The organism is Gordonia aquimaris (genome assembly GCF_026262595.1).
Lineage (GTDB): Bacteria > Actinomycetota > Actinomycetes > Mycobacteriales > Mycobacteriaceae > Gordonia > Gordonia tangerina.
On the sequence record NZ_JAPKFM010000012.1, the window covers coordinates 1 to 56966 of the forward strand.

Annotated in this window: 49 protein-coding genes and 1 riboswitch (1 of these 50 running past the window's edge); of the genes, 18 read left to right on the plus strand and 31 right to left on the minus strand. The window is 67.1% G+C overall.

Features of this window, described 5'->3' with window-relative positions:
• Positions 1-44 precede the first annotated feature (44 nt).
• The 3 genes from OSB52_RS12585 to OSB52_RS12595 all read right to left on the minus strand — a co-directional run bounded on the left by OSB52_RS12585 (position 45) and on the right by OSB52_RS12595 (position 2836).
• Entirely contained in the window at positions 45-1352 is a 1308-nt protein-coding gene (locus tag OSB52_RS12585) for a SatS C-terminal domain-containing protein (RefSeq protein ID WP_235723886.1), read from the minus strand.
• A 198-nt stretch (positions 1353-1550) separates the two neighbouring features.
• Positions 1551-2483: a C40 family peptidase gene (locus OSB52_RS12590; protein ID WP_266062007.1), complete on the minus strand. Its 933-nt coding sequence runs from the start codon at positions 2481-2483 to the stop codon at positions 1551-1553.
• Positions 2483-2836 (minus strand): type VII secretion target, encoded by a 354-nt coding sequence (locus OSB52_RS12595; protein ID WP_266062008.1) that lies wholly within the window; start codon positions 2834-2836, stop codon positions 2483-2485. The genes OSB52_RS12590 and OSB52_RS12595 overlap by 1 nt, the downstream gene beginning before the upstream one ends.
• 69 nt (positions 2837-2905) lie before the next feature.
• Between OSB52_RS12595 and upp the strand changes: the two genes are divergently transcribed.
• Positions 2906-3529 carry a uracil phosphoribosyltransferase gene (gene upp / locus OSB52_RS12600; protein WP_235723883.1) on the plus strand — a complete coding sequence of 208 codons (624 nt, stop codon included), beginning with the start codon at positions 2906-2908 and terminating at the stop codon, positions 3527-3529.
• Between the two features lie 108 nt (positions 3530-3637).
• Here upp and OSB52_RS12605 read toward each other — a convergent pair whose 3' ends face one another.
• Genes OSB52_RS12605 through OSB52_RS12615 form a run of 3 tightly spaced genes read right to left on the minus strand, consistent with a single transcriptional unit; the run spans position 3638 to position 6948 of the window.
• Entirely contained in the window at positions 3638-4429 is a 792-nt protein-coding gene (locus OSB52_RS12605) for an ABC transporter ATP-binding protein (protein WP_235723904.1), read from the minus strand.
• Positions 4430-4458: 29 nt separating this feature from the next.
• Positions 4459-6138, minus strand: coding sequence for a phospho-sugar mutase (locus OSB52_RS12610; RefSeq protein WP_266062009.1), 1680 nt, complete (start codon positions 6136-6138; stop codon positions 4459-4461).
• A gap of 6 nt (positions 6139-6144) precedes the next feature.
• The gene (locus tag OSB52_RS12615; RefSeq protein ID WP_235723881.1) at positions 6145-6948 is read right to left on the minus strand and encodes a purine-nucleoside phosphorylase; all 804 of its coding nucleotides are present in this window, start codon (positions 6946-6948) and stop codon (positions 6145-6147) included.
• A gap of 36 nt (positions 6949-6984) precedes the next feature.
• Here OSB52_RS12615 and OSB52_RS12620 point away from each other — a divergent pair, with 36 nt between their 5' ends.
• The gene (locus tag OSB52_RS12620; protein ID WP_235723880.1) at positions 6985-7683 is read left to right on the plus strand and encodes an enoyl-CoA hydratase/isomerase family protein; all 699 of its coding nucleotides are present in this window, start codon (positions 6985-6987) and stop codon (positions 7681-7683) included.
• 10 nt (positions 7684-7693) lie between these two features.
• Entirely contained in the window at positions 7694-8887 is a 1194-nt protein-coding gene (locus OSB52_RS12625) for an amidohydrolase (protein WP_266062010.1), read from the plus strand.
• 11 nt (positions 8888-8898) lie between these two features.
• Here the strand turns inward: OSB52_RS12625 and OSB52_RS12630 are convergent, their stop codons facing one another.
• Positions 8899-9375, minus strand: coding sequence for a gamma-glutamylcyclotransferase family protein (locus OSB52_RS12630; RefSeq protein WP_235723878.1), 477 nt, complete (start codon positions 9373-9375; stop codon positions 8899-8901).
• Between the two features lie 216 nt (positions 9376-9591).
• Here OSB52_RS12630 and OSB52_RS12635 point away from each other — a divergent pair, with 216 nt between their 5' ends.
• Positions 9592-10995, plus strand: a complete 1404-nt coding sequence (locus OSB52_RS12635) for an NAD(P)H-quinone dehydrogenase (RefSeq protein WP_235723877.1) — start codon at positions 9592-9594, stop codon at positions 10993-10995.
• 63 nt (positions 10996-11058) lie between these two features.
• On the opposite strand, the gene glpK is transcribed toward OSB52_RS12635, so the two are convergent.
• The gene (glpK, locus tag OSB52_RS12640) at positions 11059-12567 is read right to left on the minus strand and encodes a glycerol kinase GlpK (protein WP_266062012.1); all 1509 of its coding nucleotides are present in this window, start codon (positions 12565-12567) and stop codon (positions 11059-11061) included.
• A 54-nt stretch (positions 12568-12621) separates the two neighbouring features.
• Here glpK and OSB52_RS12645 point away from each other — a divergent pair, with 54 nt between their 5' ends.
• Together OSB52_RS12645 and OSB52_RS12650 are read left to right on the plus strand one after the other, a co-directional pair.
• On the plus strand, positions 12622-14364 hold the full coding sequence (locus OSB52_RS12645) for a glycerol-3-phosphate dehydrogenase/oxidase (protein WP_235723876.1): 1743 nt from the start codon (positions 12622-12624) through the stop codon (positions 14362-14364).
• A 104-nt stretch (positions 14365-14468) separates the two neighbouring features.
• Positions 14469-14891: a pyridoxamine 5'-phosphate oxidase family protein gene (locus OSB52_RS12650; protein ID WP_235723902.1), complete on the plus strand. Its 423-nt coding sequence runs from the start codon at positions 14469-14471 to the stop codon at positions 14889-14891.
• A gap of 98 nt (positions 14892-14989) precedes the next feature.
• Here the strand turns inward: OSB52_RS12650 and OSB52_RS12655 are convergent, their stop codons facing one another.
• On the minus strand, positions 14990-15787 hold the full coding sequence (locus OSB52_RS12655; protein ID WP_266062014.1) for a DNA-formamidopyrimidine glycosylase family protein: 798 nt from the start codon (positions 15785-15787) through the stop codon (positions 14990-14992).
• Positions 15780-20417 (minus strand): ATP-dependent helicase, encoded by a 4638-nt coding sequence (locus OSB52_RS12660; protein ID WP_266062016.1) that lies wholly within the window; start codon positions 20415-20417, stop codon positions 15780-15782. The genes OSB52_RS12655 and OSB52_RS12660 overlap by 8 nt, the downstream gene beginning before the upstream one ends.
• 37 nt (positions 20418-20454) lie before the next feature.
• Positions 20455-20594, plus strand: a riboswitch (cobalamin riboswitch).
• Positions 20595-20626: 32 nt separating this feature from the next.
• Between OSB52_RS12660 and OSB52_RS12665 the strand changes: the two genes are divergently transcribed.
• From OSB52_RS12665 to OSB52_RS12680, 4 genes are all read left to right on the plus strand, one after another.
• Complete coding sequence (locus OSB52_RS12665) at positions 20627-20863, plus strand: CbtB domain-containing protein (protein WP_235723873.1); 237 nt, start codon at positions 20627-20629, stop codon at positions 20861-20863.
• Positions 20864-20889: 26 nt separating this feature from the next.
• Positions 20890-21711: a CbtA family protein gene (locus tag OSB52_RS12670; RefSeq protein WP_266062019.1), complete on the plus strand. Its 822-nt coding sequence runs from the start codon at positions 20890-20892 to the stop codon at positions 21709-21711.
• 2 nt (positions 21712-21713) lie between these two features.
• Positions 21714-22202 (plus strand): histidine phosphatase family protein, encoded by a 489-nt coding sequence (locus OSB52_RS12675; protein ID WP_266062020.1) that lies wholly within the window; start codon positions 21714-21716, stop codon positions 22200-22202.
• Between the two features lie 156 nt (positions 22203-22358).
• Entirely contained in the window at positions 22359-23585 is a 1227-nt protein-coding gene (locus OSB52_RS12680; protein ID WP_235723870.1) for an acyl-CoA dehydrogenase family protein, read from the plus strand.
• On the opposite strand, the gene OSB52_RS12685 is transcribed toward OSB52_RS12680, so the two are convergent.
• From OSB52_RS12685 to OSB52_RS12705, 5 genes are all read right to left on the minus strand, one after another.
• Complete coding sequence (locus OSB52_RS12685) at positions 23586-24863, minus strand: Nramp family divalent metal transporter (protein ID WP_266062022.1); 1278 nt, start codon at positions 24861-24863, stop codon at positions 23586-23588. It abuts the gene before it with no gap.
• Complete coding sequence (locus OSB52_RS12690; protein WP_266062023.1) at positions 24841-27612, minus strand: molybdopterin-dependent oxidoreductase; 2772 nt, start codon at positions 27610-27612, stop codon at positions 24841-24843. Before OSB52_RS12690 ends, OSB52_RS12685 begins: the two co-directional genes overlap by 23 nt.
• Positions 27609-28427 carry an FAD binding domain-containing protein gene (locus OSB52_RS12695; protein ID WP_235723868.1) on the minus strand — a complete coding sequence of 273 codons (819 nt, stop codon included), beginning with the start codon at positions 28425-28427 and terminating at the stop codon, positions 27609-27611. Before OSB52_RS12695 ends, OSB52_RS12690 begins: the two co-directional genes overlap by 4 nt.
• A complete protein-coding gene (locus tag OSB52_RS12700; RefSeq protein ID WP_235723900.1) occupies positions 28427-29785 on the minus strand; it encodes an 8-oxoguanine deaminase in 1359 nt (452 codons plus the stop codon). Before OSB52_RS12700 ends, OSB52_RS12695 begins: the two co-directional genes overlap by 1 nt.
• A 91-nt stretch (positions 29786-29876) precedes the next feature.
• The gene (locus OSB52_RS12705; RefSeq protein WP_235723867.1) at positions 29877-31328 is read right to left on the minus strand and encodes an MFS transporter; all 1452 of its coding nucleotides are present in this window, start codon (positions 31326-31328) and stop codon (positions 29877-29879) included.
• A 416-nt stretch (positions 31329-31744) separates the two neighbouring features.
• Here OSB52_RS12705 and OSB52_RS12710 point away from each other — a divergent pair, with 416 nt between their 5' ends.
• On the plus strand, positions 31745-35134 hold the full coding sequence (locus OSB52_RS12710) for a pyruvate carboxylase (protein WP_235723866.1): 3390 nt from the start codon (positions 31745-31747) through the stop codon (positions 35132-35134).
• A gap of 86 nt (positions 35135-35220) precedes the next feature.
• Here the strand turns inward: OSB52_RS12710 and OSB52_RS12715 are convergent, their stop codons facing one another.
• The 3 genes from OSB52_RS12715 to OSB52_RS12725 form a co-directional block, all read right to left on the minus strand.
• Positions 35221-35700 (minus strand): nucleoside/nucleotide kinase family protein, encoded by a 480-nt coding sequence (locus OSB52_RS12715; protein ID WP_308191705.1) that lies wholly within the window; start codon positions 35698-35700, stop codon positions 35221-35223.
• 98 nt (positions 35701-35798) lie between these two features.
• Entirely contained in the window at positions 35799-37412 is a 1614-nt protein-coding gene (locus OSB52_RS12720; RefSeq protein ID WP_235723865.1) for a 4-hydroxyphenylacetate 3-hydroxylase family protein, read from the minus strand.
• 50 nt (positions 37413-37462) lie between these two features.
• Positions 37463-38029, minus strand: a complete 567-nt coding sequence (locus OSB52_RS12725; protein WP_235723864.1) for a flavin reductase family protein — start codon at positions 38027-38029, stop codon at positions 37463-37465.
• A 120-nt stretch (positions 38030-38149) separates the two neighbouring features.
• Between OSB52_RS12725 and OSB52_RS12730 the strand changes: the two genes are divergently transcribed.
• Entirely contained in the window at positions 38150-39094 is a 945-nt protein-coding gene (locus OSB52_RS12730; protein WP_235723863.1) for an AraC family transcriptional regulator, read from the plus strand.
• 94 nt (positions 39095-39188) lie between these two features.
• On the opposite strand, the gene uraH is transcribed toward OSB52_RS12730, so the two are convergent.
• The 3 genes from uraH to uraD (OSB52_RS12745) are packed head-to-tail and all read right to left on the minus strand — an operon-like array spanning position 39189 to position 42044.
• Complete coding sequence (gene uraH, locus OSB52_RS12735; RefSeq protein ID WP_235723862.1) at positions 39189-39515, minus strand: hydroxyisourate hydrolase; 327 nt, start codon at positions 39513-39515, stop codon at positions 39189-39191.
• The gene (gene uraD, locus OSB52_RS12740) at positions 39512-40045 is read right to left on the minus strand and encodes a 2-oxo-4-hydroxy-4-carboxy-5-ureidoimidazoline decarboxylase (RefSeq protein ID WP_235723861.1); all 534 of its coding nucleotides are present in this window, start codon (positions 40043-40045) and stop codon (positions 39512-39514) included. The genes uraH and uraD (OSB52_RS12740) overlap by 4 nt, the downstream gene beginning before the upstream one ends.
• A gap of 10 nt (positions 40046-40055) precedes the next feature.
• On the minus strand, positions 40056-42044 hold the full coding sequence (gene uraD, locus OSB52_RS12745) for a 2-oxo-4-hydroxy-4-carboxy-5-ureidoimidazoline decarboxylase (RefSeq protein WP_266062024.1): 1989 nt from the start codon (positions 42042-42044) through the stop codon (positions 40056-40058).
• A 155-nt stretch (positions 42045-42199) separates the two neighbouring features.
• Between uraD (OSB52_RS12745) and OSB52_RS12750 the strand changes: the two genes are divergently transcribed.
• Entirely contained in the window at positions 42200-42796 is a 597-nt protein-coding gene (locus OSB52_RS12750) for a nucleotidyltransferase family protein (protein WP_235723899.1), read from the plus strand.
• A gap of 8 nt (positions 42797-42804) precedes the next feature.
• Here the strand turns inward: OSB52_RS12750 and OSB52_RS12755 are convergent, their stop codons facing one another.
• The 8 genes from OSB52_RS12755 to OSB52_RS12790 all read right to left on the minus strand — a co-directional run bounded on the left by OSB52_RS12755 (position 42805) and on the right by OSB52_RS12790 (position 50881).
• Positions 42805-43176 (minus strand): hypothetical protein, encoded by a 372-nt coding sequence (locus tag OSB52_RS12755; RefSeq protein WP_235723859.1) that lies wholly within the window; start codon positions 43174-43176, stop codon positions 42805-42807.
• Positions 43177-43189: 13 nt separating this feature from the next.
• Positions 43190-44998: an acetyl/propionyl/methylcrotonyl-CoA carboxylase subunit alpha gene (locus OSB52_RS12760; protein ID WP_235723858.1), complete on the minus strand. Its 1809-nt coding sequence runs from the start codon at positions 44996-44998 to the stop codon at positions 43190-43192.
• A 192-nt stretch (positions 44999-45190) separates the two neighbouring features.
• Complete coding sequence (locus tag OSB52_RS12765) at positions 45191-46717, minus strand: condensation domain-containing protein (protein ID WP_235723857.1); 1527 nt, start codon at positions 46715-46717, stop codon at positions 45191-45193.
• The gene (locus tag OSB52_RS12770) at positions 46714-47166 is read right to left on the minus strand and encodes a SufE family protein (RefSeq protein ID WP_235723856.1); all 453 of its coding nucleotides are present in this window, start codon (positions 47164-47166) and stop codon (positions 46714-46716) included. The genes OSB52_RS12765 and OSB52_RS12770 overlap by 4 nt, the downstream gene beginning before the upstream one ends.
• Complete coding sequence (locus tag OSB52_RS12775) at positions 47163-48059, minus strand: sulfurtransferase (protein ID WP_235723855.1); 897 nt, start codon at positions 48057-48059, stop codon at positions 47163-47165. The genes OSB52_RS12770 and OSB52_RS12775 overlap by 4 nt, the downstream gene beginning before the upstream one ends.
• A 295-nt stretch (positions 48060-48354) precedes the next feature.
• Complete coding sequence (locus tag OSB52_RS12780) at positions 48355-49014, minus strand: Maf family protein (protein ID WP_372475010.1); 660 nt, start codon at positions 49012-49014, stop codon at positions 48355-48357.
• Entirely contained in the window at positions 49011-49256 is a 246-nt protein-coding gene (locus tag OSB52_RS12785) for an acyl-CoA carboxylase subunit epsilon (protein ID WP_235723853.1), read from the minus strand. Before OSB52_RS12785 ends, OSB52_RS12780 begins: the two co-directional genes overlap by 4 nt.
• A complete protein-coding gene (locus OSB52_RS12790) occupies positions 49253-50881 on the minus strand; it encodes an acyl-CoA carboxylase subunit beta (protein ID WP_235723852.1) in 1629 nt (542 codons plus the stop codon). The genes OSB52_RS12785 and OSB52_RS12790 overlap by 4 nt, the downstream gene beginning before the upstream one ends.
• A gap of 138 nt (positions 50882-51019) precedes the next feature.
• Here OSB52_RS12790 and OSB52_RS12795 point away from each other — a divergent pair, with 138 nt between their 5' ends.
• Entirely contained in the window at positions 51020-51817 is a 798-nt protein-coding gene (locus OSB52_RS12795; protein ID WP_266062028.1) for a biotin--[acetyl-CoA-carboxylase] ligase, read from the plus strand.
• A 28-nt stretch (positions 51818-51845) separates the two neighbouring features.
• Here OSB52_RS12795 and OSB52_RS12800 read toward each other — a convergent pair whose 3' ends face one another.
• Positions 51846-52451 carry a DUF6069 family protein gene (locus OSB52_RS12800; protein WP_235723850.1) on the minus strand — a complete coding sequence of 202 codons (606 nt, stop codon included), beginning with the start codon at positions 52449-52451 and terminating at the stop codon, positions 51846-51848.
• Positions 52452-52561: 110 nt separating this feature from the next.
• Between OSB52_RS12800 and OSB52_RS12805 the strand changes: the two genes are divergently transcribed.
• The 3 genes from OSB52_RS12805 to OSB52_RS12815 are packed head-to-tail and all read left to right on the plus strand — an operon-like array spanning position 52562 to position 55173.
• Positions 52562-53143 (plus strand): PH domain-containing protein, encoded by a 582-nt coding sequence (locus OSB52_RS12805; protein WP_266062030.1) that lies wholly within the window; start codon positions 52562-52564, stop codon positions 53141-53143.
• Positions 53140-53814 (plus strand): response regulator transcription factor, encoded by a 675-nt coding sequence (locus OSB52_RS12810; protein WP_266062031.1) that lies wholly within the window; start codon positions 53140-53142, stop codon positions 53812-53814. The genes OSB52_RS12805 and OSB52_RS12810 overlap by 4 nt, the downstream gene beginning before the upstream one ends.
• A gap of 15 nt (positions 53815-53829) precedes the next feature.
• Entirely contained in the window at positions 53830-55173 is a 1344-nt protein-coding gene (locus OSB52_RS12815; RefSeq protein ID WP_266062033.1) for a sensor histidine kinase, read from the plus strand.
• Here the strand turns inward: OSB52_RS12815 and OSB52_RS12820 are convergent.
• Entirely contained in the window at positions 55145-55705 is a 561-nt protein-coding gene (locus OSB52_RS12820) for a GtrA family protein (RefSeq protein WP_235723846.1), read from the minus strand. The genes OSB52_RS12815 and OSB52_RS12820 overlap by 29 nt on opposite strands.
• A gap of 78 nt (positions 55706-55783) precedes the next feature.
• Between OSB52_RS12820 and OSB52_RS12825 the strand changes: the two genes are divergently transcribed.
• Positions 55784-56966, plus strand: partial view of a 5-(carboxyamino)imidazole ribonucleotide synthase gene (locus OSB52_RS12825; protein ID WP_372512412.1) — the 5' portion only. Its footprint extends 35 nt past the window's final position; only the first 1183 of its 1218 coding nucleotides appear in the window; its start codon is at positions 55784-55786; its stop codon lies off the right edge, out of view.

Sequence of the window (56966 nt, forward strand, 5' to 3'; positions counted from 1 at the left end):
ACCCGGAGCGCTAGCGCTAGCGGAGGGTCGTCACGAAGGGTCGCTCAGCCCTTCTTGACCAGACGGCCCTCGAAGTCGTGCACCAGGGCGCGCCATGCCTCCGACTCGTTCTCGAACGGGGGGCTCGGCGCCATCCGCTTGGGATCCGGGTTGATGGCGTAGTCCACGAACCATCCCAGCGGGGTGGTCGATCCGAGGGCTTCGCTCACCGAGTCGTCGTCGGCGTAGTCGGCCGCGTCGGAGAGCAACTCCACTGCGAGGTCGAGTTGGTTGCGGTCCATCCGGCGCGGTCCGTCGGCGATGTCGTCGGCGAGACCGGGCAGCACGTAGACGTTGTCGTCGATGACGTCGAACTCCAGCGACCCGTCAGTGGCTCCAGTGCGCACATCCTCGAACGTCGACAGGTCAGCGAGGTCGTGATCATCGGAGTCCGCGAGGAATCGGCTCAGCGAACGCGGCGAGGTGAAGACGAAAATCTTGCCGTTCGCCCCGAGGAAGACCGGGTCATCGCCGAGATAGCAACGCAGCGAGAGATATTCGTCGGCGTCGGTGACGATCCGGATCGGGTCGATGCCGACGCCTGCCCAGAAGTCGTCGTCGATCTCATCGTCGCTGTCGACCTCGTCGTCGGCATTCTCGGCACTGTCGTCGTCGGACTCGTCGCTGTCGTCGGACTCGACGGTGTCGTCGCCGTTGGTGCTCTCGACGAGATCCAGGTCATCATCGTCGGGTTCGTCTTCGTCCTCGGCGGACGCGGCAGCTTCGAGTTCGGCTTCGGCGGTCTCGACCGCGGACCGGTCGACCTTCGGGGTCGTGATGACATCGTCGATGGCGTCGATGACGTCGTCCCAATGCTTGGCGATGAGCCGACCGATGCGAACCCACAGATCCACGCCTTCGCGACCCTCGAAGTTGCGGGTTCCAGTGGTCACCGCACCCAGGATCGGGTTGCCGTTGAAGAACTTGGTGATGATGGTGAGTTCGCAGACCTCGCCGAGGATGCGAACGATCTCGAGCGCATCCTCCAGCTCCGCGATGACCTCGGGATTGGGATCCTCGGCAGCCAGTTCCGGCACACCGACGAGGTCGTAGCTGTGCCGGTCGTCGGGAACGAGTTCGTCGGCCTGCAGGCCCGCGACGGTCTCCCACGCCGGGTGGTCGACGAGGTCGTTGTCGTCGTCGGTGCGGATGAAGGCGGCCAGTTCGGCGACACCGGGGAATCCGTAGAGGTCCTCGTCGAGTCCGAGGAAGGCCTCCCACTCGTCGTCGCCCTCGCGCCACCGGGGTGCCCAGAGGGTGAAACTGTTTCCGTCGGTGAGTCCGAGCTCGATGGGGACAATGTCTCCGGCCATGAGGACACAGCGTACTGATCGGACCTGTGAACTCCGGTAGCGGCCCCGCGACGGTCCGGTGAACGGCCGGAGCGCGAGCGGTCGCCGGGCCGGGGTCGTCGATGTGGTCAGTGCGCGAGGTCCGGCCACCCGGGCTTCCGCCCGGCCGACCACGGTCGAGTGGGCGCCGTTTCGTATCGAGTGGGCGTATGAGCCAGATCAGCGTGGACGGAAGAAGCCCTGGAAACCCTGGCCGGCGTTCGTCGTGCGTAGCGGCGACGTCTGGACGGGGTCTCCGGCCTCGACGAGTTGGTTGTTGCCCACGTACATCGCCACATGGCCGTCCCAGACGGCCAGGTCACCGGGTTGCAGTTCGGACTGGCCGACCGCGACACCGGCCATGTCCTGATCTTGGGCGAGGCGGGGGAGTTCGACGCCGGCCTGACGATAGGCCCACTGGGTGAAACCGCTGCAGTCGAAACCGTCCGGTGTGGTGCCACCCCAGACATAGGGGACGCCGCGTTGACTCAAAGCGGCGCGCACCGCCTTCGCTGCTCGTTCGTTCGGGGCGTGTGCGATCGATCCGTCCGGCAATCGGATGGCCACCCCGGTGCCGTCGTTGGCGGACGGCGACGGCACCGAAGCCGGGGCCTCGGTCCGACCGATCGCCATCATCCGGTCAGTGTCGGATCGGAGGTCGGACTGTGTGCGCGCGACGATCTGCATGCCGCGCTGGACGTGGTCGAGTGCCACCGGCAGGATCATCGCGATGCCCTGTGGACTGAACAGCGCGGGTCCGAGCGCCGCGGCCAGCGACTGGAAGGAGTCGATCAACGCATTCAGCCGATCGGCGGCAACCTTCACCTTCGCGCCGGCCTGCTCGATGAGCTCGGCGATCTCGGCGCTGTCATCAGTGGTCTCGATCATCGTTCGATGTGTCCGATGAGCCGCGTCGACGGCACCGTCGGCGCCCGTGCCCAACCAATCGGTGGCGACCCGGTTGGTGGCCGCGACCGATTCCCGGCGCGTGTGGTCGAGTGACCCCACCGAACTGCGCAGCCGATCAGCCGGGTTGTCGGGCGGCAGGATGCCGGTGCCGAGGGCGGTGATCATGATGCGTAGCGGCTCGATGATGATCTCGATGGTCAGCATCAGAGATACAGCCCCTCCGTGTGATTCCCGATGTTTCGCGGCTTGTCGGTGGGTGGCCGCGACAACCAATGGCCGGCTCGAGCGTCGGCGTCGAGGTAGACGGTCGCGGCGCTGTCGGTGATGTCGCCCTGATCGCCGTGACGCGTTGCCAACGTGTCGAGGCGACGCGCGCGGGTGTCGAGTGTGTAGGCGGCCGCGACCAGGAAATCGGCGCCGATGACGCCGAACGTGTCGGTGAGGTCGCCCACCTCGCCTCGCTGGGCGTTCGCGTGCGCTCGCACCACGTCGGCCGCGGTGTGCTGGTCTCGGGCGTAGTCGGCCAACGAGGGGGTATGGACGGAGACATCGGTCATGTTTGTTGGACGCACGGATACCGCTTTCGGTTCCACCCGAGTCCCGGACACACCATTAAGGTGATCGTCATGCAGGTACAGATCGTCGACCATCCATTGGCGGCCGCTCGACTGACCACGATGCGCGACAAGACCACCGACAACGCGGCGTTCCGCGGAGCGTTGTCGGACCTGACCCAGATGCTGGTGTACGAGGCGCTGGCGGGGGCACCGAGCGTGACGGTACCCATCGAGACGCCGCTGACCGCCCACGAAGGATCGCGGCTGGCGACTCCTCCGCTGCTGGTACCGGTGTTGCGCGCCGGTCTCGGCATGGTGGAGCAGGCACACGCGATGGTGCCCGAGGCGCACGTCGGTTTCGTCGGGGTGGCGCGCGACGAGACCACCGCGCAACCGGTGCCGTATCTGGAATCACTGCCCGGCGACCTGTCGGGATTGCCGGTGTTCGTGCTCGATCCGATGCTGGCGACCGGCGGTTCGATGCTGCACACGATCGAGCTCTTGGTGGCGCGCCATGCCACCGATATCACCGCGGTGTGCGTGGTGGCGGCGCCAGAGGGGGTTGCCGCGCTGGAGAAATCCGGTCACCCGGTGCGTCTGGTGGTCGCTGCCGTCGACGACGGCCTCAACGACGTCGCCTACATCGTGCCCGGCCTCGGCGATGCCGGGGACCGCCAATTCGGGCCACGCTGACACCGGTCGACTGAGCGGTCCCGCGCGAACTGATCGGCGGGAGTGAGGTGAACGTTAGGAATTCCGCGACGTTCACCTCACACGGCAGTGCCCGAGCGCCGTGTCGGCTCAGGCGGCGACCGCAGCCCATCGCCCGGCCGCACGCCGCACCACCACATCATGCTCGAAACAAGTGCTGATCGTCGTCGAGGTCAGGGCCTCATCGACCGCTCCGGCGGCGATCACCTGGCCATCGCGCAGCAACATCGCGTGACTTGTGCTGGCCGGTAGATCTTCGAGGTGATGGGTGACCAGCACACTGGCCAGGCCGGGTACCTCGGAGCGGAGCTGGTCGATACCGGTCAGCAGCTTCTCGCGCGCCGCAAGATCCAGGCCGGTCGCAGGTTCGTCGAGCAGCAGCAACGCCGGGCGCGGCATCAGTGCCCGCGCGATGAGGGTCCGGCCCCGTTCGCCCTGACTCATCACCGGCCACAGCGATTCGCGGCGGGTGGTCATGCCCAGCAGCTCGAGAAGCTCGTCGGCGTGACGGTGCTCGTCGACGGTGTAGTCGTGCCGACGGTCGAGCTCGGGGGTGTTGGTCAGGCCGGTGAGCACCACCTCGTGGGCCGTGAGCGGTACGTCGATGCGCCAGCGCGGATCCACATGGCCGATGTGGGTGCGCAGTTGACGCATGTCCACCCGTCCCAACCGCCGACCCAGTACGTCGACGGTGCCGGCGGTGGGGTGGCCGCGGGCGCCGAGGATCGTCATCAGCGTCGACTTACCGGCCCCGTTCGGGCCGAGCAATGCCCAGTGCTCGCCATGCGCCACGCGCAGACTCACGTCGTGCAGCAGGGGGCGGCCCCCGCGGATCACATCGATGTTCGCGGCGTCGAGTAGTGGTTCGGGGGAGGACACCAGCCCACCGTAGCCAGGCGATCGATCCCGACTCAGCGCGGGAGGTCGGCGATGACGTCAACGGCGAGCGCATGCAACCGCGCGGATGTCGCGGCCACGTCGGACTCGCGCGGCTCGGCAACCAGTTCGAGGTAGTACTTGAGTTTGGGTTCGGTCCCGGAAGGCCGCACCATCACGCGTACTGAGGTCTCGGGATCGTTTGCGGCACCGGACAGTTCGACGGCATTGGTGTTTAGGTGATCCTGTCGGGTGGCGTAGTCGACGCTCGTGACGCTGATCCCGGCGAGGGTCGTCGGGGGATGTGTGCGCAGCCCCGCCATGATGTCGGCGATCCGGTCGAGGTCGGTGACCCGGATCGAGTGCTGGGTGGTCACATGAACTCCGTGTTCGACGAACAGTTCATGCAGCGCTGTCGCGAGATCGGAACCGGCGCTGACCCGTTCGTGGGTGAGTAGTGCCGCGACCACCGATGCGCTGATCCCGTCCTTGTCGCGCACGGCGACTGGATCGACACAGTGGCCGATGGCCTCCTCGTACGCGTAGAGCAGCGGTTCACCTGCGCGGACGAGCCATTTGAAGCCGGTGAGGGTCCTCGCGTACCGGGCGCCGGTAGCCTCGGCCACGGCCTGCAACAGTGACCCGGACACGATCGTGCCCGCCACGACGGGTGCGTCGAGATCGGTGGCCGCGAGCAGATGCCTGCCCAGCAGGGCGCCGGTTTCGTCGCCGGTGAGCATCCGCCAGCTGCCGCCGATACGAGCGCCGAGCGCGCATCGGTCGGCGTCGGGGTCCAACGCGATGGCGAGGTCGGCGTCGACGTCGGCGGCGAGTGCCAGGAGCCGATCGGAGGCCCCGGGTTCCTCGGGGTTGGGAAAACGCACGGTGGGGAAGTCGGGATCGGGTGCGAACTGCTCGGGCACCACCTCGACGTCGGTGAACCCGGCCCGGCGCAGAGCGGTGAGCGCCAGCGCGCCGCCCACACCGTGCATGGCCGTCAGCGCGATCCGAACCGGCGACCGTGGTACCCGTCCGAAGCGGTTCGTCAGCCGGGTCAGATACCGCTCGGTGTTGGCGGCCGCCCACGGATCATCGGCGGACACAGTCGTCCGGGGCACGGTGTTGGCCGGCGCGGCCGTCGCGATCAGCCGCTCGATCTGCGTGTCGTCTGGCGGGATCAGCTGGGCGCCACCGGACACGAAGACCTTGTACCCGTTGTCGGCCGGCGGATTGTGTGAGGCGGTCACCGCGACCGCCGCGGACGCACCGAGATCCCGGCAGCAGAACGCGATGAGCGGAGTGGGGGTGGTCCCCGGTAGCCGCACCACATCGAATCCCTGCGCCGCGAGCACCTCGGCGCAGGCATCTGCGAAGTCGGCCGACCCATGGCGGGCATCGCGGCCCACCACGACCCTCGACCCGGCGTGCCCTCCGTCGATGAGCCAGCGTCCGAGCGCGACGGTCGTCCGCACGATTACTGCGACGTTCATCCCGGATGGCCCGGCCCGGACCGGTCCACGCAAGCCGGCGGTGCCGAAATGCAATGTGTGGGAGAACCGCTCGGTCAACTCGTCGGGTGTCAGCGCACGCAGCTCGGCGCGGGTGCGCGGATCGGGGTCGGCGGCGATCCAGGCCTGCGGATCTGATGTCTCCGGATCGGACGCCGCCTGTGGATCGGACACCCCCTGCGAATCCTGTGGATCAGGTACAGACATGGCGTGTCAGAGTTCGGCGATGATCGACGCCAGTAGCTCGCCCATCCGGGTCGCCGAGGCACGCCCCACCTCGAGTACCTCGGTGTGGCTGAGCGGTTCACCGGTGATGCCGGCAGCGAGGTTGGTCACCAGGGACATGCCCAGCACCTGCAGGCCCGCGGCACGCGCGGCGATCGTCTCGTGCACAGTGGACATCCCGACGAGATCGGCGCCCAGGGTGCGCAGCATCCGGATCTCGGCGGGCGTCTCGTAATGCGGACCGGGTAGCCCTGCATAGACACCGTCGGACAGTGACGGGTCGGTGCGTCGGGCGATCTCCCGCAATCGCGGCGCGTAGGCATCCACCAGGTCCACGAACTGCGCGCCCCGCATCGGAGACCGAGCGGTGAGATTGAGGTGATCGGCGATGAGGATCGGCTGACCGACCTTCATGTCGTCGCGTAGTCCGCCGGCAGCGTTGGTCAAGACGATGGTGTGCGCGCCTGCCGCTGCGGCGGTGCGCACGGGGTGGACCACGCGGGCCAGGTCGTGCCCCTCGTAGGCATGAATTCGGCCGAGCAGGATCAGCACGCGACGATCACCCACACGCACAGAGTGAACCGTTCCGCCGTGCCCCGCGGCCCGCGGTGCGCTGAAACCGGGAATGGACGCCATCGGCACGCTCGCGATGGGGCGGCCGAAGGCGTCGGCGGCCGGGGCCCAGCCGGAACCGAGGACCACCGCGACGTCGTGGGCGGCGCAATCGGTCTCGGCGGCGATGGTCGCGGCCGCGGCGATTGCGGCCGCGTCGGCGTCGGCTGTGGGGTCCATGGCCCCAACCCTAGTGCCCGACGATAAAGTCCCTACATGCCGTTTCTCAGTTCTGTAGGCGATGTCACCGAGCTCTATCTGGGCACCGAAGGGGTCGAGCTCGACGAGTCGAACCCGGAGAACCGGTTCCGTCTCGACTGGCTGACGACGGTCGAGAACGCGCTCGCCGAGGTCGCCGCGGAACCGACCCGGCCGCTGATCATCACGGCCACCGGCAAGTACTTCACCAACGGACTCGACACCGACCACATCCTGGCCGAGCCCAAGGCGTTGCCCGACTACCTCGACCGCGTGCACGCGCTGTTCAGCACACTTCTCACGTTGCCGGTGCCGACCGTCGCCGCGATCAACGGTCACGCCTTCGGTGCCGGGGCGATGTTCGCCCTGTGCGCCGACCACCGTCTGATGCGCACCGAACGCGGGTTCTGGTCACTGCCCGAGGTCGCGCTGGGGATGCCGTTCCCGTTGGGGATGAGTTCGTTGCTGCGTACCCGCCTCGCCGATCCGGTGGCAACCGAGGCGATGCTGACCGCGCGGCGCTACTCGGGCGAACAGGCACGTGCCGGTGGCATCGTCGAGGAAGCCGTCGACATCGACTCCCTGCTCGCCCGGGCGCGGGAGGTGGCTGCCGAGCGTGCACCGTTGGCGGGCCCCAATCTCGGTGAGGTCAAACGCAACCTGCGTCAGCCACTGATCGCTGACCTGCAGATCGCGTATCCGCGGAGGGCACTGTGAGGTTCTCGCGATGGCCGTGAGTGAACGCGGAATCCGGCCGGCGGCGCCACGCGACGTCATCGACGCCTGGTGGGCCGCGCACCGCGACGACGTGGTGCGGTGGCGCCGGGAGATCCACGCCCACCCGGAGTTGTCCCGCCAGGAGGTCAACACCACCGAACTGGTGATGGCCGAATTGACCGCGGCGGGTCTGACCCCGCGTCGACTACCGCTGGGCACCGGTGTGGTCTGCGACATCGGCGGGGACGAGATACCGCGGGTCGCGCTGCGCGCGGACATGGACGCGCTGCCGATCACCGAGCACACCGGTCTGGCCTTCAGTTCCACCGTGGAGGGTGTGTGCCACGCCTGCGGACATGACGCCCACACGGCGATCCTGATCGGCGTCGCCAAGTTGTTGGCGACGGTCGACGACCTGCCGGTCGGTGTCCGACTGATCTTCCAGGCGGCCGAGGAGGTCATGCCCGGAGGTGCGCTCGACGCGGTGGCGGCCGGAGTGATGACCGGCGTGGGACGGATCTTCGCGCTGCACTGCGATCCGAAACTACCGGTCGGTTCGGTGGGGCTGCGGGCGGGCGCCCTCACCTCGGCGGCCGATCACATCGATCTGCAGCTGCATTCGGCCGGTGGGCACACCTCGCGGCCCCATCTGACGGGCGACCTCGTCTATGCGATGGGGACGGTGATCACCGGGCTACCCGGAATCCTGTCGCGGCGCCTGGATCCGCGGTCGGGCACCGTGATGGTGTGGGGTGCGGCGAATGCGGGCACTGCACCCAACGCCATCCCGCAGGAGGGGCGGCTGCTGGGTACGGTCCGGACCGGTGACCACGAGAGCTGGGCGCTGCTCGAACCACTGGTGCGCAGCGTGATCGGCGAGCTGCTGGCGCCGCTGGGGGTCCGCTACGACCTGTCCTATTTCCGAGGTGTGCCGCCTGTGGTGAACGACGAACAAGCGATCGCCGCGATGCGGGCCGCGGTGGCGCCGATCGGCCCCAACGCGGTCGCCGACACCCCTCAGTCACCCGGCGGGGAGGACTTCTCCTGGTACCTCGAACACGTACCGGGCGCGATGGGGCGGCTCGGCGTGTGGGATGGGATCAGCCCGCGTGTCGATCTGCACCAGCCCAATTTCGACCTCGACGAGCGTGCGCTGGAGATCGGGGTCCGCACGTTGGCGGGAATCGCGCTCGGCGACGTGTGATTCCGGGGGCCTCAGGGTTCCAGCGGACCCGGGCCCACGTTGCGTGACTCGCGTAGTCGGAGGTCCTGTACATAGTCGGCCGGAGCGCCGGCGATCTCGGCGGCCTCGGCCATCACCCCGAGGTATCGGGCCGACGGCAGGCCACCCTCGTAGGCGTCGAGGACGTAGAGCCAGGCCAGCACCGGGCCGTCGGCGGTGTCCACCCGCACCCGGATCTTGACGTGGATGCCCAGCTCCGAGCCTTCCCAGCGGTCGAGGTTCTCCTCGTCCTCCGGGGTGACGTCGTAGAGCACGATGAAAACCCTGGCATCGGGATCGTCGCGATCCTCGGTGACCGTCGCCAGCGAACCCTCCCAGCCGATGTCTCCGCCTCCGAAGGTCAGGCGCCAACCGTGTAGCCATCCGGTCCCCGCCATCGGGGAGTGCGGTGCTCGCTCGGCCATCTGCTCGGGGTGCATATTGGAGCCGTAGGCTGCGTAGATGGGCATTTAGGTCTCTGACCTGCACTTTCTCCGCGTGGCGGATGCGTGGGCGATCCGCGCGATCATTGAAAACGTCTCAACTCCCGATTGATCGTATTACGCAGGCGGACCCGATACGTCCGCGAGATGTGACGTGTGCCCGGATGGCGCGGGCGCGGTGGGCGGACCGCGGGCACCGGGGACTAGGTTGGTAGGCGGTACGGCGGCGAACAGGAGTGACTTGTGACCAAGATCGTGATCATCGGCGGCGGACCCGCGGGCTACGAGGCCGCGTTGGCGGCGGCCGCGTACGGTGCCGACATCACGGTGATCGATTCCGACGGTGTCGGCGGCGCGTGTGTGCTCTGGGATTGCGTTCCGTCGAAGACGTTCATCGCCTCGACGGGCATCCGAACCGAGGTGCGCCGTGCGGTCGATCTGGGGATCAACCTGAGCACCGACGATGCGTTGGTGACGCTGCCGCAGATCCATCAACGGGTGCGTGATCTCGCCTTCGCCCAATCCGCCGACATCCGGTCCCGGCTGATCAGCGAGGGGGTGAAGCTGGTGTCGGCGCGGGCAGCGCTGGAGGAACGTCAGATCGGGGTCTCCACCCATGGTGTCGTGGCGACGCTGCCCGACGGTTCGACCGAACGCTACGAGGGCGACGTGGTGCTGGTGGCGACCGGTGCCTCGCCGCGAATTCTGCCCGACGCCCAGCCGGACGGTGAGCGCATCCTGACCTGGCGTCAGCTCTACGATCTCGAACAGCTACCCGAACATCTCGTCGTGATCGGGTCGGGTGTGACCGGTGCCGAGTTCGTGCACGCCTACACCGAATTGGGCGTAAGGGTGACCCTGGTGTCCAGTCGTGACCGCGTGCTGCCCGGGGAGGACGAGGATGCGGCCCTCGTGCTGGAGGACGCGCTGGCCGAACGCGGGGTCGAACTGATCAAGCATGCCCGCGCCGACAAGGTGGAACGCAACGGCGATTCGGTGACCGCGCACCTCGCGGACGGCCGGACGGTGACCGGGTCACATGTGTTGATGACGGTCGGTTCCATCCCCAACACCACCGAGTTGGGACTCGACCGGGCCGGGGTAGAGGTCGATCGGGGCGGCTACATCACCGTCGACCGGGTCTCGCGCACGTCGGTCCCGGGTATCTACGCGGCCGGTGACTGCACGGGTCTGCTGCCGCTGGCGTCGGTGGCCGCGATGCAGGGGCGGATCGCCATGTACCACTCACTGGGCGAGGGCGTGAGTCCCATCAAACTCAAAACGGTTGCATCGGCGATCTTCACGCGTCCCGAGATCGCCACCGTCGGGGTCTCGCAGCAGGCCATCGACAACGGTGACTATCCGGCCCGGACCGTGATGCTGCCGTTGGCGACCAATCCGCGCGCCAAGATGAGCGGGCTGCGGCGCGGTTTCGTGAAGATCTTCTGTCGGCCGGCGACCGGTGTGGTGATCGGAGGCGTGGTGGTAGCGCCCACCGCCTCCGAACTGATCCTGCCGCTGGCGCTGGCAGTGCAGAACAAGCTCACGGTGTCCGACCTCGCGCAGACCTTCTCGGTGTATCCGTCGCTGACCGGTTCGGTCACCGAGGCCGCACGCCAACTCGTGCGTCACGACGATCTCGACTGACCTCCGCGATCTTGTAGTACGAACGGGCGAAAAACGATACGTTCGTACTACGAAACCGGGGGTTCAGGCCAGGTCGAGACTGTGCTCGACGGCGCGGTTCCAGCCGGCGTAGAGCTCGTCGCGGGTGGCCGCCGGCATCCGCGGCTCCCAGCGGGTGTGCTCGGCCCAGTTCTCGCGGATCTCGTCCTCGGACTCCCAGTAACCCACTGCGAGACCGGCGGCATATGCGGCGCCGAGCGCGGTCGTCTCGTTGACCACCGGCCGAACCACGGGGACATCGAGGATGTCTGCCTGGAACTGCATCAGCAGGTCATTGACGACCATGCCGCCGTCAACTTTCAGTGTCGACAACTCCACACCCGAATCGGCCTGCATCGCCTCGATCACCTCGCGGGTCTGGAAGGCGCTGGCCTCCAAGGCGGCTCGAGCGAGATGGCCCTTGTTCACGAACCTCGTCAGGCCGACGATGACCCCGCGCGCATCCGGCCGCCAGCGGGGTGCGAACAGCCCGGAGAACGCGGGCACAAAGTAGGCGCCGCCGTTGTCGTCGACGCCGGCTGCGAGCGTCTCGATGTCGGCGGCGTCAGCGAACAGGCCCAGGTTGTCGCGCAGCCACTGCACCAGTGATCCCGTTACCGCGATGGAGCCCTCGAGTGCGTAGCGGGCCTGTTGATCGCCGATTCGGTAGCACACGGTGGTCAGCAATCCGTGATCACTGAAGACGGGTTCGGTGCCGGTGTTGAGCAGCAGGAAGTTGCCGGTGCCGTAGGTGTTCTTGGCCTCGCCCGGACTCAGGCAGGCCTGGCCGAAGGTGGCGGCCTGTTGATCGCCGAGGATCCCGGCCAGTGGCACGCCGGGCAGCGAGCCGTGTTCGCGCAGCGGGCCGTAGACCTCCGACGAACTGCGGATCTCGGGCAACAGTGCGGTCGGCACGCCCATCTCGGCACAGATCTGCTCATCCCATTGCAGGGAGCGCAGATCCATCAGCATCGTGCGTGACGCATTGGTGACATCAGTGATGTGCAGTCCGCCGTCGCGGCCGCCGGTCATATTCCAAGCGGTCCACGAATCCATTGTGCCGAAGCACAGTTCACCCGCCTCGGCACGATGGCGAGCGCCCTCGACGTGGTCGAGTAGCCAGCGGATCTTGGGACCGGCGAAATAGGTGGACAACGGCAGTCCGGTCCGATCCCGGTAGCGGTCGGTCCCGACGTCACCGGCGAGATCGTCGCACAGGTCGTTGGTGCGGGTGTCCTGCCAGACGATCGCATTGTGGATCGGCACGCCGGTCTCGCGGTCCCAGATGAGCGTGGTCTCACGTTGGTTGGTGACCCCGCAGGTGGCGATGTCGCCGTGCTTGAGGTCGGCCGAGGCGAGTGCGGCGGCCATCACCCGCCGGGTGTTGCGCCAGATCTCGGCGGCGTCGTGCTCCACCCAGCCGGCCTGCGGAAATATCTGCTGGTGCTCGATCTGCTCGCTGCTGACGACGCGTCCGCTGCGATCGAAGATCATCGCACGGGTGGACGTGGTGCCCTGGTCGACGGCGGCGACATATGTGTTTGCGCTAGCCACGCGGCCAGTGTCGCACGCGGTGGCATTCGAGGAGATCAATTAGGCTGGGCAAGCATGAACACCGAGTTCAACCCGGACCGGCCGGCCGATATGGGTCCGCTTTACCGTGCGGAAGCGTGGCGGCGCCTGGGCAGTGAACAGTTCGACATCGTGGTCATCGGAGGCGGAGTCGTCGGTGTGGGGGCCGCGCTCGACGCGGCGACGCGCGGCTTGCGCGTCGCGCTGGTGGAGGCCCGTGACATCGCGTCGGGGACGTCGAGTCGGTCGTCGAAGATGTTCCACGGGGGTCTGCGATACCTCGAACAGCTCGAGTTCGGGCTGGTCCGTGAGGCGTTGCGCGAACGCGAATTGTCGCTGCGTCTGCTGGCCCCGCATCTGGTGAAGCCGCTGCCGTTCCTCTACCCCCTCACCCAGCGCGTCTGGGAGCGACCGTATGTGGCGGCTGGATTGTTCCTGTACGACCGCATGGGTGGAGCAAAATCTGTTCCGGGACAGCATCATGTCACCCGGTCCGGCGCACTTCGCGTGGCTCCCGCGCTGAAACGGAGTTCGTTGATCGGTGGCATCCGATACCACGACACGGTTGTCGACGACGCAAGGCACAGTCTGACCGTTGCCCGCACGGCGGCCAACTACGGTGCGGTCATCCGCACGTCCACCCAGGTGGTCGGTTTCCTGCGCGAGTCCGACCGGGTTCTCGGTGTGCGCGTTCGGGATTCGGAGACCGGCGACGTCACCGAGATCCGCGGTCACTGTGTGATCAACGCGGCCGGGGTGTGGACCGACGAGGTCCAGGCGCTGTCCAAACAGCGCGGCCACTTCCGGGTACGTGCGTCCAAGGGTGTGCACATCGTGGTGCCTCGAGACCGGATCGTCAGCGAGACCGCGATCATCTTGCGCACCGCGAACTCGGTGTTGTTCGTGATCCCGTGGGAGACGCACTGGATCATCGGCACGACCGACACCGACTGGAATCTCGACCTCGCGCATCCGGCTGCCACCCGCGCCGACATCGATTACATCCTCGAGCGGGTGAACGAGGTGCTGGTGACCAAGCTCACCCACAATGACATCGAAGGCGTCTACGCGGGGTTGCGCCCGCTGTTGGCAGGGGAGGACGACGAGACCTCGAAGCTGTCCCGTGAGCACGCGGTGGCGACGGTGGCGCCCGGGTTGGTGTCGATCGCGGGCGGCAAGTACACCACCTATCGGGTGATGGCCGCCGACGCCGTGGACGCCTGTACCGATTTCATCCCCACCCGGGTGGCACCGTCGATCACCGAGCGGGTGCCGCTGCTCGGAGCCGACGGATACTTCGCGCTCATCAACCAGTGCGAGCATCTCGGCCAGCGATTCGGGTTGCATCCCTACCGAATTCGTCGTCTGCTCAACCGGTACGGATCGTTGATCGATGACGTCCTCTACTACGCCGACGACGATCCGTCACTGCTGCGCCCGCTCGCCGCGGCACCGCAGTACCTGCGCGTGGAAGTGGTCTATGCGGCGATAGACGAGGCTGCACTGCATCTCGAGGACGTGCTCGCGCGCCGGACGCGCATCGCGATCGAGTACCCGCACCGCGGCGTCGACTGCGCGCGGGAGGTGGCGGAGTTACTCGCGCCCATACTCGGCTGGACCGAGGAACACACGGCGTTCGAGGTGGCCACCTATATCGCCCGCGTGGAGGCGGAGGTCGCGTCGCAGCGCCAGCCCGATGACGATTCCGCCGATGCGCTGCGTGCGGCGGCCCCGGAGGCTCGCCCCGAGATCCTGGAGCCCGTTCCGGTTCCTGAGTGACCCGCGCGGATGGTCGTGGTGCCCATCACAGGAAGATGGGGACCTTCGACTCTGCCGAACACGTTCCGGTGGACGGAGAATGGTGTATGGCAGAAGGACAGGACATGGTCGACAACGCGGTTGAGGAACTCACCACCGACGAGGCGTGGGAACTGCTCGGGTCCACCGAGTTGGGACGCATCGGCCTCAGCGTCGGCGGTCACCCGGACATCTTCCCGGTCAATTACATTGCCGGAGAAGGTCGGATCACCTTCCGGACCGGCGAGGGTACCAAGCTCTCCGAGATCGCGGTCAACGAGAACGTCGCCTTCGAGGCGGACGACCACGATGACCAGCGCGGCTGGAGCGTCGTCGCGAAAGGCACCGCACGCGTGCTGGTTTCGACTCATGACATCGCTGCCGCCGACGAATTGTCACTGCGTCCGTGGATTCCCACGATGAAGTACAACTACGTCGAGATCGCGGTCACCGAGATCTCCGGGCGGCGGTATCTGTTCGGTCCTGAGCCGGAACGGTACCCGGTCTAGCTGTTTGCGAACAGCGCCATCGGGGGCGGGTATCGCCTCGCCTCATGCTGCCGTCGCGAAACACTTCCTGTCGGACGGTGAACGGTGTCTGGCAAGCGTCATGACTGACACTGTCGGCAGAAGTAGATCACGCGATCCTCGCCGATCGAGCCGAGCTGGTCTCGCTCGATCGGCGAACCACATCTGCGACACAGTTGGCCGCGCCGACCGTAAACCCACATGCGTGCATTGGGCGCGGTCTGGCCGGTCGTGGTCCGGGCCGTCCGCAGCCGGTTGGCCCACAACACCCGGCGGGCCAGGTCGACCATGGCCGTGACGTCGACTTCGCGCACCGGTCGGGTGGGCAGCACCCTGCGAAGGAAGCACAGCTCGCTTCGATAGACGTTGCCGATGCCCGCGACGAGCCGCTGGTCGAGGAGCGCGGTTCCGATCGGCTCATCGGCGCGGGCCTCGATGCGGCGGATGGCCTCGGTGGGCTCCCACTCGGCGCTCAGCAAGTCCGGTCCCAGGTAGGCAAGGTCCTGATCGGGGGTCTCGGTGAGCTCCAGGATGCCGAGGTCGAAACCGACGGCTTCGTGCGTCGCGGTACGTAACACGACCCGTGCCTGGTACCCGGGACGACGCCATTTCGTGCCGATGGGGTGGACATGCCAGGCGCCCTCCATCTTCAGGTGCGAATGCAGACTGACCCTGGCGAGTCCCGAGTCGTCGTCATCGGATCCGCCGACATCGATGAGGAGATGTTTGCCCACCGATCGGACCGAGGTGACCGTTCGGCCGGTCAGGTCGGCGGTGGCCAGCGACGGTATCCGGAACTGTGTCCGCGTCAGCCGTTGACCGTCGAGCGCCGCCCGCAGTCGTGCGGCGGCGGCGAAGACGGTGTCGCCCTCAGGCATGCCTGCCGTAGCGCATGCGAACACCGCGCGGTGTGGTGGCGAATCCGGCCTCGATCAGGATTCGGCCGAAATCCGAGGTCAGCACGGGCTCGGAGTCGACCTGATCGATCATGAGCCGAGCCACGCGGCCCGAGCGGACGATCTCGGCGAGAGCGCCGGCGGCGGTCTGCAGAGCGGGAAGCGATTCGGTGAACGTCAGCAGGGTCTTGCCGCCTCGTTCGACGTACACGACGAGTTCGCCGCCCACCATGACCACCATGGCGCCTGGTTTGCGACCCGGGCGGTGTCGGCCGTCCTCGGCGCGGGTCGTCGGCCAACCCAAAGCGGCGCCAAACGGATTGGCCGGATCTGTGGCCGCCAGCACGATCGCCGGTGGGGTGCGCCGATCGTCGAGGGCGTGGCGACGCAATTCGTCGATGGTTGCGGTCGAAGCGAACTGCGCACCACCCAGGCCGTCGACGAAGTAGCCGCGCCGGACCTGACCGTTGTCCTCGAACACGGTGAGGGCCTTGTAGATCCGGTAGAACCCGCCGACAATGTCTTCGTTGGTGACACTTCCGCGCGTGATGACCCCATAGCGCGCGAGCAGCTGATCGCACAGCGCCTGCGTGGCCACCGTCGGGTCGGTGGTGATACGGTCGGGAACCACCCAGCGGCCACCGGCGGTGGGCGGGACACTCTGGCCGGCACCGTGTTCGGTGAGATAGCGGGTGGACAGCCGCTGCGCCCGAAGTCGCGGCGCGCGTCCACGGGCCCGGTGGGCCGGTGCCGATCGCGGCGACGACGAGGTGCGCCGCGGTGCCAACATCGCGCGCACCGGAGCGAACGAGTCATTGCTCACCTGACCTGCCCACACCAGATCCCAGAGGGCGGCCTCGATATCGGCGGCGGACACGGTGCCGTCGGAGGACACCGACTCGGCAAGCTTGCCGAACCGTAGCGCGCCGCCGGGGGCCAGTGCCGCGGTGAGTCGGTCGTGCACTCCGGTGGTGTCGATCTCGTCGGCGGGAGCCAACGTGAGCGGTGCGACCTCCACCGGATGCAGGGCGATCCAGCCGTCCGACCCACCGATACGGCCGTGCCCGGACCAGATCACCTCGCCGGAGCTGAGCAATTCGTCGAGCATCGCCGGACTGTAGTCGGTGACGCGGGCGGGTAGGACCACCGATTCCCACGCCGAGGCGGGCAGCGGGTAGCCGGCCAACTGGTCGATCACCGTCGCCACCCCGTCGACGCCGCGGAGTTGTTCCTCAGGGGTGACATGCTGCCAGGACGCGGTGAAGCGGGTGAGGGTCTCGTGGTCGACCGGCGCGACCTCGGCGCGGCTCGCCGCCAGAGAACCGCGACGGATCTGACCGAGCACATCGGCATGGCACCACTGGGTCGCGTGCGGTGCGCCGGTCCGGGTTTCCGTGCCCTGCTCTGTCTCCTGGGCCTCAGGGAGAAAATCCCCCTCGATGACCCGACGGTCGGCGGCCAGCCGGATGAGAGTGTCGCGGACGACCCCGACCGCCATGCCCAGTGCATCGGCGGCCTCGGTGACGGTGAACGGGCCGTGCGTCCGTGCATATCGGCTCACCAGATCCCCCACCGGATCACCCACCGGTTGCAGGAAGGCCGCCGGAATGCCCAGCGGGGCCGGAACGCCGAGACCGTCACGCAATCGGGCGGTGTCGTCGATCGACGCCCACAGCGCTCGGCCACGATGGGTGATCGAGATGATCTGGCCGGATCGGTGCAACTCGGTCAGCTGATCGATCGCGGGTGTTTCGCCGCGATAGCGTGCATCGACGTCAGCGGTGTCGAGAGGACCGAGCCAGCGCAACAGGTCGACGATGTCCTCGGCATCTCGGGCCTGACGCTCGGCAACGGTGCGCTGCAGGCGTGCGGTCACCTCGGCGATCACGCCGGGATCGAGCAGCTCGCGCAAGTCGACGCGGCCGAGCAGTTGCGCGAGCAGGCTGGTGTCCAACGAGAGCGCGGCGGCCCGGCGTTCGGCCAGCGGTGCGTCGTCGGCGTAGAGGAACGCCCCGATGTAGCCGAACAGCATCGATGCGGCGAACGGGGAGGGGCTTGCGGTCTCGGTCTCGACGACTCGGACCCGCCGCTGGCGGATTCGGGTGAGCAGGTCGGTGAGCGCAGGAAGGTCGTAGACGTCCTGCAGACACTCTCGCACCGTCTCCAGGATGATCGGGAAGTCGGGGAATTGTGAAGCGACGGAGAGCAATTGTGCGCTGCGCTGACGCTGCTGCCAGAGTGGGGCGCGACGGCCGGGGTCGCGTTTGGGTAGCAACAGGGCACGCGCTGCACATTCGCGGAATCGGGAGGCGAACATCGACGAGTCGGCGAGAGCGTCGGTGACCCACTGCTCGATCTCATCGGGATCGAGGACGAAGACCGACGCGCCCGGCGGGTCGTCGTCGGTGTCGGGCAGCCGCACGATGATGCCGTCGTCGGAGGCCGTGGTGGCGCCTTCGAGGCCGAGTGTCTGCAACAATCGTGCCGAGATCGCACTGGCCCACGGTGCGTGCACGCGCAATCCGTAGGGCGAGTGCAGAATCAGGCGCCAATCGCCGAGTTCGTCGCGGAAACGTTCCACCACCAATGTGCGGTCGGTGGGCAGGTGGCCGGTGGCCTCCTGCTGTTCGGCGACGAGGGCGGCGAGGTTCTGTCGGGCATTGTCGGTGAGCCCGAGCCGGTGCGCGTGTTCGGCCAATGTGTCGGGATCGGCCACCGCCCCGGTGAACTTGCCGATCGCCGCACCGAGTTCGGCGGGGCGACCGATCGTGTCGCCGATCCAGAACGGCAACCGGCCGGGCTGGCCGTAGGCCGGTGACACCAGCACCCGGTCGTGCGTGATGTCCTCGATGCGCCAACTCGTGGCACCGAGCGCGAAGACATCCCCGACGCGCGACTCGTAGACCATCTCCTCATCGAGTTCGCCGACGCGGGTCGACTTCTCGCCGACCATGAACACGCCGAACAGTCCGCGATCGGGGATCGACCCGCCGGAGGTGACCGCCAATCGCTGCGCCCCGCGGCGTCCGACGAGTGTCCCGGCATCCCGGTCCCAGGTGACGCGGGGCCGTAGTTCGGCGAACTCGTCGGAGGGAAAGCGTCCGGAGATCAGGTCGAGGGTCGCCTCGTACACCTGGCGGCCGAGCTCGCGGTAGGGCGCGGCGCGGCGGACGAGGTCGTACCATTCGTCCACGTCGAGGTCGTCGACCGCGGCGGCCGCGATGGTCTGCTGGGCGAGGATGTCGAGGGGATTCTGCGGTACCCGTAGTGCCTCGATGGCGCCGTCGAGCATCCGTTCCACGGTCACCGTGCAATGGATCAGGTCGGTCCGGTGCTTGGGGTAGAGCACCCCCTGCGAGATCTCACCCACCTGATGGCCCGCGCGGCCGATGCGCTGGAGTCCGCCGGCCACCGACGGCGGGGCTTCGACCTGCACCACGAGGTCCACCGCGCCCATGTCGATGCCGAGTTCCAGCGAGCTGGTCGCCACCACGCACGGCAGGCGTCCGGCCTTGAGGTCGTCCTCGATCTCGGCGCGCTGTTCCTTGCTGACCGAACCGTGATGCGCGCGGGCCAGGATCGGGGCGGCGCCACCGCTGGCGCCGCTGGCCATGATGTACGCGGGAGCACCGCCGGCGACGGTGGGGTTGGCGGACGGATTCGGCACATTTCCGGTGCGCTCGGCGTGGATCTCGTTGAGGCGGGCGGTGAGCCGCTCGGCCAGTCGCCGCGAATTGGCGAACACGATGGTCGCGCGGTTCTTCTCGATGAGGTCCACGATGGACGACTCCACGTAGGGCCACAGCGACCCGGCGGTGGGGGAGAACGCGTCGTCGAGGTCTTCGCCGGCAGGTGTGTCCGGTGGTGGCGGGATGTTGGCCATGTCCTCGACGGGCACGTCGACCCGCAGATCGAAGGTCTTGGCCGCCTTGGGACGGACCACCGTGCACGGAGCGCTGCCGCTGAGGAACTCCGCCACGACCTCGGGTGGACGGACCGTCGCCGACAGTCCGATGCGCTGAGCTGGCCGGTCGAGCAGTTCGTCGAGCCGCTCGAGGGAGAGCGCGAGATGGGTACCGCGCTTGGTGGCCGCGACGGCGTGCACCTCGTCGACGATCACCACCTCGACGTCGGTGAGTGTCTCGCGGGCGGCCGAGGTGAGCATCAGAAAGAGCGATTCGGGGGTGGTGATCAGGATGTCCGGCGGAGTTTTGACCAGGGCCCGGCGCTCGGCGGCGGGGGTGTCGCCCGAGCGCACCCCGACGGTGATCGCCGGTTCGGGCTCACCGAGTTCCTGCGCCGCCCGGGTGATGCCGGTCAGTGGAGCGCGCAGATTGCGTTCGACATCGACCGCGAGCGCTTTGAGGGGGGATATGTAGACGACACGTGTCCCGCGCTTCCGGTCGGGTCGGGCGGCGAGGCGATCCAGCGCCCACAGGAATGCCGACAGTGTCTTGCCGGAGCCGGTGGGCGCGATGACCAGGGTGTTGTTGCCGTCGGCGATGGAGGCCCACGCGCCGGTCTGCGCCGCGGTCGGTTCCTCGAACGCGCCGTCGAACCACCGCCGGGTGGGGGCGGTGAAGCGGTCGAGTACGGACGTCTTGCGGGGCACTCTGCCATCATCCACCACACGTCCGACAACGCCGGTAGTACAGTCATCACACACCAGTGCGCGGGGAATCCGGTGAGAGTCCGGAGCGGTCGCGCCGCTGTGATCCCGTCGCAGTACGGCCACCGAGGCCATCGGCGGCGGGAGAGCCAGAATGCCGCCTGGTGTGTGTTCGCCAACGGATGGGACGCGCAATCCCAGAAAGGACCACCATGACCGCCTCCACGCACTCATCATCGGCCCGCGCAGTGGCCGCGCCGAGCCTTGCGGTACCCAATGTCTCCGCGGCCAGCGCGGCGCTGTGGCTCAGCCTCACCGTGCTGCTCGCCGGGCTGGCCTATTACTTCCTCGGGTACGACCAGGGCGCGGTGAGCGTCTTCGGTTCCGACACCCACGTGCACGAATTCGTGCACGACGCCAGGCACTTCCTCGGTTTCCCTTGCCACTGATCGCCACTGGTAGGAGACAACCGAACATGGAGAAGAAATTCATCGGCGCAGGCCTGCTCTCGGGCCTGGTCGCCGGCATCGTCGCGTTCATCTTCGCGCGGCTGTTCATCGAACCCCTGGTGGTCGAGGCGATCGACTACGAAGAGGGACGCTCCCACGCCGAGGAAATGCTCGCCGGTGAGCACGGTGGCCACGAGCACGGCGAGATCTTCTCGCGCTCGATCCAGGAGAACGTGGGTGCCGGGATCGGAACCATTGTGTTCGCGGTCTGCATGGGCGCGTTCTTCGCGGTCGCGTTCACCGTGCTGTGGGCCTACCTCGGCCGTCGTCACCCGGCCACGGACCCGCGGATGGCCGCCGTGGCGCTGGGCGCGATCGGGTTCGTCGCGGTGTTCGCCGTGCCGTTCTTCGCCTATCCGGCCAACCCGCCGGCGGTGGGCGACGACGACACGATCGGTGCGCGCAGCGCGGCATTCCTGACGATCACCATTTTGTCGGTGGTGTTCGCAGTTGTCGCGGTGGTCCTGGCGTTGTGGCTGCGGCCACGGCTCGGCGGGCTCGTCGCGGGCGTGCTCGGGGCTCTCGCGTATCTCGTCGCGGTCTCTGTCACGATCATGCTGCTCCCGGAGTTCCACGAGGTGCCCGGCCCGCTGTCCGACGCCACCGGGCAGATCGCGTTCCCCGGTTTCCCGGGTGATGTCATCGGCGACTACCGGGTGTATGCGATCGCCAATCAACTGATCATGTGGACCGTGTTGACCGTCCTCTTCGCGCTACTCCTCGGACGTCTCATGCGATCGGGTTCCGACGAATCCCCCGACGCCCACGTCGCGCAGGTCGACGCCTGACGATGCTGATCGTCACCGCCGGCCGCACCGGCCCCAACAGATCGGTGCGGTTCGGCGGTGATGCATCTCTGGACGATCGTGGACGACGCGACGTGGCCGGACTCCGCGCGGAGGTCACCGCGACCATCGGCACCGGCCGTGTTGCCGGTGGTCCCGAGCGTGCGGTGGTCGAGTCGTCTGACGTGTTGCAGATCCAACCCGTGACGACACCAGCTCTCCGATCCCTTGATGTCGGTCGGTGGACGGGGCGGATGCCGACCGAGATCACCCCGGATGACTTGGCCGCCTGGTTCACCGATCCGGTCGCCCGCCCGCATGGTGGGGAGAGCGTCGCACGGTTCGTGGAGCGGATCCACCGGTGGTATGTCACCGATGGCGCCGATACCGACGTGTGCGTCGTCTCGATGCCGGTTGCACAGGCACTGCTGTGTACCGACCCCGAGGAGTTCTTCGGCGTCGAGATCCGACCGGCGACGATCTATCACCGCTGACAACTCTCGCCTCGGACGGCCGGGACAGCGGACCCAAGACACGAATTTCGGAATCCGTACCTTTACAACCCGGGTGACGCCTGACACAGTAACCTGGCAGGAAAGTGGAACATGTTCAGCCCGTACTGGCGGGCGCGGCGGTGGGGAGTTGTGACGATGTTCGAGTGGTCCGAAGAAGACCTGATGGTGCGGGATGCGTTGCGCGCGTTCATCGACAAGGAGATCAAGCCGCACATCGACGAACTCGAGACCGGTGTTCTGCCGCCGTATGACATCACTCGCAAGCTGCTGGCGACCTTCGGTGTCGACGCGATGGCCAAGGACGCGTTGGAGAAGGAGCTCGCGGCAGAGGCGGCCGGTGAGAAGCCGTCGGGCGGCGGTGGCGGCGGTGGCATGTCCGGGTCGATGTTCATGATCGTCAACATCGAGCTGGCCGGGGTGTGCCTCGGACTGGTCGGTTCGATGGGCGTCAGTATGGGGCTGACCGCCTCGACGATCCGCGGCAAGGGAACACTGGCGCAGAAGAAGCGGTGGCTGCCCGAACTCGTCACGATGGAGAAGGTGGGCGCGTGGGCGATCACCGAACCCGATTCCGGGTCGGATGCGCTGGGCGGCATGAAGACCACGGTTCGCCGCGACGGTGACGACTACCTGCTCAACGGGCAGAAGACGTTCATCACCAACGGTCCCTACGCCGACACCATCGTCGTGTTCGCCAAACTCGACGACGGCAGCGACACCCCGATGCGCGATCGCAAAGTGCTCTCGTTCGTCCTCGACAAGGGCATGCCCGGTCTCACCCAGGGCAAGCCGTTCAAGAAGATGGGTATGACGAGTTCGCCGACCGGTGAACTGTTTTTCGACAATGTGCGCTTGGGTAAGGATCGTCTGCTCGGCGAAACCGAGGACACCGGCGCCGACACCCGCGGCGGTGAGGGCGCCAAGGCAGGATTCACCGCCGAGCGCGTCGGCATCGCCGCGCTCTCGTTGGGCATCATCAACGAGGCGCAACGTCTGTCCATCGACTACGCCAAGACCCGCAAGCTCTGGGGCCAGGAGATCGGCCAGTTCCAGCTCATTCAGCTCAAGCTCGCCGAGATGGAGGTGGCCCGGATCAACGTGCAGAACATGTTGTTCAGCGCGATCGAACGCGGTCAGGCCGGCAAGCCACTGAGCCTCGCCGAGGCCTCGGCGATGAAGCTGTACTCCTCGAAGGCGGCGACCGACGTCGCGATGGAGGCCGTACAGCTGTTCGGCGGCAACGGCTACATGGCCGAGTACCGGGTCGAGCAGCTCGCGCGCGATGCGAAGTCGCTGATGATCTACGCGGGCAGCAACGAGATCCAGGTGACGCATGTGGCCAAGGGGTTGCTGAGGGGCTGATCAGGCACCCGTCACCACCAAACCGATCAACGTCAGGTTGAGGAGCACGATCAGCACCGACGCGATGCCCGCGGTCAGCCGCAGGGGCCATCCGTCGGCGAACTCGCCCATCAACGACCGGTCAGCGGTGAACCGGCCCAGCGGGATCACCGCGAACGGGATGCCGAAACTCAGCACCACCTGACTGATGACCAGCGCCCAGGTGGGGTCGACGCCGAGAGCCAGTACCACCAGGGCCGGGATGACCGTGATCACCCGCCGGATGAACAGTGGGATGTCTCTGTGCAGTAGGCCGCCCATGATCGCCGCGCCGGCAGACGATCCGACGGAGGTCGACGCCAGTCCACTGGCCAGTAGTCCGATGGCGAAGGCGGTTGCCATCGGAGATCCGAGGGCGTCGGCGACCGCGTCGTAGGCGCCCTCGATGGTGTCGGTACCTTCCTTGCCGCGCAGGTTCTGTGCGGCCAGCAACAGCAGTGCGACGTTGACCGCGCCGGCGACGATCAGTGCCACCACGACATCCCAGCGCGTGACCCGCACCAGTTGTCGTTGGCGCGTCGCCGACCGGGTGACCCCGTGTCGGTCGATGACCATCGCCGAGTGCACGTAGATGGCGTGTGGCATTACGGTCGCACCCAACATACCGGCTGCCAGCAGCACGGTCTCCGGTCCGTCCAGCCGCGGGACGAGCCCACCGAGTACCTCGTTTGCCGGCGGTGGATCGACCACCAGTCCGGCCAGGAAACCGATCACAATGATTGCCAACAGGCCGAGTATCACCTTCTCGAATGTGCGTTCCTGCCGCGGATTCTGTAGGAGCAGCACGGTCAACGAGACCGCGCCCACGATCACCCCGCCCAGCACCAGCGGCAGATCGAACAACAGCTGGAGGGCGACGGCGCCACCGAGCACCTCGGCCAGGTCGGTGGCGATGGCCACCACTTCTGCCTGAACCCAGAACGCCAGTCGCGGACGGGTGCTCAGACGGTCACCCAGCAGCCCGGGCAGGCTCTTGCCGGTGACGATGCCGAGCTTTGCCGACTGATACTGGATCAGCATGGCAATCACGTTCGCCAGCACCAGAACCCAGACCAGCAGGAAACCGTAGCGGGCGCCCGCGGTGATGTTGGCCGCGACGTTGCCGGGATCGACGTAGGCGATCGCGGCGACGAACGCCGGCCCGAACAGCGCGAGGTTGCCGACGATGTTCTTGCGGGTTCTCGACACCCGTTTACGCGTGGTGCCGTCCTCGCCGCTACGCGTGCCGACCAGTGCCACCCACCTCACGGTCGATCAGGCGCCACACCCGGTCGCGTGACATCGGCTGTTCGCAGGGCCGCACACCGATCGCACGTCGGATCGCATTGGCCATAGCCGGGGCAACCGGGTTGTACGGGGACTCGCTCATCGACTTCGCCCCGAACGGACCCAACTCGTCGGACGTCTCGGCGAAGTACACCTCGGTGACCGGCACATCGGCCATCTGCGGCACCCGATAGGTGCGGAACACACCCGTCAGCGGGACCCCGTCGGCGAGCATGATCTCCTCGTAGAGCGTCGATCCGATGGCTTGGGCCACGCCGCCCTCGACCTGCCCGCGACACTGTTGCGGGTTCATCACCGTACCGGCGTCGGCCGACTGGATCGACTGCAGGATGCGCACCACCCCGGTCCGGACGTCGACGGCGACCCGAAAAGCCTGAACGTTGAAGGCAATCGACCGTACGTCCCCGGTCTCCTCGCCGTCGGCGGTCACCTGGTCCGCGGCCGGATCGAGGACATCGATCATCTCTTCGAACGAGACCATCCGGTCACCCACCAGCGCGCCGTCGGAGGTGAGCACCACGCGGTCGGGTTCGGCGTCGGCCACGGTGGCGGCAGCGCCGATCAGGTTCTCCCGCAGACTGGTACACGCCCGGTGCAGTGCTTTGCCGGCCACCGTCGTGCCGGCGGAGGCGAAAGCTCCGGTGTCGTAGTCGGCGGCGTCGGTGTCGCCGTGTCGCAACCGAATCCGCTCGGGGACGGTCTGCAGGGTGGCGGCCACGATCTGGGTGTGCACCGTGGTGGTGCCGTTGCCGAATTCGGCCGTCCCGATGCCGACGTGATAGTCGCCGTGCCGGTCGACGGCCACCTGCACTCGGGAGATGTGCCCGCGTGGGGCCATGGTGGCGATAGCCGCGAGCGCCATTCCCTCACCTACCCGCCAGTGCGGACCGGCCGGCGGCTCGACGCCGTTGCCGCGATCGAGTGCCGCCTGCGCCAGGTCGAGGCACTGGTCGAGGCCATAGCTGCCGTAGACGAGATCGGGTTCGGGCTCGGCGTGGGCGGCCAGCAGCGGGTCGCCGTCGCGGACTGCATTGATTCGTCGGATGTCGAACGGGTCGATGCCGAGTTCGATGGCCAGCTCGTCGAGCGCGGACTCGATCGCGAAGATGACCTGCCCCAGACCGTAACCGCGGAAGGCGCCGGACGGCGGATTGTTCGTGTAGACGACCTCCGCGTCGACCCGTTTGATCGGACAGTTGTACACCGAGATCGACTCGGCGCAGGCGTGGAACATCACGCCGATCGCGTGGTTGCCGTAGGCGCCGGTGTCCGACAGCACGTCGATCTTCAGTGCGGTCAACACGCCGTCGGTGTCGGCGCCGAGATCCACGGCGACCCGGAACGGATGGCGATAGGTGGTGCGCGTCATCTCGTCGCTGCGGCTCATCTCATAGGCACACGGACGGCCCGTCCGTAGCACCGCCAACGCCACCAGGTCCTCGGTCAGCAGTTCCTGTTTGCCGCCGAATCCGCCGCCGACGCGGGCGCTGAAGACGCGGATCCGCTCCGGCGCGAGATCGAGGATGTGCGCGAGTTCGTCGCGGACCAGGAACGGCACCTGGGTGCTGGTCCGGATGACCAGCCGACCGTCGTCGTCGAGCCAACCGATGCTGCCGTGTGTCTCGAGCTGAGCGTGGGAGACCCGGGCGGTGGACCAGGTCCCCGAGACCGTGACCGCCGAATCGGCCAGTGCCGCATCGATGTCCCCTCCGAAACCGTGGTGGAAGTCGGCGATCACGTTGCGATCGGCGTGATTGACCCGATCCAGCGCGGTGCGGTCCGGGTGGATGGCCGGGGCGCCCGGTCGACGCGCTTCGCCGGGGTCGAAGACCGCCGGCAGGATCTCGTAGGAGACCTCGATGAGTCGGCAGGCCCGCTCGGCCGCGGCTGCGGTCTCGGCCACGACCGCCGCGACCCGTTGACCGACGAACCGGACGACGGGGTCCAACATCATCGTGTCGTCGGGGTCGTCCTCGCGATGCTCGTGACGAGCGGTGGAAAACCTTGTCTGCGGGACATTGTCATGGGTCAGTATCAGCGTGACACCGTCCACCCGCTCGGCGGCGGTGGTGTCGATGGACACGATGCGCGCATGCGCGTGCGGTGACCCCAGCACACGCAGATGGGTGAGGCCCTCGACGGTGACGTCGAACGTGTACGGTTCGGTGCCGGTGACCACGCGACGGGCTGCCGGTGGCGATACCGACCGGCCGATGCACGCCTCAGCCGCCTCTGGGGACGGGTCGGTGGGGTTCCGGAGATCATCGGCCGGGGCCACGGCCGCGGTGATCGCGTCGCGGATCGAACGGTAACCGGTACAGCGACAGATGTTTCCCTTCATCTTCCGGGGCAGATCATCGAGATCGGCGGCCTCGAGTGTGGACGCGGTGACGATCATGCCGGCGGTGCAGAATCCACACTGGAAACCGAAATTGTCGACGAACGACTGCTGCACTGGATGGAGGTCGTCCGGGGTACCGAGCCCGGTGACGGTCGTCACCGTGTGTCCCTCGACGCGTTGCGCCGGGTAGATGCACGAGTGCACCGGGGTGTCGTCGACCAGCACCGAACACGCGCCGCAGTCGCCGGCATCGCAGCCCTTCTTCACCTCGAAGTGGGCGTTGTCGCGCAGGAGCGTGCGCAGGCACTGGCCCGGACGCGGAGTGGCGTCGTGCATGTCGCCGTTGACGGAGAACTTCATGCCGTCACCCCACCGGCGAGTTCGGCGCGGATCTCTTCGGCGAGCACTGCCGAGGTGGCGCGTCGCCAATCCGCCGATCCGAGAGGGTCGGTGTAGAAGTCGTCGGCAGCCACGACCCGGTCGTGGAGTTCGTCGATGGTGGGGATCGCGTCGAAACGCATCACATGTGGGCGCAGGGTGGCGGCGGTGACGACCAGGATCAGTGTGCCGTCCTCGTCGCGACGGCCGGTCACCACCGCACCCGACCGGCCGAGTTCGGCCAGCGCGATCTTGCGGAACGCGGTGACCGATTGCATCGAGGTGCCGGGTATGTCGATGGCGCGCAGTATCTCTGCGTCGCCGAGTGAGTTTGTGCCGTTGCCGGTGATCAACTCCGCCACCGGGGTGCGACGTTCGCTGCCGTCGGGGCACCAGATGACGGCCGTGGCATCGAGGCCCGCTGCCAGCGAGACCATCGAGGCCGCGGCGAACGACCGACAGATGTTGCCGCCGACGGTCGCGACATTCCAGATCTTGAACGAGGCCAGGAGCGCGTTGGCGCACTCGGAGAACAGTGGTTGCGCACGCCAGGCCGATCGAGCGGGCAACCTGGTGATCTCGACGATGGGGCAGGTGGCGCCGATCCGCAGCCCGTCATCGGGAAGATCCTCGAATGCCGGCCAACCCATGGTGGTGAGGTCCACGATGCCGTCGGCGTCGACCTGCGGTTCGGAGAAGAACCAGGTGCCGCCGGCCACCACGCGCTCGCCCGGGCCGAGCCGCAGATCCTCGCGGGTACGGGCGTAGCGGTAGCGGTCGATGGTGTTGAGGTCCATCACCCGGCCTTCTCGATCAGTCGGCGATGTTCGCGCACCACGTCGGCGGCGATGCGTTCGGCATCGACGGTCCGTAACATGTTGTGCTCGACCACCTGTCGCCCGTTCACCCAGCTCGCGGCAATCGGCGGGATCGCGCCGAGCACGAGCGCCGCGACCGGGTCGTCGATTCCACTGTGTGCCACCGACGTCAGATCCCACAGCACCAGGTCGGCGAGTTTGCCCACCTCGATCGACCCGGTGTCGGCGGCGCGGCCGAGCACCTGAGCGCCGCCGATCGTGGCCAACTCGATGGCGGTGCGCGTGGTCAGGGCGGTGGGTCCACCACGGGCACGGGCCATCAGCACCGCCTGGTGGGCTTCCTCGAGCAGCCGGCACGACTCGTTGGACGCCGCACCGTCCACGCCGAGTCCTACGGGGACACCCGCGTCGACGAGATCGCGGGTACGGCAGATCCGGTTGCCCAGCCGGGCGTTGGAAGTGGGGCAGTGGGCCACTCCGGTGGACGTTGCGGCGAGCCGGCCGATCTCGTCGTCGTCGAACTCGATGCCGTGGGCGAACCACACGTCGTGGCCCACCCAGCCGACCGACTCCATGTATTGCAGTGGGGTGGAGCCGAAGTGCTGCTGGCAGTAGGTGTTCTCGTCCAGCGATTCGGCCAGATGGGTGTGCATGCGTACGTCGAGTTCGCGTGCCAGCGTTGCGGATTCACGCAGGAGATCAGTGGTGACGGAGAACGGTGAACACGGTGCCAGGGCGATGCGCAGCATCGAGTCGTCGGCGGGGTCGTGCCAGCGCGACACCGCGTCCGAACTGGCCGTAAGGATTTCGTCGATGCTCTGCACCACCGAGTCCGGCGGTAGACCGCCGTCCTTTTCCGAGAGGTCCATCGAGCCGCGGGTCGGGTGGAAACGCAGCCCGACTGTGGTTGCGGCGTCGATCTCGGCACCCAGTAGATCGCCGCCCTCGGCCGGGAAGACGTAGTGGTGGTCGGTGGTGGTGGTGCAGCCGGACAGTGCCAGTTGGGCGAGACCACCGAGGGCGGCGGTGCGCACCGCCGCCTCGTCGATGCCGGCCCAGATCGGGTACAGCGTGGTGAGCCATTGGAACAGCGTGTGGTCGGCGGCGAGACCGCGGGTGACCCACTGGTATAGGTGGTGGTGGGTGTTGACCAGCCCGGGGGTGAGCACGCACCCGCGCCCGTCCACCCTGATCGCGTCGGCGGGCAGCTGCGCCGGCGGAGCGCCGACGGAGACGATCCGCGTCCCCTCGATAACCACGCAGGCGTCGGCGAGTTCTCGGCGCTGCGGGTCCACGGTCACCACGAAGGCGTTGTCGATCACGGTCACCGACGGCACGGAATCTGCATCGGATGACGACCCATTGGAGGACACCCGCGTCACGCTACGACGATCGCGTTACGAATTCGTTTCGGTGGTCGGTCACTGGTCAGACGTCCTGCACTGAGATCGGCCTCCGGGGTGGAATCGCGAGCGCCAGCACGATGGCGAGCACGCACGCGCCCAGCGAGATCGCCGACGCCCACAGGTACCCCGATTCGGTGGGTACACCGACTCCGGTGCCATCGGCGGCGGGCACCGAGATCATCGACCATGTGAGGATCATGCCCACGACCGCCGCTGACGTGGATGTGCCGACCACCCGCATCAGCGCGTTGACGCCGTTGGCCTCGCCGGTCTGTTCCACGCGCACCGAACTCATGATCAGCGCCGGCATCGCGGAATAGGCAACGCCCAGGCCGGCACCGATGAGGCAGGCGACGCCGAGCATGACGCCCCAATTCATCGCCCACGGGCCGGTCAGCGCCACGATGAACACCACGTAGCCGGCGGCGATGACGGCGCCGCCGGTGGCCAGCGACACCCGTGGGCCGAATGCTGCGGTCAGTCGGGCGGAGACGTGGGAGAAGATGAACATCAGGATTCCGCTGGGGGCCAGTACGAGGCTGGCGGTGAACATGTCCAGACCCAGTCCATTGGGGCCGGTCGTCGGTGCCATCAGGAGTTGGATCGGGATCAGCTGCATCGAGTAGAAGGCGAATCCGGTGGCGACCGATGCGATGTTGGTCAACATCACCGGCCGTTCGGTCGCGACATCGAGAGCGATGAGCGGGTTGGCGCCGCGCCGCTCCACGAACCACCAGACCACGGCCACCACGACGAACGCCGCGAACATGCCGATGGTCAGCGGCGCCGACCATCCCCACTCCGATCCCTTCGAGAGGGGGAGCAGCAGGAAGACCAGCATCGCGGCCAGGCCGAGGGCGCCGAGCAGGTCGAAGCGGCCGCCGGTGCGCGACAGGCTCTCCGGAACGGTGAGCGCGATCCCGGCGGCGCCGAGTAGCGCGGCGGCCGCGCACGCCCAGAACAGTGCGTGCCAGCTGACGTGCTGGGCGATCGCGGCCGCGAAGGGCAGGCCGAGGGCGCCGCCGATCCCCAGCGATGCGCTCATCGTGCCCACCGACGACCCGAGATGCCGCGGCGGGACGATGTCGCGCATGACGCTGATGCCCAGGGCGATCGTGCCGAACCCGAGGCCCTGCAGTGCGCGACCGACCAGGAACGGGGGCAATGACGCCGACAGTGCGCACACGGCCGAACCGGTGGCCACACAGCCCATGCTTGCCACCAGCATCAGACGTTTGCCGTACATGTCTCCCAGGCGTCCGCCGATCGGCGTGATTACCGCACCGGCCAGCAGGGTGATGGTCAGCGCCCAGGTCGTGTCACCGGGATCGGCATTCAGCAGTGTCGGCAGCTGCGGGATCAGTGGCACGATGATCGTCTGCATCAGGGCGACGACGATGCCCGCGGCGCACAGGATCGTGACAGCAAGGCGCGGGTGGCGGTCGGGTACGAGCGCGCCAGAGTCCTCGTCCACCGGCCTCTTGATCGCACTCAATGCCCACACACCTCCGAGCGTCCACGCTATCGAGTGGGTGCTTGGTCCGGATCGGCGGACCCACCGAAGGTGGGTCCATATTTCGTTCGGTCGTCGCTTCCAGTGTCGTCGGAACCGATGTTGCGCCACCTTCCCAGCGGTCTGCGTGAATGCGGCAACCGGGCTGCCATACCGAGCGATTGCTCGGTGATGTTTCCGGAAACGCACAGGTCAACGGCATGATTGTGAGAACGCGGCGTCTCAGGCGTAGTCTTGAGCGTTTGCCTCGGGCGCCGTCGGCCGTAGAACACGCGCGCAGTACTCTGAGACACCCAGCGTGGATTGAATGCGGTACCGGTGCGCCCCCGACATTGTCGTCGCGAGAGCGCTCCGTCGCACTGACGAGAGAGAGACGCGTGTTCGAGAAAGTCCTGGTGGCCAACCGCGGAGAAATCGCCATCCGCGCCTTCCGAGCGTCGTATGAGCTCGGCGCCCGTACGGTGGCGATCTTCCCGTATGAGGACCGGAATTCGGTGCATCGGCTCAAGGCCGATGAGTCGTATCAGATCGGTACTCCGGGTCATCCGGTGCGCGCGTATCTGTCGGTCGATGAGGTGATCGCGGCGGCCGAGCGGTGTGGCGCGGATGCGATCTATCCGGGTTACGGGTTCTTGTCGGAGAATCAGGGTTTGGCCCAGGCGTGTGCGGATGCGGGGATCACGTTCGTGGGTCCGTCGGCGGATGTGTTGGAGCTGACGGGTAACAAGGCGACGGCGGTGGCTGCGGCGAAGGCGGCGGGGTTGCCGGTGTTAGCGTCGTCGGAGCCGTCGGCCGATGTGGCGGAGTTGCTCGCGGCTGCCGAGTCGATGCAGTTCCCGGTGTTCGTCAAGGCGGTGGCCGGTGGTGGTGGCCGGGGTATGCGTCGGGTGGAGAAGATCGCGGATCTGGCCGATGCGATCGCGGCGGCCTCGCGGGAGGCGGAGGCGGCATTCGGGGATCCGACGGTGTTCCTGGAGCAGGCGGTGGTCAATCCGCGCCATATCGAGGTGCAGATCCTGGCCGATACCCACGGCAATGTGATCCATCTGTTCGAGCGGGATTGTTCGGTGCAGCGTCGTCATCAGAAGGTGATCGAGTTGGCGCCGGCGCCGAACCTGTCACCGGAGTTGCGCGAGAAGATCTGCTCGGACGCGGTCGCGTTCGCCCGCCACATCGGCTACACGTGCGCCGGGACGGTCGAGTTTCTGCTCGACGAAAACGGTCAGCATGTGTTCATCGAGATGAATCCGCGCATCCAGGTCGAGCACACGGTGACCGAGGAGATCACCGATGTGGACCTGGTGGGCTCACAGCTGCGCATCGCGTCGGGTGAATCGCTGGACGATCTCGGATTGTCGCAGGACACTCTGGCGATTCGGGGTGCGGCGATGCAGTGCCGGATCACCACCGAGGACCCGGCCAACGGGTTCCGGCCCGACGTCGGACGCATCACCGCCTACCGCAGTCCGGGTGGTGCCGGGGTGCGTCTGGACGGCGGTGCGGTGCTCGGTGCCGAGGTGACCGGCCACTTCGACTCGATGCTGGTGAAACTCACGTGTCGCGGCCGGGATTTCGCGACCGCGGCGCGCCGTGCGCGGCGTGCGGTGGCCGAGTTCCGGATTCGTGGAGTGGCCACCAACATCCCGTTCCTGCAGGCGGTGCTCGATGATGTCGACTTCCGCGAGGGCCGGGTGACGACGTCGTTCATCGAGGATCGTCCGTGGCTGCTGACCTCGCGCAGCTCGGCCGACCGCGGCACCAAGATCCTGTCGTACCTGGCCGATGTGACGGTCAACAAGCCGCACGGCGAACGTCCGACGAAGGTGTATCCGCGTGACAAGCTGCCCACGCTGGATCGCGCCACCCTCGCCTCACCGCCGGACGGTTCGCGTCAGCGGTTGTTGGAGTTGGGGCCGGCCGGGTTTGCCGCGGATCTACGGGATTCGAAACGACTTGCCGTCACCGACACCACTTTCCGGGACGCTCATCAATCGTTGCTGGCCACCCGGGTCCGTACGACCGGGTTGATGGCGGTGGCGCCCTATGTGGCGGCGATGACCCCCCAGTTGTTGTCGCTGGAATGCTGGGGTGGGGCCACCTACGACGTGGCGTTGCGGTTCCTGAAGGAAGACCCGTGGGATCGGTTGGCGCAGTTGCGTGAAGCGGTACCCAACATCTGTTTGCAGATGTTGCTGCGGGGCGCCAACACCGTCGGCTACACCCCGTACCCGACCAAGGTGACCACCGCGTTCGTCGCCGAGGCCACCGCAACCGGTATCGACATCTTCCGGATCTTCGACGCGCTCAACAACATCGAGCAGATGCGTCCGGCCATCGACGCGGTACGCGAGACCGGCACGGCGGTCGCCGAGGTCGCCATGTCCTACACCGGTGACCTGGCCAACCCGAACGAGGACCTCTACACCCTCGACTACTACCTGCGGTTGGCCGAACAGATCGTCGATGCCGGCGCGCACGTGTTGGCGATCAAGGACATGGCCGGGCTGTTGCGGGCGCCGGCGGCGACGAAGCTGGTGTCGGCATTGCGCAGCAACTTCGATCTGCCGGTGCATGTGCACACTCACGACACCCCCGGCGGGCAGCTCGCCACCTATCTGGCGGCGTGGGAGGCCGGGGCGTCGGCCGTGGACGGCGCCAGTGCGGCGTTGGCCGGTACCACCAGCCAGCCGGCGTTGTCGGCGATCGTGGCCGCCGCTGCTCATTCCGAGCGTGACACCGGCCTCGATCTGCAGGCCGTCTGCGACCTCGAGCCGTACTGGGAGGCGCTACGCAAGGTGTACGCGCCGTTCGAGTCCGGACTGCCCGCGCCGACCGGACGGGTCTACACCCACGAGATCCCCGGTGGGCAGTTGTCGAACCTGCGACAGCAGGCCATCGCCCTCGGACTGGGCAACCGGTTCGAGGCCGTTGAAGAGGCCTACGCCGCCGCCGACCGCATGCTGGGTCGAGTGATCAAGGTGACCCCGTCGTCGAAGGTCGTCGGCGATCTCGCGTTGGCGTTGGTCGGCCGCGGCATCACCGCCGACGAGTTCGCCGCCAACCCGCAGGGCTACGACATCCCCGACTCGGTGATCGGTTTCCTGCGTGGCGAACTCGGCGATCCCGCTGGCGGCTGGCCCGAACCGCTACGCTCACTGGCGTTGGAGGGCCGCGCCGAGGCGGCGGCCACCGCCGAGTTGTCCGACGACGATTCGCAGGCGCTCGACACCCCCGGCCAGAAACGCCAGCACACTCTCAACCGGTTGCTGTTCCCCGGCCCCACCAAGGAATTCGACGACCACCAGGAGACCTACGGCGACACCTCCCGGCTGTCGGCGAACCAGTTCTTCTACGGGCTGCGTTACGGCGAGGAACACCGCGTCGAGCTCGAACCCGGTGTCGACTTGCTGATCGGGCTCGAAGCGATCAGCGAACCCGACGAGAAGGGCATGCGCACCGTCATGTGCATCCTCAACGGACAACTACGTCCGGTGCAGGTGCGTGACCGTTCCGTCGATGCCGAGGTCGCCGCGGCCGAGAAGGCCGATCGCGGCAATCCGCACCACATCGGCGCACCGTTCGCCGGAGTCGTGTCGCTGAGTGTGGACGTCGGCGACGAGGTCGCCGCCGGCGCTGCCATCGGCACCATCGAGGCGATGAAGATGGAGGCCACCATCACTGCGCCCGTCGGCGGCAAGGTCGTCCGCGTCGCCATCGGCCAGGTCACCCAGGTCACCCCGGGCGATCTGCTCGTCGAAATCGGGTAGCGGGGTCACGCCCGCGACAGTTCCCCATGTGAATCGGTATCCACATGGGGAACTGTCAACTGCGGGGGTGATTTCCGGCGTATCTGTCAGTCCTCCGTGTGGTTGGCTTGGCCGTCCACGACGAGATCTGCACGGTGCCTGCTCGCGGCGACCAGCCGGGCGTTGGGTTCGTCGACGGAGTCGACCCACGCGGCGGCATCGGCAAGGCCCTTGCCGGCGGCGCGGTGGCGACGTAGTAGCCGTTCGCGTCGGAGGGGACCCGGCGCGTCGACGTAGTAGAGGCGGCGTAGCAGCGGACGCACCGCGGACCATGGCGGGTTGTCGAGAGCAAGGTAGTTGCCCTCCACGACAATCACTCGGGCAGTGGGTACGACGACGAGCCGCGCGGCGATCGGTTCGCCCATGACATGGTCGAAGTCGGGGCAGTACACCGGTCGGTCGCCGCACGCGGTGATCCGTTCGAGCAGCGTGACGAAGCCGTCGGCATCGAAGGTATCCGGTGCGCCTTTGCGGTCGCCGCGGCCGATGTCGGTGAGCACGCGGTCGGATAGATGAAACCCGTCCATCGGGACGTATGCGACCGTGTCGGGGGCGGACAGCGCGAGCCGTCCCGGTTCCCGCGGGCCGTCGACGGTCCGCGGGAGCCGAGACGACCCGCGCGAGGCTAGCTCGACCGCCCGAACCAGCTGACGTCGTCGTTGCCGATGAGGTCGGGGACCGTCCAGCCGTCCAGGTCGTACTCGGACAGGCACTGTTCGGCGAGACCCTTCATGGATTCCACACCACCACGGTTCTGCGCGGCGAACAGCAACTCTGCCTTCACATTCTCGTGGTTGCCCGAGTAGTTGCGTTCGTAGAGTTCGTGCCGGCCGCCGAATTCGGAACCGATCGAATCCCACAGTGCCTTCATCACCTTCACCCGATCGACCGCGGTGATGCCGTTGGAACCGCGGACGTACTTGTCGAGGTACGGGCGCACGTCGGGGCTCTTGAAGTCGGCGGCGCTCGACGGCAGATAGATCAGGCCCGATGCGACGTCCTGCTCGATGATCTCCTTGATACGCGGGTAGCCCTGCATCATGAACATCCGGTAGGTGAGGCCGTATTCGAGGCGCGGGATCACGGTGTCGCCGATCCACGGTTCGGGGTTGTGGGCCATCGCGTCGGTGAGCGTCCAGAACAGGTTGCGCCAGCCGATCACCTCACCGACCCGGGTCTGCACGCCGCGAAAGCCGCCGGAACCGGTGGCGTCGAGTGCCTTCATCAGCAACCCGGCGATGAAGTCGAGTTTCACCGCGAGACGGGTGCAGCCCTGGAAGGTGAAGCGCGGCAGGAAGCCGGACTGTGGGAAGAAGGCGTTGATGCGCTCGACGTCGCCGTACATGAAGACGTTCTCCCAGGGCACGAGCACCTTGTCGAAGACGAAGATGGTGTCGTTCTCGTCCATCCGGCTCGACAGCGGGTAGTCGTACGGGCTGCCCATGACCGCGGCCTGTTCGGTGTAGGAGGTCCGGCAGATGAGTTTGATGCCGGGTGCGTCCATCGGCACGGTGCAGATGAGCGCGAATTCCTTCTTGCGGATCGGCAGCCCGTAGTGGGCGATGAAGTTGTAGTTGGTGATGGCCGAGCCGGTGGCGACGACCTTCGCTCCCGAGACGATCAGCCCCGCGTCGGTTTCCTTCTCCACCTTCATGAACACGTCGCCGACCTCGTCGGGCGGCAACTGACGATCCACCGGCGGATTGATGATGGCGTGGTTCCAGTACAGGACCTTTTCCTGTGACTCGCGATACCAGCGTTCGGCGTTGGCCTCGAACGGTGCATAGAGATCCTTGTTGGCATGCAGGGTGCCCAGGAAGCTGGCCTTGTAGTCGGGGGAGCGTCCCATCCAGCCGTAGGTCATCCGTGCCCATTCGGCGATCGCATCACGTTCTTTGATCAGATCTGCCGAGCTCGTGGGCGCCTTGAAGAACGGCATCGTCACGCCGCCGTTGCCGGTGTCGGTGGGCGCGGTCACCTTGTCGCGGGTGGCCGGATCGTGCATCGAGTCGTAGAGGCGAGCCGTCATCCGGATCGGGTTGCGGAAGGCTGGGTGGGTGGTCACATCTTTCACGCGCTCGCCGTGTAGCCAGATCTCGCGCCCGTCCTTGAGTGACTCGATGTACTCGTCGCCAGTCATCGGCCGGGAGGCGAAATTGCGCGTCTTGTTGGCCGCACTGTCGGCTGCCGGGTTGGTGGTCGGTGCGTCGGTGTCGGGCCGCTCGTCGAGAGTGGTCATGATTGATACCTCTTTCTGATCGATCGATCGTGACTGGTTATGAAAACGGTTCAGGCGGTGCGGGTTCCGGCCAGATGAAACGGGGTGAACGTGGTGGTCGAGTCGAACCATCCCGAATGCGGATCGTCGGCGCACAACGTCCACAGTGAGTTCACGCTCGGCTCGCCGAGATCGTGAAAGGTGCTGCGGTAGTACAACAGTGGTGACTTCCCGCTCGACGATGCGTCGACGATCTCGCCGATGAAGATGATGTGGTCGCCGCCGTCGTAGCTACGCCATGGGAGGCAACTGAGGGTGGCGGCGGCGCCCTGCAGGACCGGTGCGGTCGGCCCGTCGTCCCATCGGGGTCCCGGGTCGGCCGGCCTGCCGGCGAAATGCATTGCGATGTCGAGTTGATCGGCTGCCATGATGTTCACCGCGAATGGTGCATCGGTGAGGTACCCGCAGGCCTTGGACTTGCGCGTCAGGGTGACCTGGCAGAGGCGAGGTTCGAGCGAGACGGCCGTGAATGCGGTGACGGTTGCGCCGTGCGGCTCACCGTCGGCGTTTGTGCAGGTGATCACCGTGACGCCGCTGGCGAACTGGCCGAAGATGTTCTGTAGCGCCGTGCGTTCCATGTGACTACTCCTTTCGATGATCGCTAATGTGAGGTAGAACATATTTCGACGTCGGCCCCTTGACGATCCGCTGAACGCGACAGCGATCCGGAATGCGCGGCGAGGTCGTGAGGAGTGTCGATGAGTCAGCTGCAACAGCTTTCAATACCGGGTGATCCGGATTGGGATGCAGCGTCGGATGCGGTGTCCGCAGCCTATTTCCCACACGTGCTGCGGCCCCGTGTCGCCCGCAGCACAGCGACCGAGGCCGATGTCGCGGTCACGGTGCTCGGCCCGCTGCGTATCGCGCGGATCGGATGGGGCGCGGAGGTATCGATTCACTCCGACCATCCCGGCGCCTACGGCATCAACGTCCCGCTCAACGGTGTGCTCGAGACGTCGGTCGCCGGACATTCGGTGGTGTCGACCAGCGGGTCGGCGACGGTCAATCCGCCCGACACCCCCACCGACATCACCCGCTGGTCGAGCACTTGCACGATCGTCGGCGTCAAGATCGACCGCGACTTCCTGCACCACGAGATGTGTCGGGTGACCGGGCAACCCGACACGTCCATACCCGATCAGCTCGATCTTCGTTCACCCGAAGGCGCGAGTTGGTTCCGTCTGGTGCAGTCGATCGCCGGACAGCCCGCCGACGACCCGCTACTGGCCAACCCGTTGGTCGCCGAACAACTCGCCGGATCGTTGACCGATGCGTTTCTCTTGGCGGCCGTCCCCGACGATCGGGGCGATCATCTGCTGCCTCGACCGCGGATCGTGACCCGAGTGCTCGACGCCCTGCGCGCCGACCCGGCACGGCCCTGGACGGCCGCGGACATGGCCGAGTCGGCCGGGGTGAGCGTGCGTCGCCTTCAGGAGGGCTTTCGGCAATACGTGGGGAAGACGCCGCGTGAATGTCTCACCGAGATCCGACTCGCTGCGGTTCACGACGACCTCATGCGCGGAACGTCGGCGTCGGTGACCGACGCCGCGATGAAGGCGGGTTTCACCCACACCGGACGGTTCGCCGCCGCGTTCCGACAGCGATACGGCGTCTCGCCGTCCCAACTACTCACCGACCGCTGAGCGCGCGACCGGTGGGGGAGTTCTGGACGCAGTTTCGAGTTCCGGCCAGGAGCCCGAACTGCGGCCAGAGCCTGCAGGTGCGGCCGGCACCGGGTCAGCTACCCCGATATGTCGAGTAGGCGTACGGGCTCAGCAGCAGCGGCACGTGGTGGTGGCGCTGCGGATCGCCGACCTCGAAGCAGATGTCGACCTCGGGGTAGAAGCCGGTGAGCTGCTGATCGGCGAACCAGCTGCCGGTGTCGAAGACGAGATGGTGGATGCCGGCGATGAGCGCGTCGGTGTTGACCTGCGCGATCCGGCCGTCACCGTCGGTGACGCCGGCAGCGAGTTCGGTGCCGGAGGCATCCTGCAGGGACACCGCGACGCCGACGGCGGGTGCGCCGCTGACGGCATCGAGGACGTGGGTCGACAAACCGGTCACGCCTGGGCCTCCTCGTCGAGGTAGATGCTTGCCGGTGTCAGCATACGGACCAGTCGGCTGCGGTTGATCTTGGCGAGTTCCATGCGCATCACCCGGCGTTCGGTCTCGGGGTCATTGCTCATGCGCTGCTTGAGGATGTCGAGGAGCTCCGCGGCGGGGCGGCCGTTGGCGAACACCAGGTAGACGTGACCGAACCTCTCCTCGTAGGCCGCGTTGAGTTCCTTGAGCTCGGCCAGCACATCGGCGTCGGCGCCGGTGACCCCGGACTGTTCGCGCTTCGACGACGGATTGTCGGCGCGGTCGCCGATCCGCGGGTGTCCGGCCAACGCGTCGTCGAGATCCTTCTCGGTGAGCTCGGCCAAGATCAGGTCGGCGTATTCGAGCAGCGCCTCGTCGTCGGAGAACGGCCGGGCCGAGGCCACGCGCACTGCCCAGATTCGGGAGCTGCAGCATTCGAAGAGCTGATTGATGGCCTGACGTTCGGACAATTCGTTGAAACTGGACAATCCTCGCCAATCGACACGACGCATGCGCCCCAGCCTAAGAGAGTTCCGGTTGTCGGGTGAATCGGGCCGACGTGAACGGGTTGGCATCGGCGACGAGATCGTCGAAGCGGTAGTTCGCGATCTTGGCGATCTCGATCAACGCGAACGACTTCTCGCTCGTCTCCGAGTTGTCCATGCGTGCCCAGCCGTTTCGCAGGACCCGGTCGTAGCGTTCGGTCTCGCGGGCACAGATGACGAGCGGGAACCCGAAGTGCTCCTGGTAGGCGGCAGCCAGATTCACCACATTCTCGTGCTCGGTCTCCTCGAGGTGAGACAGCCCCTTGTGGTCGACAGCAACCAGCTCGCCGGTCTCCTCGTCCTCGGCGCCCAGATCCGGGAAGGCGCGGATGAGCGCCAACTGTTCCTCGTCGCTGCCGGTGAGCATCGCCTCCTGGAACGCGCTGCGCAGGTCGTGGACGTCCTCGAACGGCTTCTGATCCCAGGCCCGGTCGAGCACCCAGTCGACGTTCTGTACGACGCCGCCGAAGGTGTCCCGGAACTGCTCCTTGGACATCGTGTTGACCTCGTCAAGGGTGATCGCGCCGCCACCGGCCACCGCGGGCCCACGGCCACCCACATGGAAGAACAACAGATTCAACAGGATGGCGGTGATCGCGCCCATGGTGATCCCGGTGGAGAACGGGATCTGCAAGAAGATGTTCGGCATCGCCTCGTCCACTCCGGGCAGCGCAGGCACGTCGACCTGCTCACCGGACTTCTCGATCACGGTGGTCGGGGCGGCTGACTGGGAGAACTGCACATACAGCGCGACGGCCAGCGACGTCGCCGAGATGATCAGGTTGCGATGATCGGTGAAATCGACCGAGGTGAGTGTCTGGATGCCGACGATCGCGACGGTGGCGAACATGATCAACGCGGCACCGCCGAGGACCGGCGCAGGAATCGACTCGACCACCTTCGCCAGCTTGGGCAGCACCCCCAGAATGATCATGATGACGCCCGCACAGGCGACCACCCAGCGACTCTTGACGCCGGTGAGCCGGACCAGACCGACGTTCTCGGAGAAGGCCGTATAAGGGAACGAGTTGAACGAACCGCCGATCATGGTGGCCAAGCCGTCGGCGCGCACGGTGGCCGCGACGTCCTCTTTTTTGATGCGCTTGCCGACGATCTCGCCGGTCGCGAAGACCGACCCGGTCGATTCCACCGCGACAACGAGGAGCACCACGATCAGTGAGACGATTGCGACGATGTCCCACTGCGGCCAGCCGAACGCGAAGGGCGGGGTGAAGCCCAGCCACGACGCCTCGCCGACCGAAGAGAACGAGGCGTCGCCGAGGAGCCACGCGATGAAGGTGCCGACCGTGAGGCCGAGGAGCACCGCGATCGTCGCCATGAACCCGCGGAAGAAGCGTTGCATCAACACGATCAGCAGGATGGTGCCCAGTGCATAGCAGACCCAACGCCAGTTGGCGGAGTCGTGTAGATGGGTGGCGGGATCGCTCACCGCGTCGCCGGCGCCCACCGGGATGAGACAGATACCGATGATGGTGATCAGGGTGCCGGTCACCACCGGCGGCAGGAATCGGATCAGCTTGGCGAAGAACGGCGCGATCAGAAAGGTGAACACGCCGGCCGCGATGACCGCGCCGTAGACGGTCTGCAGCCCGACACGTCCGCCGCCGTGATTGTTGGCGATCTGGATGACCGGCGCCAGGGTCGCGAAGGTGATTCCTTGCAGCAGTGGCAGCCGGACGCCGATCTTCCAGAATCCGACGGCTTGTAGCAGCGAGGCGATGCCGCAGGTGAACAGGTCGGCGGTGATCAGCATCGTCAGCGCTTCGTCGTCGAGGTCGATGGCGCGTGCGATGAGCAGGGGGACGAGGACAGCGCCGGCGTAGAAGGCCACCACGTGCTGGGCACCGAGCGCCACCAGTTTCCCGGGTGGGGGTACCTGGTCGACCGGATGCACCCGGCGTCTGCGCTGCGGTGCCCCGATGGGGGCGCTGGAATCGGTTGCCATTGGCCTCATCACCTAGAGTTCGTAGCCCTGCCGTGAACGATCGCCGCGCACAGCAGATAAATAGTGAACCTCGATGCGGATTCCCGCTCGGCGGTGGATCGTATATTTCGACGTGGTAAAAGGTGCGGAACGGACAGGAGGCCAGTGCGGTGGCGATGACGGGACCCGAGAGCCGTGACCCGCCGGACACGTCTGCGAGTCGCGTCGGTGCGGTGTGTGGCGTGGTGCTCGCAGCCGGCGCCGGAAGTCGCTACGGAATGCCGAAAATCCTTGCACACCAAGGTCAGTGGCTCGCGATCGCGGTGCGGGCGCTGCGCGACGGGGGGTGCGACGAGGTGGTGGTGGCGATGGGGGCGAGTACTGTCGAACCACCCGGCGGGGCATCGGTGCTCCACGTCGACGACTGGGCGACGGGTCTGTCGGCGACAGTGCGCGCCGCCGCGGGATGGGTGGCACAGCGGCGGGATCCCGCCGCGATGGTTTTACATGTTGTTGACACACCCGATGTGGGGCCGGAGGTCACCGGCCGCGTCGTCGACGCGGCGCAGCGTCGGCGGGATGTGGTGGCACGCGCGGTGTTCGACGGACGGCCGGGCCACCCGGTGTACATCGGGTCCGACCATCTCGACCCGCTCGGTGCTCATCTGCAGGGTGACGTCGGGGCGGGACGGTATCTGGCGACCGTCGCGGGTCTGCGCACCGTGGAGTGCGGCGACCTGGCCACGGGCCGCGACCGCGACCTGCCGGACTGATCTCGCTCTCAGAGCCCGGGTAGGCCGTCCGGCACGGTGTGTGGCAGGGCCACGTCGAGTACGCCCGCGGCGAAGCGGGTCACCGGGCCGCCGGCGGCACGCAACGCGGCATCGTATCCGGCGCGTGCGCGACCGCAGTAGTGGGTGGGCTGACCGTGGGTGACGTCGAGTCCGATGACGGCGATCGTCTCGCCCGTGGTGGGGATGCAGATGCCCCACACGAACAGATTCTCCGATTCCCATCCACGCGCGACGACCTCGGTGTATCCGAGCGGATCGGGCACACCGAGGTCGTCGAGTGCGGGGACGTCGGAGATCCGTTCATCGGCACGCAGCGCGCGCAGATACCAGGCTCCGGCGTTGATCTCGACCGGTTCCATGACCGGTGCGTCGCTACTTCAGTTCGAGCAGCACGGTGCCCTGGGTGACGGCGGCGCCGGCCTCGATCGCGAGTCCGGTGACCACACCGTCCTTGTGGGCGGTGACGGGGTTCTCCATCTTCATGGCCTCGAGCACGACGACGAGTTCGCCGGCGGAGACCTGCTGGCCCTCCTCCACGGCGACCTTCACGACGGTGCCCTGCATGGGCGCTGCCACGGCGTCACCGGAGACGGCGGCATTGCCACCCTTTTTGCGGGACCGGGCCTTCGGCTTCTTGCGGACCACGCCGTTGGCGCTGCCGCCACCGCCGCCGAGCGCGAGATCACCCGGCAGCGAAACCTCGACGCGTCGGCCGCCGACCTCGACGACGACGTTCTGGCGCGGCAGCGACTCGTCGTCCTCGATCGGCTCACCACCGGTGTATGGCTCGATCGGGTTGTCCCAGTCGGTTTCGATCCACTTGGTGTAGACATCGAAGGTCTCGACGCCGTTCTCGTCGGTGTGGCCGTGGAAGGCCGGGTTCTCGACGATATGGCGGTGGAACGGGATGACCGTGGCCAGGCCCTCGACTTCGAACTCGGCGAGCGCGCGCGCCGAGCGCTCGAGCGCCTGCTCGCGGGTCTCGCCGGTGACGATGAGCTTGGCGAGCATCGAGTCGAACTGTCCGCCGATCACGTCGCCGGCAACGACGCCGGAGTCGACGCGCACGCCGGGACCGGTCGGCTCCTTGTACACCGTGACCGGCCCGGGGGCGGGCAGGAAGTTGCGGCCGGCGTCCTCGCCGTTGATGCGGAACTCGAAGGAGTGCCCGCGCGGCGTCGGATCCTCGGAGATCTCCAGCTTCTCGCCGTTGGCGATGCGGAACTGCTGACGAACCAGGTCGATACCGGAGGTCTCCTCGGTGACCGGGTGCTCCACCTGCAGACGGGTGTTGACCTCGAGGAAGGACACCAGGCCGTCGCTACCGACGAGGAACTCGACCGTGCCTGCACCGTAGTAGCCCGCCTCGCGGCAGATGGCCTTGGCCGACTCGTGGATCTTGGTGCGCTGCTCGTCGGTGAGGAACGGCGCGGGGGCCTCCTCGACCAGCTTCTGGAAGCGACGCTGCAGCGAGCAGTCGCGGGTGCCGGCGACGATCACGTTGCCATGCTGGTCGGCGATCACCTGGGCCTCGACGTGACGGGCCTTGTCCAGGTAGCGCTCGACGAAGCACTCGCCGCGACCGAAGGCGGCGACGGCCTCGCGGGTGGCCGACTCGAACAGGTGCGGGATCTCGTCGATGGTGTAGGCCACCTTCATACCGCGTCCACCGCCGCCGAAAGCCGCCTTGATCGCGACCGGTACGCCGTGTTCCTCGGCGAACGCGACGACCTCGTCGGCGTCCTTGACCGGGTCCTTGGTGCCCGGCGCCATCGGTGCGTCGGCCTTGAGCGCGATGTGGCGGGCGGTGACCTTGTCGCCGAGGTCGCGGATGGACTGCGGCGACGGGCCGATCCAGATCAATCCCGCGTCCAGCACAGCCTGCGCGAAGTCGGCGTTCTCGGAGAGGAAGCCGTAGCCGGGATGGATGGCGTCGGCGCCCGACTTGGCCGCGGCGTCGAGGATCTTGTCGAACACGAGGTAGGACTCGGCCGAGGTCTGGCCGCCGAGCGCGAACGCTTCGTCGGCGAGCTTCACGAACAGCGCATCGGCGTCGGGTTCGGCGTACACGGCGACGCTGGCCAGACCGGCGTCCCGAGCGGCCCGGATCACTCGCACCGCGATCTCGCCACGATTGGCGATGAGGACCTTGGAAATACTGTTCGCAGAGCTACTTGGCACTTGTTCTCCTGGGCGTCGTGACGCTCGGTGGAGCGGCACTTGGTCGTTATGAATCACATCACGCGTCTGGGGTTTCACCCGTCCGGCCGATCGTGACGGCCCTCGGAGTGAGGCACGACACTCGAGTCTAAGTGTCACGCGTTCAGGGCAATACCCTAGCCCACCGATCAAGCGATCGGTCGCCCCCTCCGGTTACTCGTCGGTACGAAAAGTGCTCGCGTCGCCGAGCTCCCTGATCAACCGGGCGAAATCGTGCAGGTAGGCCTGGACGGGACCGACGGGACCGGTGTCCGTGTCGCCGGGTACGGCGGCCGGAGTGGGATAGTTCACGTCGGCGCCCGGGACGTTCTGACGATCAGGCGACGCTGCGGGTTCCGGTGGGAAGCGGGCCGACACCCGCATGCCGCCGGGTGTCCGATTGATCCAGATATAGACCTCGTGGGGTGCATAACTGTGGCTGCGCAACACCTTCGCCCGGCCCGCGTCGGCCTCGGCCGCCCCCGGGGCATATCGCGTGTCGATGAACGAGATCACGAACAAGGGTTCGCCGCTGTGGCCGAGGAGTTCGGCGACCCGCAGGAACGGCAGCCCGGCGCCCTGGCGGGACCGTTTGAGTTCGGCGGTCGCCCGTGTGACCGCCTGATCGAAGGTCGGTGAATCGGAGACGTCGAGGGTGAACGGGGCCACCGCGACGAACCAGCCCAGCGCGGTGAGCCAGCGAGCGTCGTCGCGGGTGTGGCGGGGGAGCACGCAGCGGAACTCGTCGTCGCCGGTGCGATCGTGATGCACCAGGGCGCACGCCGCGAGCACACCTGCGGTCAGCGTGCCGCCGGCCTGCGAGCAGACCGCGGTGAATCTGTTGGCGGCCGCGTCGTCGAGGATCAGGCCGTACAGCGATTGCTGGGCGACGGCGGATTCGTCGCTCGGATCGGGGGCGGGTGACTCCAGCTCGGCGCGGTCGATGGTCGCGGCCTCGGAATCGGCGGTGAAGGCCGGCATGCCGCCGTGGCCGGCGCGCAGGAAATCCGTCCACGTCCGTACCGCTGGGTGGTCGCCGCCGGTCTGGTCGGCCATTCGGCGTTCCTGGGCGCTGAAGTCGACGTAGCTGCCGACGGGCGCCAGTTCGGGTTGCTCCTGACGCCGTGCTGCGCGGTAGAGGGTGGCGAGTTCGTGTTGCGCCATGATCAGCGAGTAGCCGTCGACGAGCGAATGGTCGGCGGCGAACAGCAGGGTGAACGAGTCCTCCCGGCCGACGGTGGCGAACATGTAGGCCGGCCAATGCAGCGGCGCCGTCGCACGGTCGAAGGCGCCGGCGATCTGTTCGACCAGCGGACCCGACTCGGTGTACCAGCCGATGCGGCCCATCTTGAGCTTGACGGTGCCGGGCTCTGTGCTGAGTCGTTGGAGGCCGTCACCGCGGATGATGACGTGGCTGCGCAACACCTCGTGTCGGTCGATCCACTGCAGCAGGGTGGTCCGGATGGCCGGGATCGACAGCGGTTCGGCGAATTCGATGGCCAGACCCAGCCAGGATTCCCGGCCGCCCTCGCGTCGGGTGCGCAGCCGATAGTCGAACGCCGACCGCAGATGCTGCTCGTGATTGTGCGACGTGAGGCGGGAATCGCGGCTCCAGGAACCCAGGCCACCCGAGACATACGGCATCCACTCGACGAGTCCGCCAGGCTCCACCGACTCGTCGCGGATCTGGACGAACTTCATGTCGAACTGGTGGGGGTGCCGGGTCCGTCCCCGGCCTGACGTCGCACCTGTCCTTTGATCCGGGCGAGCATGCCCGCCATACCCCGCAGTCGCAGCGGACTGACCGCCGAGCCCAGCCCCAGATCGTGATAGAAGTCCGCCGGCACCGCGAGGATCTCGTCGGCGGGCGCGCCGTCGAGGCCCTGATACAGGATCGAGGCGAAACCGCGGGTGGTCGGAGCCTCTGCCGGCGCCGTCAGGTACAGCCGCACATGATCAGTGTCGGCGGCGTCCACCGACAGGAATACCGGCGACTGACACTCCGGCACCGGCTCCATCGCGTCCTGTTGGAGGTGGGACGGGAGCTCGGGCAGTTCACGCGAGAACTCCAGCAGCAACGTCACCTTGTCGGCATCGCCGAGTGCGCCGAAGTCGTCGACGATCTCGGCGAGAGCAGCCGGCAGTGTCATGTCGTCGCCGGGGCGGCGCCCGGCTCGGGGCCGATGGCGATGGGCACCCGCACCGCGTTACCCCATTCGGTCCACGACCCGTCGTAGTTGCGCACCTTGTCGTAGCCGAGCAGATGGGTCAGCACGAACCAGGTGTGGCTCGACCGCTCGCCGATGCGGCAGTACGCGATGGTCGGGGTTGACGGATCGAGGTCGGCGTAGATCTCCTCGAGTTCCTTACGGCCGCGGAAGCGGCTGTCCGGTGCGGCGGCCTTGGCCCACGGGATGGAGATGGCGGTGGGGATGTGGCCCCCGCGTAGCGCACCCTCCTCTGGGTAGTCCGGCATGTGCGTGCGTTCGCCGGTGTACTCCTGCGGGGAGCGCACGTCGACGAGCGGTTGGGTACCGAGCGCCTCGAGCACCTCCGGCGCGAATGCGCGGATTCGGGAGTCATCACGCTCGACGACGGGGTAGTCCGATCGCGGGTACTCGGGCACATCGAAGGACGTGTCGCGATCCTCCGACATCCAGGCGTCGCGGCCACCGTCGAGCAGCCGGACGTCCTCGTGGCCGAACAGCGTGAACACCCACAGCGCGTAGGCGGCCCACCAATTGCTCTTGTCGCCGTAGATCACCACGGTGTCGTCGCGTTCGATCCCCTTGCTACGCATGAGCTCAGCGAACTGTTCACCGTTGATGTAGTCGCGGGTCACCGGATCGTTGAGATGAAGATGCCAGTCGATCTTCTGCGCGGTCGGGATGTGACCGATGTCGAAGAGCAGGACATCCTCGTCCGACTCGACGATCTTGAGTCCCTTCGCACCGAGATGCGCCGACAGCCACTGGGTGCTGACCAGACGCTCCGGATGCGCGTACTCGGCGAATGCCGGATTCGGATCGGTCTCCACGCTCAACTGCGGTCCCTTCAATCTGTGGTCGCCGATGCGGCATCGGGCGGTCTGACGGACACGGCGATCCGGTGTCTGGCAATGAGCCTACCCACTGCCGAAGTCGCGTGGCGTGCCGACTCACGGTCGTGTCGGCGAGCTGAGAGCTCAGCCGACGCGGTGCCCTTCCATGGACAACTCGCCCAGCCGATGTGACACGGCGTCAAGGACATCGTCGAGGGTGTGTGATCACGACGACGACCCTGGACACTGATGCCGGAATCCGTGCACTTGCCACGACATGCAGGTGTGTCGGCCCAGATCAGTTGTCCGATTTGCCAGTTGGGTCCGACAGCCACAAGTCGACGACCGACACCCCCACCTCGCCGAGCAGACGACGAACGGTCGGCAGGCCGATCCCGAGCACCGATGACGGATCGCCGTCGACGGAGTCCACGAACCAGCCGCCGAGCCCATCGAGGGTGAAGGCGCCGGCCACCGAGAGGGGTTCGCCGGTGGCGACGTAGGCATCGATCGTCGCGTCGTCGACGTCGGCGAATCTGATGGTCGTCGACGCCGCGGCGTGCGCGGAGGCGGCCACCAGGCCGTCGTGGATGCGGGTGACACAGTGCCCGGTGATGAGTTCGGCCGAGCGGTTGCGCATGGTGCGCCACTGGCTCTGCGCGACCTGTGCGGTGTGCGGTTTGCCGCTCAGCCGGCCGTCGAAGAACAGCATCGAGTCACAGGTGAGGACCACCACATCGGAGGCATCGCAGTCGGCGAGGACATCGGCCACCACGGCGTCGGCCTTGGCCTGCGCCAACCGGACGACGATGTCCTCGGGTGGAAACGCCGCCATGGTGGTCAGCAGGGCGTCCTCGTCGACGTCGGAGACGATCACCCGCGGGTCGAGTCCCGCGTCGCGCAGCACCCGGAGGCGGGCCGGCGACGCCGACCCGAGCACCACCTCCGGTGCGCTCACCACCTCAGATTGGTGAAGCTGCCCGGTGCGCCCCAGATCGGCCGCAGCCGGTCCTCAGGGCGTCCCCAGTCGTCGCGTGGCCCGGCGTCGGCGATGCCGCCACCGGAGGACCCGGCGGCGGAGGCGACGACCGCGACGAGGGCGGCGAGTTCCTCATCGGTCGGGTTACCCCGGACGACGCGCAAAAACGGTGCGGACTGTGTCTGCGTTTCGGCGTCGGCGCCGGTCTCGATGTCGCTCACAGCGGAATGTTCCCATGCTTCTTCGGCGGCAGCGTGACCATCTTGCGCTCGAGCAGGCGCAGCGCGGTCGCCACCTGGCCACGGGTGTGGCTGGGCGGGATCACCGCGTCGACGTAGCCACGTTCGGCGGCGACGTACGGATTGACCAGAGTGTCCTCGTACTCCTGCTGCAGTTCGAGGCGCAGTGCGTCGACGTCCTCGCCGTTCGCCGCAGCTTCCTTCAGCTTGCCGCGGTAGACGAATCCGACCGCGCCGGAGGCGCCCATGACCGCGATCTGGGCCGTCGGCCAGGCCAGATTGACGTCGGCGCCCATGTGCTTGGACCCCATCACGTCGTAGGCGCCGCCGTAGGCCTTGCGCGTGATGATGGTGATCTTGCCGACGGTGGCCTCGCCGTAGGCGTACAGCAGCTTGGCGCCGCGGCGGATGATGCCGTTGTATTCCTGGTCGGTGCCGGGCAGGAAGCCGGGCACGTCGACCAGGGTGACGATCGGGATGTTGAAAGCGTCACACGTGCGGACGAACCGGGCGGCCTTCTCCGACCCCTTGATGTCGAGGCAGCCGGCGAACTGGGTCGGCTGGTTTGCGACGATGCCGACGCTGCGGCCGTCCACCCGGCCGAATCCGACGATCACGTTGGTCGCGTACTCGGCCTGCACCTCGAGGAACTCGTCGTCGTCGAGGATGCGCCGGATGACCTCGTGCATGTCGTAGGGCTGGTTCGGCGAATCAGGGATCAGCGTGTCGAGTTCGAGGTCCTCATCGGTGAGGGTGTCCTCGATCGAGCCGGCAGCCGGCTGGTCCACCGGCAGGCGCGGGGCCTCGGCCCGGTTGTTGCTGGGCAGGTAGCCGAGCAACTCCTTGACGTACCCGAGCGCGTCTTCCTCGTCGGAGGCCACGTAGCTCGCGGTACCCGACTTCGTCATGTGGGTGTTGGCGCCACCGAGGTCCTCCATGGTGACGTCCTCGCCGGTGACCGTCTTGATGACGTCCGGGCCGGTGATGAACATCTGACTGGTCTTGTCGACCATCACGACGAAGTCGGTCAGGGCGGGGGAGTAGACGTGGCCGCCGGCCGCAGCGCCGAGGATCAGCGAGATCTGAGGGATCACGCCGGAAGCGCGGACGTTGCGGTGGAAGATCTCGCCGTACAGGCCCAGGGAGACCACACCCTCCTGAATACGTGCGCCGGCACCGTCGTTGATGCCGATCAGCGGCCGTCCGGTCTTGATCGCCAGGTCCATCACCTTCACGATCTTCTCGCCGTACACCTCGCCGAGGCTGCCGCCGAAGACGGTGGCGTCCTGGGAGAAGATGCACACCTCGCGGCCGTCGATGGTGCCGTAGCCGGTCACCACTCCATCGCCTACCGGGCGGCGCTCGGCCAGTCCGAAGTTGGTGCTGCGATGCCGGGCCAGCGCATCGAGTTCCACGAACGAGCCCTCGTCGAGGAGGTGAGTGATCCGCTCGCGCGCGGTGAGCTTGCCCCGCTCGTGGATTTTGTCCACCACGGCCTCGCCCACGGGGTGCTTGGCCTCATCGAGGCGGTTACGCAGATCGGCGAGTTTTCCCGCCGTCGTGTGGATGTCGGGGGCGGAGCCGTCCTCGCGCGAAGCAGTCGTCATGGACACCGATGCTAACGACCCGGGTGTGAGCCACGTCAAGCGGATCAACGTGAGATATGCCTCAGGTTCCCGAGCGATCGGTCGGGGAACGCGGATATGGCGTTGACCTGCACCTGTGGCGCGGTAGCGTCATCACCCATGAGCAACCATGCCGCCGATCTCGATGCCGATCGACTCCTCGAACTCCTGTCCGGTACTCGTTGGCGAGCGGTGGAGGTGGTGGCATCGACCGGCTCCACCAACGCAGACCTGGTCACACAGGCGGCTTCCGGCGACGTCGACGGCACGGTGCGGTTGACCACCGATCAGACGGCGGGGCGCGGCCGTCACTCCCGGGTGTGGTCCGCGCCGGCGGGAAGTCAGCTGGCCATGTCCGCGGCGGTCGCGGTGGGGTCCGAGACCGAGCATCTGGGTTGGTTGTCGTTGCTCGCCGGACTGGCGGCGGTCGACGCGATCGATGAGGTGGCGGGTCGACGCCCAACGCTGAAATGGCCCAACGATGTCCTGATCGACGACCGGAAGGTGGCCGGCATCCTCGCCGAGTACACGAACACCCCTCGCGGGGGTCTCGCAGTGATCGGGATCGGGATCAACACCTACATGTCGGCCGAGGACCTGCCGGTGCCGACAGCGACGTCTTTGCAGATCGGCACCGGAATCGAGGTCGCGCACACCGAACTGGCGGCGGCATTCCTGCGTGGGCTCGGGGACCTGTTGACGCACTGGCCCGACGACCTGGACCGACTGAGCGCTGCCTATCGCGATCGCAGCGACACCGTCGGCAGGCGGGTACGGCTGGTGATGCCCGGTGACCAGACAGTGACCGGCACCGCGGTCGGCGTGGACGCGATGGGTCGGATCGTCGTCGACGCCGAGGGCCGTGAGGTGGTCGCGGCGGCCGGCGACGTCACCCACCTGCGGCCGCTCGACGACTGAGACCTCGCGCGTCGGTCGTCTGGCTGCTTCAGCTGTCCTGGATGCTCTTGTGTCCCATGGCGGGGATCAGCGAGATGATCGGTAGCCCGATGATCAGATGAAGAATGGCGGTGGCGATGCCGACCGATAGTTCCGCGGACAGGATCAGCGGGATGATCACCGCCGCGGCGATGAGCAGACCGACGATCCAGCGGAAGAACTGATTCGGCGACGGGGTCACCATCTGCAGCACGTACCACAGCGCGCCGGCCGCGAGTGCGCACAGGAACGCAACCACCGCGAACCAGAACTCGTCACGCGCCAACGGATTCCACACCCCGAACCGGCCCGCTTCGTTTACCCGCTGCACGATCGCGCGGATGATCCACGCGGCCAGCCATGCGGCCAGGCCGGTCACGACACCGGTCATCACCACACCGCCGACGAACATCGTCGGATTGACGTTGGGTCCCAGCCGCGGTTTCTGGCGTCCGGCGTCGGCGGGCTGATACGGGTCCGCCGCATACGAGTAGGTCGGATCCGAGTGATCGGATCTCGGGGCGGGCTGCTGGCTGTAGGCCCGGGACTCGGGGTACCCGGGTTCATAACGCGCGGTCCGTGGATCGCGCGGGTCACGTGGATCGTGGTAGCTCATGTCTGTCGGACCTCGAGACTTCTCGTCACCTGCACGGCTTCACCGGAAGTGTACCCACGCCCGGACGGAGTTCGGCTGTCCCGTGCTCGCCGGACATTAAGCTTTAGGCCATGTCCTATCCACGGGAGAACCTCGCCCCGGGCGAGGAGATCGTGCTGCATCGGCATCCCCACTGGAAGTGTCTGATCGGCCCGTTCCTACTGTTCCTGGTGGTCACGGCCGCGGTCGGGCTGCTGGGTGGCGTGATCACCGGCGCCGACCTCGGTTCCACCACTCGACTGATCCTGTTGGGCATCGTCGGCGTGCTGTGGCTCGCGGCATTGGGTTGGTTCTTCGTCCGGCCGCTCGTGTCGTGGGGGTCGACGCATTTCGTCCTCACCGACCGGCGGGTGATCTTCCGCAACGGCATCATCACCCGATCGGGGATCGACATCCCGGTGCGCCGCATCAACACCGTCGAGTTTCGGCACGGTCCCATCGACCGGCTGCTGCGCACCGGCACCCTGATCATCGAGTCGGCGTCGGACGAACCGTTGGCTTTCGACGACATCCCGCAGGTCGAGCGTGTGCATGCGCTGCTGTACCACGAGGTACTCGACGTGGCCGAGAACGAGCCGTTCACCGACGGATACGACGGTGAGGCGGCCGACGACATGCCGGAACGTCGGCACGACGAGGGGAGCAGGCGATGACCGACGTGCTGTTGGCCGAGGATGACGCCGCGATCGCGGAGCCGCTGGCCCGGGCACTCACCCGCGAGGGGTACGGCTGCGAGGTCGTCACCGACGGCGCGCAAGCACTCGATCAAGCCCTGGACTGTCGGTTCGAACTGTTGATCCTGGATCTCGGGCTGCCCGAGATCGACGGGCTCGAGGTGTGCCGCCGGGTGCGCTCGGAACGGCCGACGCTGGCAGTGCTGATGTTGACCGCGCGCACCGACGAGGTGGACTTCGTGGTGGGCCTCGATGCCGGCGCCGACGACTACGTCGGCAAACCGTTCCGGCTCGCGGAGCTGCTCGCACGGGTCCGGGCACTGCTCCGTCGTCAGCAGAGCGCCGACGTGGTGCTCGACGGGGGCGACATCCAACTCGACACCCGCGGACGGCGGGTACTGGCCAACGGCGCCGACGTCGTGCTGGCCAATCGCGAGTTCGATCTGCTGCGTTTCCTGATGGAACGCTCCGGGCAGGTGGTCAGCCGTGACGAGATCCTCACCGAGGTGTGGGGGTCGGCGGATCTGCGCTCGTCGAAGACCCTGGACATGCACATCTCCTGGTTGCGGCGCAAGATCGGCGACGACCAGTACGACCGCCCGAGGCACATCGTGACGGTGCGCGGCGTCGGTTTCCGATTCGACCCCTGACCCGGGTGACCCGCGATGCGCCGCCGGATTCTGAACACGATGATCGCCATGTGTCTGGCGGTCGGCCTGCTGCTGGGTGTACCGCTCAGCGTGATCGCCTGGTGGTGGGTGTCGGACAACGCGCATCAGACGCTCGACGGGCGCCTCAAACTGATCTCCGATCAGTTGATCCGTCAAGAGGGTGAGGCCGGCAGCCTCGCGCCCGGGCAGCTGGATGTCGACGCCTTCCGGCTGCTGATCCCCGAGAACGGTCGACTGACCGTGCGCTACCCGGTTGACGGTGGTGCCGACGCGATGGTGGTGATCGGCGACCGGATCGACGGAGCGGCGATGGGTGACTCGATCGGACTCGGCAACGCGGGGTCACTGCTGCTGGAGATCCCGCTCGAGCAGGTGCGCGACGACCAGTTGGTGGCCGTGGGGATCGTGTTGCTGGTGGTGGCCAGTTCGATCGCGGCCGGCACCATTGTCGCGGCAGTGACCGCCGGAAGGATCGCCGATCCGCTCATCGACCTCGCCGACCGGGCCGCGGCCATGGCACGGGGCGACTTCCGCTCGGATTGGAAGTCCTACGGCATCGGAGAACTCGATCGGGTCTCGCGCGCACTGGGTGATGCGAACGCCGAGATCGCGCTGCGGCTGGAACGCGAGGGCGAGATCGTCGGCGACGTCTCACATCAGCTGCGTAGCCGTCTCACCGCCATCCAGTTGCGCCTCGACGAGTTGTCGATGCATCCCGACCCGTCAGTGGTCGGTGAGGCGGAGGCGGCGTTGGAGCAGGTGGAGCGACTATCCAGAGAGCTCGACGAGATGGTCGCGGCGTCGCGGAACGACCCGGCGGTGCCTGACGACATCGACGTGGCGGAGCTGGTGAACACGCTGATCGGCGATTTCCGTGCGTCCTTCGAGGCGGCCGGACGCACCATCTCGGCGCGGTTCGACGGTCGGGCGACCGCGGTGAGTGCGCGGCCCGGGCGCCTACGCGAGGCGTTGAGTGTCCTGGTGGACAATGCGTTGCAGCATGGTGGCGGGACGTGCCACATCCAGGTCGACGATCTGCCGTCGGGCGAGATGTTGCGCGTGTCGGTCTCCGATGAGGGCGACGGTGTTCCCGACCCGTTGGTCGGTCACATCTTCCGGCGGGGATTCTCTGCGGGCCGGGGTAATGGGGTGGGATTGTCGCTGGCACGGGCCTTGGTGGAGGCCGACGGCGGGCGCCTCGACCTCACGTCGCGTCGGCCCGCGGTGTTCTCCCTGGTCATTCCGTCGACCCACGGCAGCCGCCTCGGCGGCGCGGTCGACGGTGATCCGCCGACCGGGGAGACCGAGATCAGGCGTGACCGAGTTCCTCATCGATGAGTTCGGCGTCGCTCGGATGTAGGTCGGTGGAGCCGGCGTCCCCACCGCGCAATTGTTCGACCGGGAAGGCGAATTTGCGCAGCGCCCAGAAACGGAACGCCATCTGCAACAGGTTGCCGATCAAGAAGCCCAGGACGAAGTCGAGTACCACCAGCTCGGTGGTGGTGACATTGCTGCGCAGGTCGAAGACGTTGTTGGCCACCCATAGGGGTGCCGCGGCCAGGATCACGCCGATTCCGCTGATCGCGAAGAACAGCAGCGCCTCGTGATGGCGTTCGCGGCCACCACGGTTTTTGAACGCCCACTCCCGGTTGAGGATGTAGCTCAGGATCGTGGCCAGGGTCCCCGAGATGATGCGGGCCACCACCGGCTTCGGTTCCAACACGGTGAAGGTCAGCGCGTAGAAGATGACCAGGTCGAAGACGAAGGTGGTGCCCCCGACGAGAGCGAACTTGATCAGCTCGTGGTGTTGCATCGCGAGCCGACGAACCGGCTCGGGGAGTCGAGCCACGAGCTCGTCGATGAAGGGCACAAGATCCGAGTGTACGAAATCAAACCGAAGAGTAACTTCGCCGGTCGGTCATGCGCACGACGTGGCGAACGTGCCACGATGTTCGGCGTGACATCCAGCATGCCAACCGTGACGATGATCGGCGGTGGTCAGCTCGCCCGTATGACCCATCAGGCGGCCATTGCGCTCGGACAGTGTCTGCGCGTGTTGGCGTCGAGCGAGACCGATCCTGCCGCCCAGGTCAGCGCCGACATCGTTCTCGGCTCACACAACGAGCTCGCCGACCTCCGCCGCGCCGCGCAGGGCGCCGCCGCCCTCACTTTCGACCACGAAGGTGTGCCGCTGAGCCATCTGCAGGCGCTCGAGGCCGAGGGCGTGGCGGTGCGCCCGCCGTCGGCGGCGCTGCACTTCGCGCAGGACAAGCTCGCGATGCGGGTGCGGCTGGCTGAGCTGGGCTTGCCGGTCCCGGACTTCGCCGACCTGACCGACGCCGGCTCGGATGCGCGCGCACGGTTCGTCGAGTTCGGACAGACCCACGGTTGGTCGATCGTGCTCAAGGCGATCCGCGGGGGCTACGACGGGCGTGGTGTCTGGCTGCTCGACAACCGTGACGAAGCGCTGTCGGTGTTCGACGAACAATTCGGTGCCGGGGTCGGTCTGATCGCCGAGCAGAAGGTCGCGATGCGTCGCGAGTTGTCGGCGATGATCGGACGATCCCCGTTCGGGCAGGGCGCCGCGTGGCCGGTGGTGGAGACGATTCAGCGCAAGGGGCAGTGCGCCGTGGTGTTGGCACCGGCGCCGGATCTGTCCGACGAGGTCGCCGAGCAGGCGCAGCAGATGGCGCTGCGGTTGGCCGAGGCACTCGGCGTCGTCGGGGTGATGGCGATGGAACTCTTCGAGACACTCGACGGTGAGCTGCTGGTCAACGAACTCGCGATGCGGCCACACAACAGCGGGCACTGGACCATGGACGGTGCGGTGACCTCTCAGTTCGAGCAGCATCTGCGGGCCGTGCTCGACTACCCGCTCGGGGACACTGCGGCGCGGGCGCCGGTGATCGTGATGGCCAATATCCTGGGTGCCGAAACGGCGCCGGAGATGACGATGGACGAGCGTCTGCATCACCTGTTGGCCCGCATGCCCGATGCCAAGGTGCATCTGTACGGTAAGGGCGAACGGCCCGACCGCAAGGTCGGGCACGTCAACATTGTCGGTGGCGATACCGATTCGCCCGCGACCGTGCGGGAACGTGCGGAACGCGCCGCGCACTGGATGTCTCACG

What these genes read in the sequence shown, in the direction of transcription:
- OSB52_RS12585 (WP_235723886.1), bottom strand. Translation starts at nt 1,352, where the DNA reads ATGGCCGGAGACATTGTCCCCATCGAGCTCGGACTCACCGACGGAAAC.
- OSB52_RS12590 (WP_266062007.1), bottom strand. Translation starts at nt 2,483, where the DNA reads ATGCTGACCATCGAGATCATCATCGAGCCGCTACGCATCATGATCACC.
- OSB52_RS12595 (WP_266062008.1), bottom strand. Translation starts at nt 2,836, where the DNA reads ATGACCGATGTCTCCGTCCATACCCCCTCGTTGGCCGACTACGCCCGA.
- upp (WP_235723883.1), top strand. Translation starts at nt 2,906, where the DNA reads ATGCAGGTACAGATCGTCGACCATCCATTGGCGGCCGCTCGACTGACC.
- OSB52_RS12610 (WP_266062009.1), bottom strand. Translation starts at nt 6,138, where the DNA reads ATGTCTGTACCTGATCCACAGGATTCGCAGGGGGTGTCCGATCCACAG.
- OSB52_RS12615 (WP_235723881.1), bottom strand. Translation starts at nt 6,948, where the DNA reads ATGGACCCCACAGCCGACGCCGACGCGGCCGCAATCGCCGCGGCCGCG.
- OSB52_RS12620 (WP_235723880.1), top strand. Translation starts at nt 6,985, where the DNA reads ATGCCGTTTCTCAGTTCTGTAGGCGATGTCACCGAGCTCTATCTGGGC.
- OSB52_RS12625 (WP_266062010.1), top strand. Translation starts at nt 7,694, where the DNA reads ATGGCCGTGAGTGAACGCGGAATCCGGCCGGCGGCGCCACGCGACGTC.
- OSB52_RS12630 (WP_235723878.1), bottom strand. Translation starts at nt 9,375, where the DNA reads ATGCCCATCTACGCAGCCTACGGCTCCAATATGCACCCCGAGCAGATG.
- OSB52_RS12645 (WP_235723876.1), top strand. Translation starts at nt 12,622, where the DNA reads ATGAACACCGAGTTCAACCCGGACCGGCCGGCCGATATGGGTCCGCTT.
- OSB52_RS12650 (WP_235723902.1), top strand. Translation starts at nt 14,469, where the DNA reads ATGGTCGACAACGCGGTTGAGGAACTCACCACCGACGAGGCGTGGGAA.
- OSB52_RS12655 (WP_266062014.1), bottom strand. Translation starts at nt 15,787, where the DNA reads ATGCCTGAGGGCGACACCGTCTTCGCCGCCGCCGCACGACTGCGGGCG.
- OSB52_RS12665 (WP_235723873.1), top strand. Translation starts at nt 20,627, where the DNA reads ATGACCGCCTCCACGCACTCATCATCGGCCCGCGCAGTGGCCGCGCCG.
- OSB52_RS12670 (WP_266062019.1), top strand. Translation starts at nt 20,890, where the DNA reads ATGGAGAAGAAATTCATCGGCGCAGGCCTGCTCTCGGGCCTGGTCGCC.
- OSB52_RS12675 (WP_266062020.1), top strand. Translation starts at nt 21,714, where the DNA reads ATGCTGATCGTCACCGCCGGCCGCACCGGCCCCAACAGATCGGTGCGG.
- OSB52_RS12680 (WP_235723870.1), top strand. Translation starts at nt 22,359, where the DNA reads ATGTTCGAGTGGTCCGAAGAAGACCTGATGGTGCGGGATGCGTTGCGC.
- OSB52_RS12690 (WP_266062023.1), bottom strand. Translation starts at nt 27,612, where the DNA reads ATGAAGTTCTCCGTCAACGGCGACATGCACGACGCCACTCCGCGTCCG.
- OSB52_RS12695 (WP_235723868.1), bottom strand. Translation starts at nt 28,427, where the DNA reads ATGGACCTCAACACCATCGACCGCTACCGCTACGCCCGTACCCGCGAG.
- OSB52_RS12715 (WP_308191705.1), bottom strand. Translation starts at nt 35,700, where the DNA reads ATGGACGGGTTTCATCTATCCGACCGCGTGCTCACCGACATCGGCCGC.
- OSB52_RS12720 (WP_235723865.1), bottom strand. Translation starts at nt 37,412, where the DNA reads ATGACCACTCTCGACGAGCGGCCCGACACCGACGCACCGACCACCAAC.
- OSB52_RS12725 (WP_235723864.1), bottom strand. Translation starts at nt 38,029, where the DNA reads ATGGAACGCACGGCGCTACAGAACATCTTCGGCCAGTTCGCCAGCGGC.
- OSB52_RS12730 (WP_235723863.1), top strand. Translation starts at nt 38,150, where the DNA reads ATGAGTCAGCTGCAACAGCTTTCAATACCGGGTGATCCGGATTGGGAT.
- uraD (WP_235723861.1), bottom strand. Translation starts at nt 40,045, where the DNA reads ATGCGTCGTGTCGATTGGCGAGGATTGTCCAGTTTCAACGAATTGTCC.
- uraD (WP_266062024.1), bottom strand. Translation starts at nt 42,044, where the DNA reads ATGGCAACCGATTCCAGCGCCCCCATCGGGGCACCGCAGCGCAGACGC.
- OSB52_RS12750 (WP_235723899.1), top strand. Translation starts at nt 42,200, where the DNA reads ATGACGGGACCCGAGAGCCGTGACCCGCCGGACACGTCTGCGAGTCGC.
- OSB52_RS12755 (WP_235723859.1), bottom strand. Translation starts at nt 43,176, where the DNA reads ATGGAACCGGTCGAGATCAACGCCGGAGCCTGGTATCTGCGCGCGCTG.
- OSB52_RS12765 (WP_235723857.1), bottom strand. Translation starts at nt 46,717, where the DNA reads ATGAAGTTCGTCCAGATCCGCGACGAGTCGGTGGAGCCTGGCGGACTC.
- OSB52_RS12770 (WP_235723856.1), bottom strand. Translation starts at nt 47,166, where the DNA reads ATGACACTGCCGGCTGCTCTCGCCGAGATCGTCGACGACTTCGGCGCA.
- OSB52_RS12790 (WP_235723852.1), bottom strand. Translation starts at nt 50,881, where the DNA reads ATGACGACTGCTTCGCGCGAGGACGGCTCCGCCCCCGACATCCACACG.
- OSB52_RS12795 (WP_266062028.1), top strand. Translation starts at nt 51,020, where the DNA reads ATGAGCAACCATGCCGCCGATCTCGATGCCGATCGACTCCTCGAACTC.
- OSB52_RS12800 (WP_235723850.1), bottom strand. Translation starts at nt 52,451, where the DNA reads ATGAGCTACCACGATCCACGTGACCCGCGCGATCCACGGACCGCGCGT.
- OSB52_RS12805 (WP_266062030.1), top strand. Translation starts at nt 52,562, where the DNA reads ATGTCCTATCCACGGGAGAACCTCGCCCCGGGCGAGGAGATCGTGCTG.
- OSB52_RS12810 (WP_266062031.1), top strand. Translation starts at nt 53,140, where the DNA reads ATGACCGACGTGCTGTTGGCCGAGGATGACGCCGCGATCGCGGAGCCG.
- OSB52_RS12815 (WP_266062033.1), top strand. Translation starts at nt 53,830, where the DNA reads ATGCGCCGCCGGATTCTGAACACGATGATCGCCATGTGTCTGGCGGTC.